Annotated in this window: 59 protein-coding genes and 3 pseudogenes (2 of these 62 running past the window's edge); 38 read left to right on the forward strand and 24 right to left on the reverse strand. The window is 69.0% G+C overall.

Annotation, left to right across the window (positions count from 1 at the left end; all coding sequences use genetic code 11):
- From ABZV44_RS22785 to ABZV44_RS22795, 3 genes are all read right to left on the reverse strand, one after another.
- Nucleotides 1-1370 carry the 5' portion of an NAD(P)/FAD-dependent oxidoreductase gene (locus ABZV44_RS22785; protein ID WP_354839535.1) on the reverse strand. The gene continues 115 nt to the left of window position 1, outside the view, so 1370 of the gene's 1485 nt are visible here — the first part of the coding sequence; its start codon is at nt 1368-1370; its stop codon lies off the left edge, out of view.
- Between the two features lie 67 nt (nt 1371-1437).
- Nucleotides 1438-2433, reverse strand: coding sequence for a Gfo/Idh/MocA family oxidoreductase (locus ABZV44_RS22790; protein WP_354839538.1), 996 nt, complete (start codon nt 2431-2433; stop codon nt 1438-1440).
- A gap of 254 nt (nt 2434-2687) precedes the next feature.
- Nucleotides 2688-3497: a helix-turn-helix transcriptional regulator gene (locus tag ABZV44_RS22795; protein WP_354839541.1), complete on the reverse strand. Its 810-nt coding sequence runs from the start codon at nt 3495-3497 to the stop codon at nt 2688-2690.
- 86 nt (nt 3498-3583) lie between these two features.
- Here ABZV44_RS22795 and ABZV44_RS22800 point away from each other — a divergent pair, with 86 nt between their 5' ends.
- Complete coding sequence (locus ABZV44_RS22800; protein WP_354839543.1) at nt 3584-3973, forward strand: nuclear transport factor 2 family protein; 390 nt, start codon at nt 3584-3586, stop codon at nt 3971-3973.
- Nucleotides 3974-3982: 9 nt separating this feature from the next.
- Here ABZV44_RS22800 and ABZV44_RS22805 read toward each other — a convergent pair whose 3' ends face one another.
- Together ABZV44_RS22805 and ABZV44_RS22810 are read right to left on the reverse strand one after the other, a co-directional pair.
- Nucleotides 3983-4414, reverse strand: a complete 432-nt coding sequence (locus ABZV44_RS22805) for a TIGR03668 family PPOX class F420-dependent oxidoreductase (protein ID WP_354839546.1) — start codon at nt 4412-4414, stop codon at nt 3983-3985.
- A gap of 50 nt (nt 4415-4464) precedes the next feature.
- The gene (locus ABZV44_RS22810; RefSeq protein ID WP_354839549.1) at nt 4465-5058 is read right to left on the reverse strand and encodes a TetR/AcrR family transcriptional regulator; all 594 of its coding nucleotides are present in this window, start codon (nt 5056-5058) and stop codon (nt 4465-4467) included.
- 90 nt (nt 5059-5148) lie between these two features.
- On the opposite strand from ABZV44_RS22810, the gene ABZV44_RS22815 reads away from it, so the two are divergent.
- Nucleotides 5149-6264 carry a Gfo/Idh/MocA family oxidoreductase gene (locus ABZV44_RS22815; RefSeq protein ID WP_354839551.1) on the forward strand — a complete coding sequence of 372 codons (1116 nt, stop codon included), beginning with the start codon at nt 5149-5151 and terminating at the stop codon, nt 6262-6264.
- On the opposite strand, the gene ABZV44_RS22820 is transcribed toward ABZV44_RS22815, so the two are convergent.
- Together ABZV44_RS22820 and ABZV44_RS22825 are read right to left on the reverse strand one after the other, a co-directional pair.
- A complete protein-coding gene (locus ABZV44_RS22820; RefSeq protein ID WP_354839554.1) occupies nt 6265-6549 on the reverse strand; it encodes a YciI family protein in 285 nt (94 codons plus the stop codon). It lies immediately after the preceding gene.
- A 41-nt stretch (nt 6550-6590) separates the two neighbouring features.
- Nucleotides 6591-7133, reverse strand: a complete 543-nt coding sequence (locus tag ABZV44_RS22825) for an amino-acid N-acetyltransferase (protein ID WP_354839557.1) — start codon at nt 7131-7133, stop codon at nt 6591-6593.
- Nucleotides 7134-7328: 195 nt separating this feature from the next.
- On the opposite strand from ABZV44_RS22825, the gene pgsA reads away from it, so the two are divergent.
- The 15 genes from pgsA (at nt 7329) to ABZV44_RS22900 (ending at nt 20334) form a co-directional block, all read left to right on the forward strand.
- A complete protein-coding gene (pgsA, locus tag ABZV44_RS22830) occupies nt 7329-7928 on the forward strand; it encodes a CDP-diacylglycerol--glycerol-3-phosphate 3-phosphatidyltransferase (RefSeq protein ID WP_354839735.1) in 600 nt (199 codons plus the stop codon).
- Nucleotides 7929-7980: 52 nt separating this feature from the next.
- Entirely contained in the window at nt 7981-8475 is a 495-nt protein-coding gene (locus ABZV44_RS22835; RefSeq protein ID WP_354839737.1) for a CinA family protein, read from the forward strand.
- A gap of 81 nt (nt 8476-8556) precedes the next feature.
- The gene (locus ABZV44_RS22840; RefSeq protein WP_354839560.1) at nt 8557-9000 is read left to right on the forward strand and encodes a helix-turn-helix transcriptional regulator; all 444 of its coding nucleotides are present in this window, start codon (nt 8557-8559) and stop codon (nt 8998-9000) included.
- A gap of 186 nt (nt 9001-9186) precedes the next feature.
- Entirely contained in the window at nt 9187-10014 is an 828-nt protein-coding gene (gene pspA, locus ABZV44_RS22845; protein ID WP_354839563.1) for a phage shock protein PspA, read from the forward strand.
- 243 nt (nt 10015-10257) lie between these two features.
- Nucleotides 10258-11202, forward strand: coding sequence for a hypothetical protein (locus tag ABZV44_RS22850; RefSeq protein ID WP_354839565.1), 945 nt, complete (start codon nt 10258-10260; stop codon nt 11200-11202).
- Between the two features lie 226 nt (nt 11203-11428).
- The gene (locus tag ABZV44_RS22855) at nt 11429-11605 is read left to right on the forward strand and encodes a hypothetical protein (RefSeq protein WP_354839568.1); all 177 of its coding nucleotides are present in this window, start codon (nt 11429-11431) and stop codon (nt 11603-11605) included.
- 72 nt (nt 11606-11677) lie between these two features.
- On the forward strand, nt 11678-12622 hold the full coding sequence (locus ABZV44_RS22860; RefSeq protein WP_354839571.1) for an NADP-dependent oxidoreductase: 945 nt from the start codon (nt 11678-11680) through the stop codon (nt 12620-12622).
- Nucleotides 12623-12745: 123 nt separating this feature from the next.
- Nucleotides 12746-13900 (forward strand): substrate-binding domain-containing protein, encoded by a 1155-nt coding sequence (locus tag ABZV44_RS22865; protein WP_354839574.1) that lies wholly within the window; start codon nt 12746-12748, stop codon nt 13898-13900.
- Nucleotides 13901-13912: 12 nt separating this feature from the next.
- A complete protein-coding gene (locus tag ABZV44_RS22870) occupies nt 13913-14686 on the forward strand; it encodes an ATP-binding cassette domain-containing protein (protein ID WP_040859440.1) in 774 nt (257 codons plus the stop codon).
- 13 nt (nt 14687-14699) lie between these two features.
- A complete protein-coding gene (locus ABZV44_RS22875; protein ID WP_354839578.1) occupies nt 14700-16127 on the forward strand; it encodes an ABC transporter permease in 1428 nt (475 codons plus the stop codon).
- A 25-nt stretch (nt 16128-16152) separates the two neighbouring features.
- Nucleotides 16153-17304 carry an ROK family protein gene (locus tag ABZV44_RS22880; protein ID WP_354839581.1) on the forward strand — a complete coding sequence of 384 codons (1152 nt, stop codon included), beginning with the start codon at nt 16153-16155 and terminating at the stop codon, nt 17302-17304.
- Between the two features lie 77 nt (nt 17305-17381).
- On the forward strand, nt 17382-18095 hold the full coding sequence (locus ABZV44_RS22885; protein ID WP_354839584.1) for a PIG-L deacetylase family protein: 714 nt from the start codon (nt 17382-17384) through the stop codon (nt 18093-18095).
- Nucleotides 18096-18337: 242 nt separating this feature from the next.
- Nucleotides 18338-19498, forward strand: coding sequence for a nucleotide disphospho-sugar-binding domain-containing protein (locus tag ABZV44_RS22890; protein WP_354839587.1), 1161 nt, complete (start codon nt 18338-18340; stop codon nt 19496-19498).
- Between the two features lie 312 nt (nt 19499-19810).
- Nucleotides 19811-20002: a DUF3046 domain-containing protein gene (locus ABZV44_RS22895; RefSeq protein WP_040859434.1), complete on the forward strand. Its 192-nt coding sequence runs from the start codon at nt 19811-19813 to the stop codon at nt 20000-20002.
- A 104-nt stretch (nt 20003-20106) separates the two neighbouring features.
- Nucleotides 20107-20334 (forward strand): hypothetical protein, encoded by a 228-nt coding sequence (locus ABZV44_RS22900; protein WP_354839590.1) that lies wholly within the window; start codon nt 20107-20109, stop codon nt 20332-20334.
- Here ABZV44_RS22900 and ABZV44_RS22905 read toward each other — a convergent pair.
- Nucleotides 20307-20828, reverse strand: a complete 522-nt coding sequence (locus tag ABZV44_RS22905; RefSeq protein ID WP_354839592.1) for a CGNR zinc finger domain-containing protein — start codon at nt 20826-20828, stop codon at nt 20307-20309. The genes ABZV44_RS22900 and ABZV44_RS22905 overlap by 28 nt on opposite strands.
- A gap of 152 nt (nt 20829-20980) precedes the next feature.
- On the opposite strand from ABZV44_RS22905, the gene ABZV44_RS22910 reads away from it, so the two are divergent.
- From ABZV44_RS22910 to ABZV44_RS22920, 3 genes are all read left to right on the forward strand, one after another.
- A complete protein-coding gene (locus tag ABZV44_RS22910; protein WP_354839595.1) occupies nt 20981-21433 on the forward strand; it encodes a VOC family protein in 453 nt (150 codons plus the stop codon).
- Between the two features lie 229 nt (nt 21434-21662).
- Complete coding sequence (locus ABZV44_RS22915) at nt 21663-22544, forward strand: pyridoxamine 5'-phosphate oxidase family protein (protein ID WP_354839738.1); 882 nt, start codon at nt 21663-21665, stop codon at nt 22542-22544.
- Nucleotides 22545-22701: 157 nt separating this feature from the next.
- Complete coding sequence (locus ABZV44_RS22920; RefSeq protein ID WP_354839598.1) at nt 22702-23154, forward strand: nuclear transport factor 2 family protein; 453 nt, start codon at nt 22702-22704, stop codon at nt 23152-23154.
- Between the two features lie 78 nt (nt 23155-23232).
- Here ABZV44_RS22920 and ABZV44_RS22925 read toward each other — a convergent pair whose 3' ends face one another.
- Nucleotides 23233-24645: an MFS transporter gene (locus tag ABZV44_RS22925; RefSeq protein ID WP_354839601.1), complete on the reverse strand. Its 1413-nt coding sequence runs from the start codon at nt 24643-24645 to the stop codon at nt 23233-23235.
- 94 nt (nt 24646-24739) lie between these two features.
- On the opposite strand from ABZV44_RS22925, the gene ABZV44_RS22930 reads away from it, so the two are divergent.
- The 5 genes and pseudogenes from ABZV44_RS22930 to ABZV44_RS22950 form a co-directional block, all read left to right on the forward strand.
- Nucleotides 24740-25762: an Lrp/AsnC family transcriptional regulator gene (locus tag ABZV44_RS22930; protein WP_354839604.1), complete on the forward strand. Its 1023-nt coding sequence runs from the start codon at nt 24740-24742 to the stop codon at nt 25760-25762.
- 161 nt (nt 25763-25923) lie between these two features.
- On the forward strand, nt 25924-26958 hold the full coding sequence (gene recA / locus ABZV44_RS22935; RefSeq protein WP_354839607.1) for a recombinase RecA: 1035 nt from the start codon (nt 25924-25926) through the stop codon (nt 26956-26958).
- 1095 nt (nt 26959-28053) lie between these two features.
- Nucleotides 28054-28515 (forward strand): annotated as a pseudogene (gene recX, locus ABZV44_RS22940) (recombination regulator RecX); the annotation flags it as partial.
- 117 nt (nt 28516-28632) lie between these two features.
- A pseudogene (locus tag ABZV44_RS22945) lies at nt 28633-28797 on the forward strand (recombination regulator RecX); the annotation flags it as partial.
- A 198-nt stretch (nt 28798-28995) separates the two neighbouring features.
- Nucleotides 28996-29175: pseudogene (locus ABZV44_RS22950) on the forward strand (RecX family transcriptional regulator); the annotation flags it as partial.
- Nucleotides 29176-29218: 43 nt separating this feature from the next.
- Here the strand turns inward: ABZV44_RS22950 and ABZV44_RS22955 are convergent.
- The 6 genes from ABZV44_RS22955 to ABZV44_RS22980 form a co-directional block, all read right to left on the reverse strand.
- A complete protein-coding gene (locus ABZV44_RS22955) occupies nt 29219-29752 on the reverse strand; it encodes a DoxX family protein (RefSeq protein WP_354839610.1) in 534 nt (177 codons plus the stop codon).
- A 271-nt stretch (nt 29753-30023) separates the two neighbouring features.
- Nucleotides 30024-30299, reverse strand: a complete 276-nt coding sequence (locus ABZV44_RS22960; RefSeq protein ID WP_354839613.1) for a hypothetical protein — start codon at nt 30297-30299, stop codon at nt 30024-30026.
- Nucleotides 30300-30408: 109 nt separating this feature from the next.
- Complete coding sequence (locus ABZV44_RS22965; protein WP_354839615.1) at nt 30409-31335, reverse strand: amino acid ABC transporter permease; 927 nt, start codon at nt 31333-31335, stop codon at nt 30409-30411.
- Nucleotides 31332-32012 (reverse strand): amino acid ABC transporter permease, encoded by a 681-nt coding sequence (locus ABZV44_RS22970; protein WP_354839617.1) that lies wholly within the window; start codon nt 32010-32012, stop codon nt 31332-31334. The genes ABZV44_RS22965 and ABZV44_RS22970 overlap by 4 nt, the downstream gene beginning before the upstream one ends.
- Nucleotides 32013-32093: 81 nt before the next feature.
- Nucleotides 32094-32927, reverse strand: coding sequence for a glutamate ABC transporter substrate-binding protein (locus ABZV44_RS22975; RefSeq protein ID WP_354839620.1), 834 nt, complete (start codon nt 32925-32927; stop codon nt 32094-32096).
- Nucleotides 32928-32978: 51 nt separating this feature from the next.
- On the reverse strand, nt 32979-33707 hold the full coding sequence (locus tag ABZV44_RS22980) for an amino acid ABC transporter ATP-binding protein (protein ID WP_354839740.1): 729 nt from the start codon (nt 33705-33707) through the stop codon (nt 32979-32981).
- Between the two features lie 289 nt (nt 33708-33996).
- Here ABZV44_RS22980 and miaB point away from each other — a divergent pair, with 289 nt between their 5' ends.
- Both miaB and ABZV44_RS22990 read left to right on the forward strand, forming a co-directional pair.
- Nucleotides 33997-35523, forward strand: a complete 1527-nt coding sequence (gene miaB, locus ABZV44_RS22985; protein ID WP_354839623.1) for a tRNA (N6-isopentenyl adenosine(37)-C2)-methylthiotransferase MiaB — start codon at nt 33997-33999, stop codon at nt 35521-35523.
- 314 nt (nt 35524-35837) lie between these two features.
- Entirely contained in the window at nt 35838-36419 is a 582-nt protein-coding gene (locus tag ABZV44_RS22990) for a hypothetical protein (protein WP_354839743.1), read from the forward strand.
- 69 nt (nt 36420-36488) lie between these two features.
- On the opposite strand, the gene ABZV44_RS22995 is transcribed toward ABZV44_RS22990, so the two are convergent.
- A complete protein-coding gene (locus tag ABZV44_RS22995; protein ID WP_354839626.1) occupies nt 36489-37895 on the reverse strand; it encodes an MFS transporter in 1407 nt (468 codons plus the stop codon).
- 95 nt (nt 37896-37990) lie between these two features.
- On the opposite strand from ABZV44_RS22995, the gene ABZV44_RS23000 reads away from it, so the two are divergent.
- The gene (locus tag ABZV44_RS23000; protein ID WP_354839629.1) at nt 37991-39004 is read left to right on the forward strand and encodes a helix-turn-helix domain-containing protein; all 1014 of its coding nucleotides are present in this window, start codon (nt 37991-37993) and stop codon (nt 39002-39004) included.
- On the opposite strand, the gene ABZV44_RS23005 is transcribed toward ABZV44_RS23000, so the two are convergent.
- Nucleotides 38997-39146, reverse strand: a complete 150-nt coding sequence (locus ABZV44_RS23005) for a hypothetical protein (RefSeq protein WP_354839630.1) — start codon at nt 39144-39146, stop codon at nt 38997-38999. The two genes, ABZV44_RS23000 and ABZV44_RS23005, sit on opposite strands and share 8 nt — an antisense overlap.
- 73 nt (nt 39147-39219) lie before the next feature.
- Nucleotides 39220-40593 carry a DUF349 domain-containing protein gene (locus tag ABZV44_RS23010; protein ID WP_354839746.1) on the reverse strand — a complete coding sequence of 458 codons (1374 nt, stop codon included), beginning with the start codon at nt 40591-40593 and terminating at the stop codon, nt 39220-39222.
- Between the two features lie 246 nt (nt 40594-40839).
- Here ABZV44_RS23010 and ABZV44_RS23015 point away from each other — a divergent pair, with 246 nt between their 5' ends.
- The 4 genes from ABZV44_RS23015 to dapF are packed head-to-tail and all read left to right on the forward strand — an operon-like array spanning nt 40840 to nt 44292.
- Nucleotides 40840-41628, forward strand: coding sequence for a hypothetical protein (locus tag ABZV44_RS23015; RefSeq protein WP_354839632.1), 789 nt, complete (start codon nt 40840-40842; stop codon nt 41626-41628).
- On the forward strand, nt 41625-42557 hold the full coding sequence (miaA, locus tag ABZV44_RS23020; protein WP_354839634.1) for a tRNA (adenosine(37)-N6)-dimethylallyltransferase MiaA: 933 nt from the start codon (nt 41625-41627) through the stop codon (nt 42555-42557). Before ABZV44_RS23015 ends, miaA begins: the two co-directional genes overlap by 4 nt.
- Complete coding sequence (locus tag ABZV44_RS23025; protein ID WP_354839636.1) at nt 42554-43366, forward strand: TrmH family RNA methyltransferase; 813 nt, start codon at nt 42554-42556, stop codon at nt 43364-43366. The genes miaA and ABZV44_RS23025 overlap by 4 nt, the downstream gene beginning before the upstream one ends.
- A 5-nt stretch (nt 43367-43371) precedes the next feature.
- The gene (dapF, locus tag ABZV44_RS23030; protein WP_354839639.1) at nt 43372-44292 is read left to right on the forward strand and encodes a diaminopimelate epimerase; all 921 of its coding nucleotides are present in this window, start codon (nt 43372-43374) and stop codon (nt 44290-44292) included.
- An 8-nt stretch (nt 44293-44300) separates the two neighbouring features.
- On the opposite strand, the gene ABZV44_RS23035 is transcribed toward dapF, so the two are convergent.
- A complete protein-coding gene (locus ABZV44_RS23035; RefSeq protein ID WP_354839642.1) occupies nt 44301-45422 on the reverse strand; it encodes an alkene reductase in 1122 nt (373 codons plus the stop codon).
- Nucleotides 45423-45482: 60 nt separating this feature from the next.
- Here ABZV44_RS23035 and ABZV44_RS23040 point away from each other — a divergent pair, with 60 nt between their 5' ends.
- From ABZV44_RS23040 to ABZV44_RS23055, 4 genes are all read left to right on the forward strand, one after another.
- Nucleotides 45483-45854 carry a MerR family transcriptional regulator gene (locus ABZV44_RS23040; protein ID WP_354839645.1) on the forward strand — a complete coding sequence of 124 codons (372 nt, stop codon included), beginning with the start codon at nt 45483-45485 and terminating at the stop codon, nt 45852-45854.
- 42 nt (nt 45855-45896) lie between these two features.
- Nucleotides 45897-47405 (forward strand): GTPase HflX, encoded by a 1509-nt coding sequence (gene hflX, locus ABZV44_RS23045; protein WP_354839647.1) that lies wholly within the window; start codon nt 45897-45899, stop codon nt 47403-47405.
- 401 nt (nt 47406-47806) lie between these two features.
- Nucleotides 47807-48706 carry a DUF5753 domain-containing protein gene (locus ABZV44_RS23050; RefSeq protein ID WP_354839650.1) on the forward strand — a complete coding sequence of 300 codons (900 nt, stop codon included), beginning with the start codon at nt 47807-47809 and terminating at the stop codon, nt 48704-48706.
- Nucleotides 48703-48891, forward strand: coding sequence for a DUF397 domain-containing protein (locus tag ABZV44_RS23055; protein WP_354839653.1), 189 nt, complete (start codon nt 48703-48705; stop codon nt 48889-48891). The genes ABZV44_RS23050 and ABZV44_RS23055 overlap by 4 nt, the downstream gene beginning before the upstream one ends.
- A gap of 20 nt (nt 48892-48911) precedes the next feature.
- Here the strand turns inward: ABZV44_RS23055 and ABZV44_RS23060 are convergent, their stop codons facing one another.
- The gene (locus ABZV44_RS23060; RefSeq protein ID WP_354839656.1) at nt 48912-49481 is read right to left on the reverse strand and encodes a phosphatase PAP2 family protein; all 570 of its coding nucleotides are present in this window, start codon (nt 49479-49481) and stop codon (nt 48912-48914) included.
- Nucleotides 49482-49652: 171 nt separating this feature from the next.
- Nucleotides 49653-50318 carry an NAD-dependent epimerase/dehydratase family protein gene (locus tag ABZV44_RS23065; protein WP_354839659.1) on the reverse strand — a complete coding sequence of 222 codons (666 nt, stop codon included), beginning with the start codon at nt 50316-50318 and terminating at the stop codon, nt 49653-49655.
- Between the two features lie 89 nt (nt 50319-50407).
- Here ABZV44_RS23065 and ABZV44_RS23070 point away from each other — a divergent pair, with 89 nt between their 5' ends.
- Nucleotides 50408-50794 (forward strand): VOC family protein, encoded by a 387-nt coding sequence (locus ABZV44_RS23070; RefSeq protein ID WP_354839662.1) that lies wholly within the window; start codon nt 50408-50410, stop codon nt 50792-50794.
- Nucleotides 50795-50812: 18 nt separating this feature from the next.
- On the opposite strand, the gene ABZV44_RS23075 is transcribed toward ABZV44_RS23070, so the two are convergent.
- Nucleotides 50813-51820, reverse strand: a complete 1008-nt coding sequence (locus tag ABZV44_RS23075) for a zinc-binding dehydrogenase (protein ID WP_354839665.1) — start codon at nt 51818-51820, stop codon at nt 50813-50815.
- Nucleotides 51821-51874: 54 nt separating this feature from the next.
- Between ABZV44_RS23075 and ABZV44_RS23080 the strand changes: the two genes are divergently transcribed.
- A complete protein-coding gene (locus tag ABZV44_RS23080) occupies nt 51875-52651 on the forward strand; it encodes a helix-turn-helix transcriptional regulator (protein WP_354839668.1) in 777 nt (258 codons plus the stop codon).
- A gap of 9 nt (nt 52652-52660) precedes the next feature.
- Here ABZV44_RS23080 and ABZV44_RS23085 read toward each other — a convergent pair whose 3' ends face one another.
- The gene (locus ABZV44_RS23085; protein ID WP_354839671.1) at nt 52661-53518 is read right to left on the reverse strand and encodes an aldo/keto reductase; all 858 of its coding nucleotides are present in this window, start codon (nt 53516-53518) and stop codon (nt 52661-52663) included.
- A 26-nt stretch (nt 53519-53544) separates the two neighbouring features.
- On the reverse strand, nt 53545-54310 hold the 3' portion of the coding sequence (locus ABZV44_RS23090) for a thioesterase family protein (RefSeq protein WP_354839674.1). Its footprint extends 29 nt past the window's final position; only the last 766 of its 795 coding nucleotides appear in the window; its start codon lies off the right edge, out of view; it ends in the stop codon at nt 53545-53547.

The raw sequence follows: 54310 nt of genomic DNA on the forward strand, positions 1-54310 counted from the left end.
AGCCGATCGATGGGGACCTCGCCGGTAATGGCGATGGTCGCCGAATGCAGGAGCTCGGCCACCCCGCCCCCGGCGAACGTCGCCCCGACGAGCACACCGCGCTCGGGATCGACGAGAACCCGCGCCCGGCCGCGATAGTCCGGATCGTATTGCACCGCACCGGCAACGCGGCCGAGGTCGTAGTCGACGATATCGACGGCTCGGCCCTGGCGCGCGGCCTCCGCGGCGGTGAGCCCGACCGCCGCTACCTCCGGCTCGGTGAACACCACCTGCGGCACGGCCACCAGATCGGCGGTGCCCGAATGCCGTCCGAACGGACCCGTCTCGAGCGTGCGGCCACGGGCCCGGTCGGCGATCACCGCGCCCGCGATGCGCGCCTGATACTTGCCCTGATGGGTGAGCAGCGCCCGATGATTGACATCGCCTGCGGCGTACAGCCATTCGCCGTCGACGGCGGTCACCGTGTAGGTGTCGTCGGTGGCCAGCCACGTGCCCGCGTCCAGTCCGACGGTGTCGAGGCCGATGTCCGCGGTGCGCGGCGCGCGACCGGTCGCGAACAGCAGTTCATCCGCGACGATCCGCGCGCCGTCGTCGAGAGTGAGATGGATGCTGTCCTCGGGCCCACCCGCCCGCTCGGCCGTCGCGATGGTCCGCCCGAACCGCAGGTCCACGCCCGCCGCCCGGAGCCGGTCGGCGACCAGGTCGGCGGCGAAGGGTTCCATCCGGTCCAGCAGGCGGGCACCCCGCGCGATCAGCGTGACCTGCGAGCCGAGTGCCCGCCAGGCCGTGGCCATTTCGGTCGCCACCACCCCGGCGCCCACGATGGCCAGCCGCCCCGGAACCTCGGACGCGCTGGTGGCCTCCCGGCTCGTCCACGGCCGCAGCGCATCCAGTCCCGGCAGCGGCGGCAGTGCCGCGCGGCTGCCGGTGCAGATCGCGACGGCGTGCCGGGCCCGCAATCGCACCGTGTCGCCGTCGGGGGTCTGCACCGTCACCTGCCGCACCCCGTCGAGCCGGCCGTGGCCGCGCAGGAGTGAGATACCGGCCTTGTCGACCCATTCGACCTGGCCGTGGTCGTTCCAGTCGGAGGCCATGCGGTCGCGGTGTTCCAGCACCGCGCGGGTGTCGAGCGGCCCGGTGACCGCGGCGCCGACCCCCGGGAAGCGCACTGCCTCGCCGTACAGCAGCGCCGGGCGCAGCAGCGCCTTACTGGGCTGGCAAGCCCAGTAGGAGCATTCGCCGCCGACCAGCTCCGACTCGACGATGATCGTGTCGAGCCCGGCCGCGGCGGTGCGGTCGGCGACATTCTCGCCGGTCGGTCCGGCCCCGATGACAATGACGTCGCAAGTCTGGGTGTTCACACCGGACATGGTGGGCCCTCGCGCTCCGCGCTCGGCAGCCGGGGTCCCGCCCGGTCCCGGAGGGGCGGTCGTGATGTCAGCTCGGCCGGCGCAGCGGCAGACCGGCCGCCTGGTAGACGGCATCGATGACGCTCATGTTCGCGACGGCCTCGGCGGGTGTGGTGAGGATCGGCTCGCCCCGCAGCACTGCCCCGGCGAAGGCGTCGAGCTGATAGTCGTACGACGCGCGCCGCCCGAATTGCCGCAGGCTGCGGCCATTCTCGGTACTCAGCCACAGCACGTGCCCCAGCTGCGGCGCTACCGGATTGAGCAGCCGCATCCGGCCGCGATCGCCGATCACCGTGGCGCTGATCCGGACCAGATCCGACGACCACATGGAGCAGCGGATCCGGCCGGTGTGCCCGGAGGGGAAGCGCAGCTCCGCGGTCATGGCGCGGTCGATCCGCGGATCGCGCAACTTCGCCTGCGCCGTAACCACTTCGGGCTGCTCGCCGCCGAAGGTCCGGGCCATGTGCACGGCATAGCAGCCCGCGTCCATCAGCGCACCGCCCGCGAGGTCGTAGTTGTAGCGGATATCGGAGAACTTGGGCAGCGGGAAACACAGCGCGGTCTCCACCCGCCGCAGCGTCCCCAATTCGCCTGAGGCGATGATCTTCTCGGCCGCCTGCGTCAGCGGATGATAGCGGTAGTGGAACGCCTCCATCACCACCCGATCCGATGCTTCCGCCAGCGCGGCGATCTCGTGCGCCTCTCCGGCATCGGCGGTGAACGGCTTCTCGCACAGCACATGCTTGCCGGCCTCGACCGTGGCGCGGATCCACCGCCCGTGCAGGCCGTTCGGCAGCGGGATGTACACCGCGTCCAGGTCGTCCGCCCCGACCAGCGCCTCGTAGCTGTCGTAGGCCTGCCCGATCCCGTGCTTGCGGGCGAACTCCTCCGCCCGTGCCCGGTCCCGTGCCGCGACCGCGGCCACGACAACTTCCGGATTTCGCCCGGCCGGACCGATCAGCGCCGTCGGCGCGATATTCGCCGCACCGAGAATCCCGATCCGAAGCTGCGTACCATCGCTCATCCGCCGACCCTAACAGTCTGCCCGCCTTCCGAATACCCATGCTTCCCAGCGGTTTTACCGCAGAAGAGCGAAGTAGATGGGTCACCGCCGTGGTCCTTCACCATCGAGAAGCACGGAATTCCGTTGCTGCTCAACCGTCATGGCGCGGCGGTGCAGAAGGACGGCGGCTGGAAGGTCGACCCGATCGGAATCGGCCTGTTCATGATGCCGCGCGCCGACATTTTGGTCTGGTTCGCGAGCGTGACCGTACTCACCTACGCGGATAGGCGTCCTGCGGCCAGGTTTCGGAGGGCGTCGCGGGTGATCGCGTCGGCCGGGTAATAGGACTCGACCACCACGTCGGCCAGGGTGAGGTCGGTCGCCGTGCCGAAGGTGGTGACGGTATTGATGAACGTCAGGTCATGGTCGCGGTGACGCAGGCGGATCGGGAGGGCGATGTCGTCGATGCCCTCGGCGGAGAAAGCCGGGTCGTCGTCCCCGCCGTAGCCCCGGACCTCGTCGTGCAATGCCGCGAGCACCGGGTCGCCGGTCTGGGCGACCTGTCGCGCCAGTCGCGCGAGCAGCCGGCCGCGCACCTGCGCCACATTGCCCACCCGCGAGGCGAATCCCCGCGGATGCAGACCGAGCCGCATCATATTGGCCGGAGGGCTCAGCAGGTCCGGATCGACGCCGTCGAAGAACACGGCGGCGCCGGCATTGGCGGACAACAGATTCCACCGGCTGTCCAGTACCAGCGCCGGGAACGGTTCGTGCCCGGCCAGAATCTGCTCCACCGCCGCGCGTGCGACGGCCAGCTCCGGCGCGGTGTGCCAATCGCGGTGCTGGAAGATCGGGGCGTACCCGGCCGCGACGAGCAGGCGATTACGCTGGGCCAGCGGGACTTCGAGGTGGTCGGCCAACCTCAGCAGCATGGCTTGGCTGGGAATCGTGCGACCTGTTTCGACGAAGCTGACATGTCTGGCGGAAACATCTGCCAGACAGGCGAATTCCAGCTGGCTCAGCCCGCGCCGGTGCCGCCACTGGCGGAGCAGGTGCCCGACGGTGTCCGGTTCGCCCGCGTTCATGCCGTCACGATAACCGCGGCCCCGGAGCGGGTGCCATCACCTGCGATGTAATCGACTTCGCTGCTTCGGCACGGTGTGGTCGAAGCATGACCGATACGCACATCACCGATACCGCCGCCGCCAACCGGCGGCTCGTCACCGAGGCCATGGCCAGATTCGCGGCCGGCGATCACACCGTCCTGGCCGACGTGCTGGCCGAGGACTTCATCGAGCACAGTCCCGATAATCCCTCCGGCCGCGAGGCGTTCATCGCCCACATCACGAATGCACCGGTCGCACGGGCGCACCTGGAGATCGCCCGGGTGATCGCCGATCACCGATACGTGGTCGTGCACTACCGCATGGACACGGGCGACCGAACCGGCGGCGACGCGGTCGCCGACATCTGGCGTCTCGACGACGGCCGCATCACCGAGCACTGGGACGTGGTGCAACCCGTCCCCGATCCGGAACGCACGCCGAATGGGATGTTCTGAGCACGGCGCTCACACCGAGTAGGACCAGCCTCGCACCGACTCGACGTCGATCCGGATCACCGGCCCGGTGGGCGGAACGGACCGGTACTGGGGATATTTGGCGGCCAGCCAGGTCAGGGGAGTGGTGAGATCGGCAGGGGCGGTGAGTATTTCAGCGTTGCCGTCCAGCCGGGTCCACCACAGCCGAGTCCAGTCCTCCTCGTAGTGATCGGCGAGCAGACAGACCCGGGGATTCGACGCGATATTGCGGAGCCGTCGCAGATTCGTCGTCGACTTGGGTTTGTGGTCGATGGCTGTGACCACGAGAAGCGGCGAATCGACGGGGGAGACGGCGAAGGTGATGGGGACCAGGTGCGGTTGCCCGGTGGCATCGGCGGTGGCCAGCCGAGCCACCCGGGCGGCGCGGAACCTGGACAGAGCCGTGGCATCATCCGATCGCACGAGATCGACGGTAGTCCGCCGGTCGTGTTGTGCCACCACCGGACCGGTGGTCACCGGCGTGCGGACAGCCCGTCCAGCACGATGCGCAGCGTGCGCTGCCATTGATCCGGGGCCGCCCGCAGGCCGACGGTGTGATCGGTGGTGCCGACCCCGGCCAGCGCGAAAGCCACGTCCTCCCAGGCGATATCGGCCCGCATCGAGCCGTTCTGCTGTGCCCTGCCGACCAATTCGCGCAGCCGGTCGCGCAGGTCGCCGATGCAGCGGTCCACCTCGCCGCTGGCCGCGCCGCCCAGTGCATCGTTGACCCCGCAGCTCTCCGCCCGCAAACCCACGTACGCGGCGGCGAATTCGGTGAATCCCTGCCACGGGTCCGGCTGGACGAGGGCGCGGTCGGCGGCCGCGATGCCTTCGTCGAGGACCTCCTGCAGCACCGCCGTCAGCAGTGCGTCGAGCGAGGGCACCCGCCGATAGAAGGTCCCCTTACCCACCCCGGCCCGCTGCGCGATCTCCTGCGCGGTGACCGCCACCCCGACCTCCGCCACCGCCGCCCGCGCCGCGGTGACCAGCCGTTCGAGATTGCGGCGGGCATCGGCGCGGGGAGTCGGCGCGGCATCCCGGGCCAGCAGGCGATCGACGGCGGTCATGGCCGCACTCTAGCAAAAGTGGACTTTCCGAGTCCGTTTGGCTAGCGTCCAAAACGGACGCATCGAGTCCGTTTGATGAAGGAGCGAGTGATGTCGGACCGCATCCGAGTGGGAATCATCGGCGCGAACCCGGACCGGGGCTGGGCCACCCGCGCCCACGTCCCGGCCCTGCGCGCCCTGCCGGACTACGAGCTGACCGCGGTCGGTACCAGCCGCCGCGAGAGCGCCGAACGCGCCGCCCACCTGTTCGGCGCGGACCACGCCTTCACCGATGCGCGCGAGCTCGCCGAGCATCCCGATGTCGACCTGGTCGTCATTACCGTGAAGGTCCCCGCGCACGCCGAACTGATCCGCGCCGCGCTGGCCGCGGGCAAGCACGTCTACTCCGAATGGCCGCTCACCCGGACCACCGCCGAAGCCGAGGGCATCGTGGCCGCGGCCGCGGACGTTCCGGGACTACACGTCGTCGGACTGCAGGCCGGGCTCGCCCCCGTCGTCCAGCGTGCGCGAACCTTGATGGTCAACAGCCGCCATGTGGGCAAGGTGGTGTCGGTCACGGTCTACGCGGCCCGCGGCAAGGGCGCCGGCGGCCGCATCCCGCAGTGGGCGGCCTACACCCTGGACCGCGACAACGGCGCGGGAATGCTGGAGGTCGCGGGCGGCCACACCCTCGCGACGGTCGAATCCCTGGTCGGCCCGCTCACCGAGGTCTCGGCCGAGCTCGCGATCCGCCACCCGCTCGCCGTCATCGACGAGACCGGCGAGCGGGTATCGGTCACCAGCCCGGACCACCTGCTGCTGACCGGCCGCACCGACACCGGCATACCGGTATCGGCCCACATCCACGACGGCAAGGTCACCGACGGCCGCACCCGGATCGAAATCTCCGGCACCGACGGTGATCTGGTGATTGTCAGCGACGGCCCCTCGGGGGCGGGCGGCATCCAGATGAGCGACCTGCGCCTGCTGGGATCCAACGGCCCGGGTGGCGCGTGGCAGGACCTGACCCCCGAGGAGGCCGGACCCTGCGCGACGCTGCCGATCGAATCCCGCAATGTGGCAAGGCTTTACGACCGTCTGGCGGGCGACCTCCGCCGCAACCTCCAGCTGGTCCCGTCCTTCGGGACCGGCCTGCACGTGCATCGTGTCCTGGACGCGATCCGCCGCAGCGCCGACTCCGGCAGGCGCGAGACGGTCGAAGCCTGATCAGGACACGAACGCGCCCATGGTCGGCTGCCATTCGACGATGCGCTTGTCGGTCAGCAGACCCTCGCGGTTGAACGGGTCGTTCTCGAACAGCGTGGTCACCGCCTCCAGGTCGTCTGCCTGGACCAGGATCAGCGCGCCCGACCCGTCCGGGTACGGACCGCTGGTGAGCACGGTGCCCGCATCGACCAGGCTGTTCAGCCAGGCCCGGTGGTCGGGCCGGTGGATGTCGCGGCCGGGGACGGTGGCCTCGGAGTAGACGTAGTGGACGGCGAAGACGGCCATGGGCTCGCTCCTGATCGAAGTCGGTACGGATACGGAGAAGGTCAGAGCGTCAACAGCATTCGGGTATTCCCGAGCGTGTTCGGCTTGACGTAGGACAGATCCAGGAATTCGGCGACACCGGTGTCGTAGGACCGGCACATCTCGGCGTACACCTCGGCGGTCACCGGCGTGCCCTCGATCTCCGCGAACCCGTGCCGGGCGAAGAAATCCACCTCGAAGGTCAGCACGAACACCCGCTTCAGCTCCAGTTCGCGTGCGACCGCGATGAGCTGCTCCACGATCAGCCGCCCCGCGCCCGTGCCCTTGATGTCCGGATGCACCGCGACCGTGCGCACCTCGCCGAGGTCGGCCCACAGCACGTGCAGCGCGCCGCAGCCGAGGATCTGGCCGTCGCGCTCGGCCACCCAGAATTCCTGGACCGCCTCGTACAGCGTCACCAGGTTCTTCTCGAGCAGGATCCGGCCGGCGTAGATGTCGATGAGGCTCTTGATCTCGGGCACGTCAGAGGTTCGCGCTCGGCGGACGACCGGCGCCATCGCCGCATGCCCGCCGATCGAACCACTGTCAGGTGCCCGTGTTGTCATGGGGTGCACAGTAGTCGGCCCGCGTACCGATAGGCTTATCGGTGTGTCGCACATCCAGCCCTCCCACATACCGGCATGGTCCGGAAACCATGGCCGGTGTCTCGGCCGGTGGGGGCGCTGGTGACTGTGCAACGTGACGAGTTGGAGGGTCGCTGGACCGATGCCGGTCCCGCGGCGCGTCCGGGCTTCGCCCCCGTGCCCCGTCCGGAGGCGGCGGAACCGCCGGCCGTGCCACTGCTGAACATCGCCAATGTGCTGACGGTGCTGCGCATCCTGATCGTGCCGCTGTTCCTGCTGGCGCTGTTCGCCCACGGCGGGCACGACACCGAGTGGCGCTGGATCGCGGCCGGGTTGTTCGGCGTCGCCGCTATCACCGACCGCATCGACGGGCAACTCGCTCGCAAATACGGCCTGGTCACCGACTTCGGCAAGCTGGCCGACCCGATCGCCGATAAGGCGCTAATCGGGGCCGCGCTCGTCGGATTGTCGATGCTGCACGATCTGCCCTGGTGGATCACGATCGTCATCGTGGCCCGCGAGCTGGGCGTGACCCTGCTGCGGCTGGCCGTGGTCCGGCGCGGGGTGATTCCCGCGGGCCGGGGCGGCAAGCTCAAGACGCTGGTGCAGTCCGTCGCGATTGCCGTGCTGTTGCTGCCGCTCTCCGGCGGATTCGCTTCGGCCGGAATGGACTTGATGTATGCGGCCGTCGTGCTGACGGTCGTCACCGGTCTCGACTACGTCGTGCAAGCGGCCCGCCTCTGGTTCGGGTCGCCGGGCGGCAGCCGTGCGGCGTGACGTGCGGCCCGACGTCGAGACCGCGCTGTCCCGCGTAGCCACCGCTCCGCCCATTCCGCCCGACCCGCTCGTCACCTCGGCGCCCGCCGCCGAGTTGGTGGCCGCGCTCGCCGCCGCCGGCCAGACGGTGGCCACCGCGGAATCGCTGACCGCGGGACTGCTCAGCGCCACCATCGCGGGAATTCCGGGCGCCAGCACGGTGTTGCGGGGTGGACTGATCGTCTACGCCACCGACCTCAAGCAGTCGCTGGCCGGTGTGAGTGCCGACACCCTGGCCGCCGACGGACCGGTAGCCGCGACCACCGCCGAACAGCTCGCCGTCGGAGCCCGTCACCGCTGCGAAGCGGACTGGGGAATCGGGCTCACCGGAGTCGCCGGACCCGAACCACAGGACGGGCGACCGGTCGGCACGGTATTCCTTGGTATAGCGGGTCCGGAGTCCACCGAGGTACTTCGGTTGAAGTTGTCGGGGGACCGGTGGACGATCAGGGTGGGCGCGGTTCGCGCCGCGGTCACCGAGCTCGTCCGCATCGTCAGGGACGAGTGACGAGGCCGGGAACGCGCGGCCGACGCCGGACGTTGTCCAGTCAAACGCTGGGTCCGGCGAGACGAGTGTGAGGAGAACGAGATGACGCTGCTGCGAGAAGCCATCGGGGAAAGCCTGCGGCGCGCTCGGGTTGCCCAGAGCCGGACGCTGCGTGAGGTCTCCACCTCCGCGCGCGTGAGTCTGGGGTACCTGTCGGAGGTCGAGCGCGGCCGCAAGGAGGCGTCCAGTGAACTGCTGGCCGCCATCTGCCAGGCGCTGGACGTGCCACTGGCGCAGGTGCTCTTCGACGTGAGTTCCACCATGGCAGACGCCGACAAGGCCACCGCGCTGGCCGCCGACAAGGCCACCGCGGGTGTGGGAGCCGGCAAAGTGCCCGCCAAAGCCGGGCTCGCCAAGGTGGCCGCGAAGGTTACCCCGCGGGGTGGCGACGGCGACGTTGCCCTGGCCGCGGATGGAACTTTCGGCCCCCGCATTGTGATTCCGGCCCCGAAGTCGGATCGTCTGGTGCTGGTGGCTGCCAAGTGATCACTGTGCTGTGGAGCCGAAAGGGATAAATTCTCTGTAGGCTTCGTGCCGGAGGCGTCGCGCTGTTGCCGAAATCTCCGGAACGGCCGTTGCACAGTGGAGATAGGGACAACAGGGGTGCGCGACGGTCGCGCACTACTGTCGCGCTACGGGGCGCGGCACGTCATATGGAGGCGGGATCAATCGATGGCTAATCCGTTCGTGAAGGCCTGGAAGTACATGATGGCCCTCTTCGATTCGAAGATCGAGGAGCATGCGGATCCGAAGGTTCAGATCCAGCAGGCCATCGAGGAGGCCCAGCGCCAGCATCAGGCCCTGTCGCAGCAGGCCGCGTCGGTGATCGGCAACCAGCGCCAGCTGGAGATGAAGCTCAACCGCCAGCTGGACGAGGTCGAGAAGCTCAATGCCAATGCGCGCCAGGCGGTTATGCTGGCCGACCAGGCCAGCGGTGCCGGTGACACCGAGAAGGCCATCCAATACACCAATGCCGCTGAGGCTTTCGCCGCCCAGCTGGTGACCGCCGAACAGTCCGTCGAGGACCTGAAGGTGCTGCACGACCAGTCGCTGCAGGCCGCCGCGCAGGCCAAGAAGGCGGTCGAGCAGAACGCCATGCTGCTGCAGCAGAAGGTCGCCGAGCGCACCAAGCTGCTCTCGCAGCTGGAGCAGGCCAAGATGCAGGAGCAGGTCTCGGCCTCGCTGCAGCAGATGGACTCCACCCTGTCGGCCCCCGGCGCCGTCCCGAGCCTGGATGCGGTGCGCGAGAAGATCGAACGCCGCTACGCCAACGCGCTCGGTGCCGCCGAGCTGGCGGGCAACTCGGTCCAGGGCCGCATGCTCGAGGTCCAGCAGGCCAGCGTCCAGATGGCGGGCCACAACCGCCTCGAGCAGATCCGCGCCTCCATGCGCGGCGACTCGCTGCCCGCCGGTGGCACCCAGCAGCAGATCCCGCAGGGCCAGCCCGCGCAGCCGGCCGCCCAGCCCAACTTCAACAAGGGCCAGGCCGCCCAGCAGTAACTGCTGCGCGAAAGGTAGTGCACGATGGGGAGATCGCGGGCCGACAACAGTCCCGCGACCTCCCCTGCCCGTTTTCTGCGCCGAGCCCGCACGAAAACCGCTGATCCCATCCCGGGTTTCCCCTCCCCGTTCCCGCCGCCCGCAAACCCTCAGCCTCCCGCGCACTCCGAAACCGCCGGGCCCGGAACGGCTTCCGTGCCGCCCGCGGGCACTGTCCCAGCGCCGGAGCACAATCCACCCCACTTGACCGGTTTCCATGGCCGCCCCGCCCGCGCGCAGCCTGCCTTCGCGGCGGGCATGATGGGGGCCGGGCCTGGTCCGGCCGGAAGCGGCCGGCGGAAGCCGGCGCGGCGCGAGCGGGCCACCGAGGCGGTGCGAGAAGTGTTGGCGCCCAGCGGGTTCGAGCCCGAGGAGTTGGCGCAGCGGCTGCCGGACACGTTGCGGGGTGTGGGGGAGCAGGCGCTGGTGGCCGTGCGGAAGTGGGCGGATCCGCGGGAGCGTGAGCTGCGGAAGCGGCGCCGGGCACGGCGCCGGAGTTTCCGGCTGGGAACGGCTTCGGGGTTGACGACGGCCGGAACCGTTGGACTGGTGCTGATTTCGGCGCCGGCCTGGGCGGTGGTCGTGGTCGGTGGTGGTGCGGTCGCGCTGGTCACCGGGACCGCGGTGACGGCCCGGCGGTATCTGGAGATGCGCCGGGAGCCGCTGCCGCAGGCCGCTTTCGTGCCTCGGAAGCTGCCGCCGATCCGGTCCGCGGCGCGAGCGTCGATCGCCCGATTGGTCCGGGCCGAGCGGGCGCTGCACGGGCTGCACTCGCAGATCGCACGGACGGGCCGGCTTCCCGAGGACGATCTCAACGACACCCTGGAAACAGCCGCGTCCGGGGCCGCCGCACTGCACGCGCTGGCACAGGATGTGGTCGCCATGGAGCGGGCCGCCGGTGCGCTCGGCGCGAATTCACCACTGGGCGAGCACGTTCGGGCCGTTTCCATCCGCCTCGACGGCGGAGTCGTCGAATACGAGGGCATGGTCGCGGCCGCGGCCCGGGTGCTGGCGGTCCCCGAGAGCGCGGCCATCGCCGACGATCTCGGCTGGGCCATGGTCGGCCTGCGCGACGCCGCCGACCGCCTCGACGGCTGGGCCCAGGCCCTCACCGATCTCGCCGACCAGCGCTTCCGCGCCAATCCCTGACCTGTCCGCTGTGAACCGGGCTTTCCCGGGGCGTGGCCAGGGCTGTTGCAGGTCGGCGGGCTGCGGCCCCGGCGAACGCGGCCTGCTGCCTCGGCCGGGGGACTCGGGGAGAACCCTGATCTGTCCCGGATTTCGCTGCTGACCTGGTGATTTTCTCAGGCGGGCGACGCAGTATGGATGGTGTCGGATCGCGCGGACGGCGGTTCGGAGACTAGGGAGGTCAGTAATGTTCTGGAAGATTCTCGGCGTCGTCGTCCTCGTGTGGATCGCCTTCGCGGTGCTCGGGTGGCTGATCAAGGCACTGTTCCCGATTCTGCTGGTGAGCGCCATCGTCTTCGGTCTGTACATGCTGTACAAGGCGGTGTCGGGCTCGAAGGACAAGTCGCCGCTGAGCAAGTTCTGATCGGTCGAAACTTTCGGACCGTCCAGCCCCGGGTAGCGGGGACGGGCGGTCCTTTTTTCGTATGATCGCGGGATGGCTACTGCTGTCGTTGCCACCGCTTACGGTGGACCGGAAGTCTTGTCGCTGGTCGAGGTCGAGGTGCCCGAGCCGGGGCCGGGTGAGGTCAGCATCGCGGTGCGGGCCGCCGGCGTGAATCCCTTCGACTACAAGCTCTACAGCGGTGCGTTCGGCACCGATCCCAGCAAATTGCCCATCCGGCTGGGCCTGGAGGTGGCCGGAGTGGTCACCGCGGTGGGTCCCGACGCCGAGGGGCCGACCGGTCCGATCTCGGTCGGCGACGAGGTGATCGCGACGGTGGGTGGCGGCTACGCCACCGCCGTCACCGTGCCGGCCGCCCGGGTCGTGCCCAAACCCGCAGATGTGGACTGGAAGCATGCGGCCGGTGTGCTCAGTGTCGGCGGCACCGCGGTGCATCTGCTCGCCGCGACCGGCGTCGGGCCGGGGGACACCGTGCTGATCCACGGTGCCGCGGGCAGTGTCGGCGCGCTGGCCGCGCAATTGGCGGTGGCGCGGGGCGCGCGGGTGATCGGCACGGCCTCGCCGAGCCGGCATGAACGCTTGCGCGCCTACGGTGTCGAGCCGGTCGCGTACGGCCCGGGACTGGCTGATCGCGTCAAGGCGTTGGCTCCCAACGGAATCGATGTTGCCCTCGACACGGTGGGCACCGAGGAGGCGATCGACGTCTCTGCGGAACTGGTGGCCGACCGGAGCCGGATCGCGACCATCGTGGCGTTCGATCGGGCGGCCGCGGAGGGGTTCAAAGCCCTCGGTATGGGGCCCGGGGCCGATCCGGGCACCGAGATCCGCGGCAATGCCTGGCGTGAGTTGTTGCCGCTATTGTCCACGGGCAAGCTGGATCTGGCGATCGCCAAGACGTTCCCGCTGTCGGAGGCGGCCGCGGCGCACGAGCTCGTCATCGAGGGGCACGCGGGTGGAAAGGTCATCCTGCTGCCCTGAACCGGCCGCATCGATTTGGCCAAACGTCCCATATGAGTGACTCACACGGCATATGTTGTTGCCCACAACATATGCCGTGTGCGCGGTCGCAAACCAGTGACCGCCGCGTGAAAGGTCACCCTGATGAGGACGAAAAGCGCGCTCCCGCCGACGAAGTCCGGACGCCGACGGGGTTACGCCGCCGCCGCGCTCGCACTGTCCGGCCTGCTCACCCTCACCGCCTGCGGATCCAACTCCAGCAGCACGACCTCCTCGTCGAGTGCGCCATCGGGCGGCGGCGCCAATGGGACGGTCGGGGTCATCCTCCCCGAGACCGCCACCTCGGCCCGCTGGGAATCCTTCGACAAGCCGCTACTGCAGAAAGCCTTGAACGAGGCCGGATTCGACGCCGACGTGCAGAACGCGCAGGGCGATGTCCAGAAGTTCTCCACCCTGGCCGACGGCATGATCGCCAAGGGTGTGAAGGTGCTGCTGATCGCCTCCATCAACAGCGAGGTGGGCAGCGCGGTCGCGGCCAAGGCCAAGCAGGCCGGCATTCCGACCATCGACTACGACCGCCTCAACCTCGGCGGATCCTCCGACTACTACGTGTCTTTCGACAATGTGAAGGTCGGCGCTCTGCAGGGCCAGGGGCTGGCCACCGCGCTGAAGGACAAGCCGGGTGCGCAGGTCGTCGAGATCGAGGGCGCGCCGACCGACAACAACGCCACCCTGTTCCACCAGGGTCAGGAGCAGGTGCTCCAGCCCCTCTACGACTCGGGCGCGCTGAAGCTGGTGCGCAGCCAGGCCATCGACGACTGGAACAACCAGAAGGGCGGCACCACCTTCGAGCAGATCCTCACCGGCGCCAACGGCAAGGTCGACGGCGTGGTCGCCGCCAATGACGGCCTGGCCGGTGCGGTGATCACCGTGCTGAAGAAGAACGGTCTCAACGGCAAGGTGCCGGTGACCGGTCAGGACGCCACCGTGGACGGCCTCAAGGCGGTGCTGCGCGGGGACCAGTACATGACCGTGTTCAAGCCCATCAAGGAGGAGGCCGAGAACGCCGCGAAACTCGCCGTGGCCCTGGCCAAGGGCGACAAGGCCGCCGCGGATGCCCTGGCGCAGGCCGTGAGTCAGGATCCCAAGGGCAAGCGGGACGTGAAATCGGTGCTGCTGCAACCGCAGTTGATCACCAGGGCAGAGGTCAAGCAGGTGGTGGACTCGGGCTTCGTGAAGGCCTCCGACGTCTGCTCGGGCGATGTGAAGTCCGCCTGCACCGAACTCGGCATCGCCTGAGGATCGAGAGACATGAGTGAGCCGCTGCTCCAGATCACCGGCCTGAACAAGAGTTTCGGACCGGTGCACGTGCTGCACGACGTGGACCTCACCGTGCCGGCGGGAGAGGTCACCGCACTCGTCGGCGACAATGGCGCGGGCAAATCCACGCTGGTGAAATGTGTTGCCGGAATCCACGCCGCCGACTCCGGCGAAGTGCGATTTCGCGGCGAACCCGTACACCTGCGTGGCGCCAAGGATGCGGCGGCGCTCGGCATCGAGGTCGTCTACCAGGACCTGGCCCTGGCCGACAACCTCGACATCGTGGCCAATATGTTCCTCGGCCGGGAGCGCGGCAAGCCGTGGCTGCTGGACGAGGCGAGCATGGAGGAGGCGGCGCGGCGCACCCTGGCCTCGTTGGGGGTGCGCACCGTGAAATCGGTGCGCACCCCGGTCGCAGCCCTGTCCGGCGGGCAGCGCCAGACCGTGGCCATCGCGAAAGCCGTGCTGTGGAACAGCAATCTGGTGCTGCTGGACGAACCCACCGCGGCGCTCGGGGTGGCGCAGACCCGGCAGGTGCTGGATCTGGTGCGGCGGCTGGCCGAACAGGGGCTTGGGGTGGTGCTGATCAGCCACAACCTGGCCGACGTGTTCGAGGTCGCCGATCGGATCGCGGTGCTGTACCTGGGCCGGATGGCCGCGCAGGTGCGGACCGCCGATGTCACCACCGGCCAGGTGGTGGAGTTGATCACCGCCGGGCGTTCCGGCGATCTGGGCTTGGCGCGGCCCGAAGCCGCGGTGCTGTGAGGAAGCCACTGCTATGACCAATGTTTCGGAATCGGCAGCGGCCGAACCGGGTACTGCCATCACCGACTTCGGGATCGACACCACGACACGGTCGACGCGAGAAGCCGTGCGCGACTACGCCGCCCGGCTGCGCGCCGGGGATATCGGGTCCCTGCCCGCGATCCTGGGCCTGATCGCGCTGGTGGTGCTGTTCTCGCTGATGTCGGATGTGTTCTTCTCGCTCAACAATATTGCGAACCTGCTGGCGCAGGGGGCGGGGCAGACCATCATCGCCATCGGGATCGTGTTCGTGCTGCTGATCGGGGAGATCGATCTGTCGGCGGGCACGGCGTCCGGGGTGGCGGGGGCGGTGCTGGCCATGCACTACGTCGACAACGGGAACCTGTTGACCGGCATGGGATCCACGGTGTTCTTCGTGTTCAACGCCATGCTGGTGCTGGCCGCGATCCTGGCGGGGCTGCTGCGGATCTGGCCGGGGGTGGCGTTCTCGGTGCTGGGGATCGTGCTGACGGTCATCGGGTTTCAGGCGAATCCGTGGATCGAGATGCTGCTCGCGGTGTGTGTGGGCGCGGCCATCGGGTGCATCACCGGCTTCCTGATCGCGAAGATCGGGATGCCGTCGTTCGTGGTGACGCTGGCGCTGTTCCTGGCGTGGCAGGGGGTGATCCTGCAGCTCATCGGCGAGGGCGGGGTGCTCGGGATCAGTTCCTCGCACGTGCTCAATGCGGTCGCGAACGGGAATCTGTCCACGGCCGGGAGCTGGATGCTGTGCGTGGTGGCGGCCGGTGGCTATGCGGCGGTCACGCTGGGCGGGCATCTGCGGCGCCGGCGTCGCGGGCTGGTCACGTCGCCGACGCCGCTGGTGGTCGCGAAAGTGGTGGTGCTCAGCGGATTCGCGATTGTGGTGACGGCGCTGCTCACCGTGAATCGTTCACCCAGCAAGCTGATCGTGATCTCCGGTGTGCCGTATGTGGTTCCGATCGTGCTGGTGCTGCTGGTCGCGGGGACCTACGTGCTGACCCGCACCACCTACGGCCGTCACATCTATGCCGTCGGCGGGAACCTGGAGGCGGCCCGGCGCGCGGGCATCAACGTAACCCAGTTGCGGGCAAGCGTTTTCGTCATCTGCTCGGCCTGCGCGGCGGTCGGCGCCATCGTCTACTCCTCGAAGGTCGGCTCGGTCGATCCGCAGGCGGGCGGGCTCAACACCCTGCTGTTCGCGGTCGGCGCGGCCGTGATCGGCGGCACCTCCCTGTTCGGCGGCCGGGGCCGGGTGGCCGACGCGGTGGTCGGCGGCGCGGTGCTGGCCGTGGTGTCGAACGGGCTGGGCCTGCTGCGGCAGCCCGCGGCCGTGGTGTCCATCGTGACCGGGCTGGTGCTGCTGCTCGCCGCCACCGTCGACGCGCTCTCGAGACGCCGCGTGGCGATAACGGGCCGTTGAGCCGCGCAATGGTATTACCGGGTCCATGACCGTCGCCCGACCGGACGAGGTGCGCCGGTTCAACCGGTCGAGCCTCCTGCGGCTGCTACACATCGGAGGCCCCGCCACCCGGGCGGCGCTGGCGGTCGAGCTCGGGCTCAATCGGTCCACCATCAAGATGCTCGTCGACGGGCTCGCCGAGGACGGGGTGGTGGAGGAGAAGGTGCCGCGGCTGGCGCGCGGCGCCGGGCGGCCCTCGCTGCTGGTGCTGCCGCAACCGCAGGCGGCGGTGGTGCTGGCGGTGGATGTGCAGGTCGAGCACGTGGGGATCGCGCTGGTCGGCTTCGGCGGGCAGGTCATGGGACGCAACAGCTGGAATCTGCGTGGGCGGCAACGGGAACCGGACGAGGTGATCACCCACGTCGCGGAATCGGCGGCCATGCTCGCCGAGGATCTGGGCCTGCGGCCGGTGGCGGCGGGCGTGTGCGTTCCCGGTGTGGTGCGGCGCGCGGACGGCCTGGTGCACAATGCCGCCAACCTGCGCTGGGGTGAGGTGGCGCTGGGACAGCGGCTGCACGCGGTGCTGGACCTGCCCGTCACCGTCGGCAACGACGCCGAATTCGGTGCGCTCGCAGAGCATGTCAGGGGTGTCGGACGCGCGGCCGCCGATGCTGTCTTCGTCTCCGCCGATGTCGGGGTCGGCGGCGGGCTCATCGCCCAGCGCGAGCTGCTGCGCGGATCAGCGGGGTACCTCGGCGAGATCGGCCACATGACGGTGCGGCCGGGCGGGCGAAAGTGCTACTGCGGCAACGAAGGCTGCTGGGAGACCGAGGTAGGCGAGGCCGCGCTGTGCCGCGCCCTCGGCATGCCCGAGCACGGCCCGCGCGGGGCGATCGTCGCCGAACTCCGTGAGCTGCACAGTGATTGGGAAACCAGGCTCGCCGATTACCTCGACTGGATGACCCTGGGCCTGGTCAATGTCGTCAATATCCTCGGGCCCGAACTGGTGGTGCTCGGCGACCTCTTCACCGCGCTCCCCGAACCGGCCATCAACCGGGTCCGCGATCAGGTCCACCGCCGCAGCATGGTGAGCCGTGCCTTCGGCGGGGTTCGCATCGAAAAGTCGCGTCTGGGCCCGGATCTGAAGCTGCTCGGGGCGGCGGAAGCGGCCTTCGAGGGCGTACTCGCCATGCTGTGACGCCCCGGCGTGGCGGGTGGGTGCGAAGTTCGCGTCGGCCAGGTATGGGCGGTGGCGGCTGGTGTTGAATGCAGGATATGGAGCAGCTTCCCGAGGACTGGCAGCGCGGGATCGTCATTGCCGCGCATCCCGATGACATCGAATACGGTGCGGCCGCCGCGGTCGCGCGCTGGACCAGGCAGGGCAAGGACATTCGCTACGTGCTGGTGAGTAGCGGCGAGGCGGGGATCGCGGGGCTGCCGCCGGCCGAGTGCGGGCCGCTGCGGGAGGACGAGGAGCGGGCCTCGGCCAAGATCGTCGGCGTCAGCGAGGTGGAATTCCTCGGGCACCCGGACGGGCGGATCGAGGAATCCCTGGCCCTGCGCCGGGATCTGGCCGCTGCCATCCGCCGCCACCGCCCGGACATGGTGGTGCTGTTCAACTTCGGCGACACCTGGGTCCGCGGCTACGCCAACTCCGCCGACCACCGCGCCGTCGGCCGCGCCGCCCTGGACGCCGTGTCCGACGCGGGCAACGAATGGATCCACCCCGAGCTCGCCGAGCTGCCCGCCTGGTCGCCACGCTGGGCCGCCGTCTACGGCGTCCCGGACGGCAGCCACGGGCTCGACGTCACCGACACCTTCGAGACCGCCGTCGAATCACTCACCGCCCACCGCCGCTACCTCGAGGCCCTCAGCCCCGACCCGGCCGAAACCCAGGCCCGCGCCGTCCTGGAAATGACCGCCGGCCCCAAGGAAGGCGTCCCCGGTGCCCACGCCCTGACCTTCGAGCTCTACCACTTCGCAGGCTGAGCGACCGGGCGCCACGGCCGGTCCATCGCCGGGCGTGGCGATGTAGCGGAGCGCCCGGTGCCGCCTGGGCGTGGCGGGGTTGGTGGCGTGGCCCGGCGTCGCTGGGTGCGGCGGGTGGTGAGTCGCCTCGGTGTCGTCGAGTCATGCGGTGATACCGGGTGACCTGGTGCGGTCGAGTGACACGGACCACCACAGAGGGTGAAGGTGCCGGGGGCGTCGGTCGGGTGTGGCACCCTGGGGCCGTGCGAGTAGCGGTGGTGGCCGGGCCTGATCCGGGGCATGCGTTTCCGGCGATGGCGTTGTGTCAGCGGTTGCTGGCCGCGGGCGATGAGCCGGTGCTGTTCACCAGCCCGCGGTGGTTCGACGCGGCCCGGGAGGCCGGGATCGGGGTGCGGCGGCTGAAGGGCCTCGCACCCCGGGCCGAGGACGACGACAGTGACGCGGGCGCCAGGATTCATCAAAGGGCCGCGCACATTTCGACCGAGATCCTGCCCGATCTGAGCGCCATGCTGCCGGAACTGGTGGTGGCGGACGTGCTCACCGTCGGGGGCGGGATGGCGGCCGAGCGGCTGCGGCTGCCCTGGGTGGAGCTGTCGCCGCACCCGCTGTACCTGCCGTCGAAGGGCTTGCCGCCCATCGGGAGTGGGCTCGCCGCGGGGGAGGGTATGCGCGGGCGCGCCCGAGACTCGGTCCTGCGCGGGCTGACGTCGCGGGCCATCCGGCGCGGGGAACTGCAACGCGAGCAGGCCCGCGCCAGTATCGGCCTGCCACCGGAGGACCCGGGCCCGACCGCCCGCCTGGTCGCCACCCTGCCCGCCCTCGAGGTGCCGCGCCCCGACTGGCCGGACAATGCGCACCTCGTCGGCCCGCTGCTCTGGGAGCCCACAGACCACATCCTGGACCTGCCGCCCGGTGACGCCCCCCTGGTCATGGTCGCCCCCTCGACCGCCCAGACCGGCACCGCGGGCCTGGCCGAGATCGCCCTCGAGGCACTCGAGGGCGCAGGCGTCCGGGTCGCCGTCTCCATGCTCGACACCCCGCCCGCCGACCTCCCGCCCTGGGCCACAGCCGGTTTGGGCCGCCAGGACGAGATCCTGCGCCACACCTCGGTCGTGATCGGCGGCGGCGGCCACGGCCTGCTCGCCAAATCCCTGCTGGCCGGCGTCCCCCTCGTCACCGTCCCCGGCGGTGGCGACCAGTGGGAACTCGCCAATCGCGCCGCCCGCCAGGGCAGTTCGATCCTGGTCCGCCCGGTCACCCCCGAAGCCGTCCGGGACGCCGTCAAACGCATCCTCGACGACCCCGCCTACACCACCGCCGCCCACTCCGCCGCCACCGGCATCACCGTGGTCACCGACCCGGTCGAAATCTGCCACGCCGCCGTCGAATCCCCACCCGCCTGACCTTTGCTCGCGACGCCGGTTGGTAGTACCGGAGTCCCCTGTCGGCCTACTCCGTCAGACCTGCTTTGGACGCGCGGTAGTCGAACTCTCTACCCGTCGTCTGGCTTTCGGCGGTGACGACTGCCGTGGCTCACTCGATCGCCACGGTGCAGCGGTGGTGCCTGACAACGTCGAGATTTGGCTCGTCGCCGCAACAGTTGTTACCGGGGTTCGTCCTTGCCCCGCAGGCACCGCGCGGCAGTGGTCGGAGGCGGGTGACCGGGCACGGCTGGGTTTGGCCCGGGTGCGGGGCGGTGGCGTAGGCTCGCGGCCGTGCGGTTGACGGAGTTCCAGGAGCTGTTGCATACCGAGTTCGGGACGGCGCGGGGAGACGTGCTGCTGACCGATCATGTACTGCCGTCCATGGGGCGGACGGGGGCTCAGGCCATCGAGGCGGGGGTGGATCCCCGCGACGTGTGGCGGGCGCTGTGCGCGGAATTCGACGTGCCGAAGTCGCGATGGTGAGCAGATCCGCGTGAGGCTGCGGCCGCCGCCGCGCGTGGCGGAGCTGCTCGGGCCGAATCCAGCGTGGTCGGACGATCACGAGGGGCGCGGCCAGTGGCGGGGTCGTGCGGGCCAATGGAACGTATTGGGTCGAGCGTGGCGCGGTCGCGGTGGCGGAGTTTCCGCGGTATCGGTGGCTGGGGGAGCGGTCGATGGCGGTGCCGGAGATCGCGGTCTTCGAGGACGACATGCTGGTGCTCGTCGATGCCGCGGCTGGCCTACTACCGCTTGCTCGACGAATTGTTCTGAGCCGCAGCGGGTTCGCCTACTCCGCCTGCGTCTTCTTCGCATAGTGCCGGGTGGCCTTGGCGCGGTTGCCGCAGGCCGCCATGGAGTGCCACCGGCGGGTGCCGTTCTTCGAGGTGTCCAGGAAGTACAGGATGCACTGCGGGTGCGCGCACTGCTTGATGCGGTCCGGGGTGCTCGCCAGCAGGTGGAGCAGATTGTCGGCGGCGAGCCAGCCGGGTAGCCAGGTCGGCTGGGCGACCTCGGGGAGCGCGGCCGGGCCGTCCGGAGTGAGGGCGCGGCGGATGCGGCCGTGCGCCAGGACGGTATTGAGGTCGTCGGCGGTCTCACCTCGGACCGCGCGCAGGATCGCTTCCCGGGTCGTCACGAGCGCGTGCAGCGTCGCCTCGTCCGCGGGCAGGTCGAGGTCGTTGCCGGCCAGCCACTCGCGCAGCCCGGACACGTCGGTGAGCAGGTCCTGGGGTCCCGTCGCCGCGATCCAGCGGGTGTTGAGCAGGTCCAAGGCGAGCGGTTCACCGAGGTGGGGGCGTGGTTCTGGCACGCCTGAGGGTAACCGCCGTACTGCGCGCATCGGCCTGACGACTCCTTTCTAACCGGCAAAAACAACTATAGGGGTTGACGATAGGCGTCCGCCGCCGTAGTTTCTAACCTGTCAAACGAACTATGATGGTTAAAACTTCCTAAGGGGTTCCCATGACCGCACCCGTTCTCGCCACCGGGCACATCGGCCTCAATGTCACCGACCTCGACCGCTCGGTGGACTTCTACCGCCGCGCCCTCGGTTTCGAACAGCTCGGCGCCGGCGGCGAGGGCGCCCAGCGCTTCGCCTTCCTCGGCCGCGACGGCAAACTCCAGGTCACCCTCTGGCAGCAGAGTGACGGCGAGTTCTCCGCCAAAACCCCCGGCCTGCACCATCTCTCGTTCCAGGTCGACACCATCGACCAGGTCCGGGAGGTGGAATCCGCCCTGAAGGCCCTGAATGTCGTCTTCGCCCACGACGGCGTGGTCGCCCATGGTGAGGGCGCCTCCTCCGGCGGCATCTTCTTCATCGACCCCGACGGCATCCGCCTCGAGATCTACGCCCCCGCCGGCGCCGACCACGCCCCGGCCCCCTCCGGCGCCGCCCCCACCTGCGGCTTCTTCTGATCCGGAATACCGCCACCAGCACCAGATTTCACCCGAGAAGACGGTCACCTCCGCAGGCGGCCCGATGGGAGCTCACATGAACGCCGTCTCGACACGCGATGCGCACCACGGCGGCAAGGCATCGACCACGGTTGAGCCCGGTGCGCAGGCCTCCGAGCCCGGATCGACCACCGACACGGTGACCGCCGGTCGCGCCATGCCGAAGGGCGGTGCCGTGCCGGCGAGCGGGATCGGCTATCACCCTGGGGAATTGGCCGTGCAGCGGCGCATGGGGCAGGAGGATATTGCTCAGCGGGTCGGGCGGATGATTCGCGCTGATATTCCGGCCGCGGCTGCGGCATTCCTGGCGGAGCAGCCGATGATCGTGGTGGCCGCTGCCGACGACCGTGGTCGGATGTGGGCGGGGCAGTTGGCTGGGCCGCCCGGGTTCGTGTACGCCTCCGGGGAGCGGGCGATCGAGGTCGACGCGCGGCCGGTGGCCGGTGACCCCCTCGCCGAATCGCTCTGCGGCGCACGGCATGTCGGCATGATCGCGTTACAGCCGCAATTGCGGCGGCGGATGCGCGTCAATGGCGTGATCGCACCCACCGCGACCGGGCTGCACATCGATACCGAGCAGGTGTACTCGAACTGCCCGAAGTACATCTCCCGCCGCGGCATCGAGGAGTGGGCGACGGGCGGGGCTCCCACGGTGCGCCGGACCAGCGCGCTGGACGAGTCTCAGCGGCAGCTCATCGCCCGCGCCGACGCGTTCTTCATCGCGTCCGCCGATGTCGACGGCAATGCCGACGCGTCCCATCGCGGCGGCAATCCCGGCTTCCTGCAGGTGCTTTCCCCGACTCGCCTGCGCTGGCCCGACTACCGTGGCAACTCCATGTTCATGACCCTCGGCAATATCGCCGCCGACCCGCGCTGCGGCCTCCTGATTCCCGACTGGCGTACCGGCATCACCCTGCAACTCACCGGTACTGCCGAGATCACCTGGGAGGAAGCCGCTTTCACGGCCGGTGCCCAATGCGCCATCGACTTCACCCTCACCGAAGTCGTCGAAATCACGAACGCCACACCCTTGCGCTGGGGCGAACCCGAGCTGTCCCCGGCCAACCCCTAGCCGATACCGTGCGCGTCCGCCGTGCTGCCTCGCAACTCCGTCCCCGGTCATCGACTCTGCCCGCATCCACCGGTCCTGCACCCGTCCACCACCCACACGCCGTGTCGCGCACCGGCAAGGCGCCCACCCACCCGCATCCATTCGAAAGGTCTCCCTCATGCGTCCTCCGCTGCCTCCCTTCGACCTGGAATCCGCCGAGCTCAAAGTCCGCGCTGCCGAAAACGCCTGGAACACGCGCGATCCCGAGACGGTCGCCCAGGCGTACACCGAGGACTCCGTCTGGCGTAACCGCGACGAATTCCTCACCGGCCGCGCCGAAATCGTCGATTTCCTGAAGCGCAAATGGGCCAAGGAGAACGGCTACGCCCTGCGCAAGGACCTGTGGTCCTTCACCGAGAACCGCATCGCCGTTCGCTTTCAATACGAATGGCACGACGACGAGGGCCAGTGGCACCGCAGCTACGGCAACGAGCTCTGGGAATTCGCCCCCGACGGCCGCATGTCCCGCCGCGAGGCCAGCATCAACGATGTCCCCATCGCCGAGTCCGACCGCCGCATCTTCGGCCCCCGCACCCCCGACGAGGACGCCCTGGGCTTCCCCCTCCGGTGACGACAAGATCAGGGAGCTCTCACTGCGGGGAATTCGGGCGAATTCCACCGTGAGAGCTCCCTGATCTCGATTTCCCGGTCAGGCGACCGCCGCGGGCTCGGGCGGGCCGAGGACGGGGGTCTCGAAGGTGGGGCGGGAGGCGCGGGCGTAGAGGGCGAAAACCACTGCGGCTGAGACGATTCCGAAGATGCCCGCAGTGAGCGTCGCAGAGTTCAGGCCGTCCACGAAGCCGTGAGTCGTCGGATGCGCATCGCTCGTGTTGCGGAAGACGGTGCCCAGCACCGCGACTCCCAGCGCCAGGCCCAGCTGCCGCGCGGTGTTGATCGCACCGGCGGCGGTGCCGCTCTGGCGCGGCGGGACGGCGGCCATGCCTACCGCCATCAGCGGCGGAGCCATCACGCCCACGCCGACACCGATCACCAGGAAGCCGGGAATCGCGGCGGTCCAGGAGGATCCGGAGTCGATGAGGGTCAGCAGGGAGCTGCCCGCGCCGATCGTCAGCAGGCCGCCGCCGATCGTCCACTTCGGCGCCACCTCGTGCAGGAACCGGCCGAAGATGCCCGAGGTCAGGAAGGCGCACACCGACATCGGCAGCATCGACAGCCCGGCCCGCAGCGGGGTCAGGTGCAGGTACTGCTGCAGCCACAGCGACACCAGCGGGCTCGACGCGAAGGCGGCGAAGCTCATGCCGACCGCGGCGATCAGCGTCGCGGTGAAGCCCGCGCTGCGCAGCAGGGGCAGCGGCAACATCGGTGCCGCACTGCGGGATTCGAGCACGATGAACGCGATCAGCGAGAACGCGCCGGCGATCAGTGCCACCGCCGAACCGAGATCACCCCAGCCGTGCTCGCCGCCCCGGATGATGCCGTAGGTGACGGCTGTCGCCGCGACGGTGAAACTCAGCATCCCGCCGACGTCGATGCGCCGGTCCGCGTGCCGCGGCGACGGTCCGAACGCCAAGGCGGACAACACGATCGCGATCGCGGCGATCGGCAGGTTGACGAAGAAGATCCACCGCCACGACAGCAGATCGGTCAGCACGCCGCCCAGCACCACGCCGATACCGGCCGCCGCACCCGAGACCGCGCCCCACGCGCTGAAGGCGACGCCGCGATCACGACCGGTATACGTGGCGTGCAGCAGCGACAGCGTAGTGGCCAGCATGGCCGCGCCGCCGATGCCCTGCGCCGCGCGTGCCGCCACCAGCACGCCCGCCGACCCGGCGACACCGCAGGCCAGGCTGGCGGCCGCGAACAGGGCCAGGCCGATCAGATAGGTGGGTTTCGCGCCGAATCGGTCGGCGAGCGAGCCGAGCATGAGCAGCAGTGCGGCCAGCGCCAGGGCGTAACCGTCGATGACCCATTGCAGCCCGGACAGGCCGGTGCCCAGGTCGGCGGCGATGTCCGGCAGCGCCACATTCACGATGGTGACGTCGATGAGCAGCATCAGTGAGCCCAGGCACGCGGCGAAGAGGGGCAACCACTTCCGCATGAGAACCTCCAGAGAACGAACGATTTCGTCTCCAAGCATGGGATAGTCGCTTGGATCCACCTAGCTATCCGGTTCGATGCGGTAGATTCCTCCTATGTTCGAGGAAGAGCTGGATGATTCCTCCGTTCTGGACGTGCTCGACAAACAGATCGTGCACGGTCTGGTCACCGATGCGCGCATCCCGTTCGCGCGGCTGGGGGCGATCCTCGGCGTCTCCGAGCAGACGGTGGCGCGGAGGTATCGGTCACTGCGCACGCGCGGCATGATTCATGTGGCGGGCCAGGTGAATACGGTGCCGCTGGGGCAGCCGCGCTGGGTCATGCGCATCACCTCGACGCCCGCCAAGGCCGTCGCCCTGGCCGAATCTCTCGCGCGAGTACCGGAATTGAGCTGGGTGTCGCTGCTGACCAGTGGTTTCGAGATCATGTGCGCGGGCCGCACGCGATCGATCGAGCGGCGGGACGAGTTGCTGCTGCGCGTGATTCCGCGCGCCAGTTCGGTGGTCGGGCTGACGGTGCACGAGGTGATGCGGCAGTTTCCGTTCCCCGAGGAGTGGCCGCGCTATGACCGGTTCTTCACCGCGGAGCAGCTGCGCGAGCTCGGCCCGCGGCCGCCGATGTGGGAGCCCGTGGGTCCGGAAAACCAGGTCACGCTGTCGCGTGAGGACGAGGCGATGATGGCCATCCTGGCTCGGGACGGGCGCGCGCCCTACGCGCGGCTGGCGGCCGCCACCGGCTGGAGCGCGACCCGGGTGGCCCGGCGGATGAGCGAGCTCATCGAGTCCGGCGTGCTCTACTTCGACCTCGACTTCGCTTTGCAGCTCATGGGTTACACGTGTCGCGCGGTGCTGTGGATGCGGGTGGATCCGGCGCGGATGGAGGAGGTGGGCAAGGCCATCTCGGAGCATTCGGAGGTCGCCTATCTGGCGGCGATCACCGGGCCGGCCAATCTGACCGCGTCGCTGGTCTGCCGGGACAATGCCCATCTGTACCGCTACGTGACCGAGCGGCTCGGTGCGTTGCCCGGTATCCGGGATATCGAGGTGACGACGGCGTTGCGGGTGTTCAAGCAGTCGCAGACGCTGGTCGACGCGCAGAAGCTCGCGGTGCTGCCCTGATTGCCGAATGCTTGCCACCAGGTGTTTCGCGTGTCGTCCAGCGCGTCGCTTGCATCGAACACCTGTTCGTCTAAGCTCGTCGTCGGAACTTGTCGGTGCCGCCCTCTAACGTGGGCGCCAACCACAGCATGAGACACACCCGTTGAGAAGGGGATCAGACGATGGCACCACAGGCTTTCGATCGTGACAAGGCGCTCGAGCTCGCGCTCGCGCAGGTGGAGAAGAGCTTCGGCAAGGGCGCGGTCATGCGTCTGGGCGAAGAGGCGCGTCAGCCCATCTCGGTGATTCCGACCGGCTCCATCGCGCTGGATGTGGCGCTGGGCCTGGGTGGCCTGCCGCGCGGCCGCATCGTCGAGATCTACGGTCCGGAATCCTCGGGTAAGACCACCGTCGCCCTGCACGCGGTCGCCAACGCGCAGGCCGCCGGCGGTGTCGCCGCCTTCATCGACGCCGAGCACGCGCTGGATCCCGACTACGCGCGCAAGCTGGGTGTCGACACCGACGCGCTGCTGGTCTCCCAGCCGGACACCGGTGAGCAGGCCCTCGAAATCGCCGACATGCTGGTGCGTTCCGGCGCCATCGACATCATCGTCATCGACTCCGTCGCCGCCCTGGTGCCGCGCGCCGAGATCGAGGGCGAGATGGGTGACAGCCACGTCGGTCTGCAGGCCCGCCTGATGAGCCAGGCGCTGCGCAAGATGACCAGCGCGCTCAACAACTCCGGCACCACCGCCATCTTCATCAACCAGCTGCGCGAGAAGATCGGCGTCATGTTCGGCTCCCCCGAGACCACCACCGGTGGTAAGGCGCTGAAGTTCTACGCCTCGGTCCGCCTGGACGTCCGCCGCATCGAGACCCTCAAGGACGGTTCGGACGCGGTCGGTAACCGCACCCGCGTGAAGGTCGTCAAGAACAAGGTGAGCCCGCCGTTCAAGCAGGCCGAGTTCGACATCCTCTACGGCATCGGCATCTCCAAGGAGGGCTCGATCATCGATATGGGTGTCGATCAGGGCTTCATCCGCAAGTCCGGCTCCTGGTACACCTACGAGGGCGACCAGCTCGGCCAGGGCAAGGAGAACGCCCGCAAGTTCCTCCTCGAGAACACCGATGTCCGGGACGAGATCGAGAAGAAGATCAAGGAGAAGCTCGGCATCGGCGCGGACGTCACCGCCGAAGAGGCCCCCGCCGACTTCTGACCCATGACCCCTCGGGAACCCGAAGGGCCCCGGCCTGATTCGCCGGGGCCCGCTCGCCTGGACGCGGTGGAACGCCTCCGCCGCCAACTGGAGTCCTCCGCCGCCCGCAAGGCCGGCCGCCGCCCCACCGCTCCCAGGCCCCGAACCCCCGAGCCCGGCCACGACCTCTTCGGCTCCACCGACCCCTACACCACCGGCGTCGGCACCTGGCACTACGGCCCATCCACCCCCGCTGCGTTCTATCACCCTGTCCCCGAAGACAATTCGCCGGACACCGATCACTCCACCTGGCGCACCACAGACGAAGCGACCACCACACCCGAGCCGCACCCGTCGCACCGACCGGAGCTCTCCGAGCCATCGCGGCCACAACCGCCTGCTGCCTCGGCCATCGGCCCCGAGTCTGCCGCCTCGAATTCTTCCCGCCCTCACTACCTTTCGCCCACCGGGCGCCGCCGCGTGCCGGGGCAGTGGCCAGAGGAAGCGCCCACTGCCCCCGGTGATGGCGGAATCCGCTCTGCCGCATATATCCACGAAGACTCGGTCCCACCCGCTTCGACCCACCCAGCCGCGGAACCGATCTCGGCCACCGACAGCCGGGAGGACACGCTGCGGGGCGAATCGGCCTGGCCGATCCGTGGCCGCAGGGCCGAGGCGAATGCCGCTGATGCCGCACGTCTCGGTCGGGCGGCGCATGGTGAGGCTCGACCGAACGAGCTCGACGCCGGGCCGGACTCCGGCCAGCGCCGGCTCGGTGACTGCGCGCCGGCGACTGTGGATGGGGTTGCCGGTGGTACGGCCCAGAACTCGGTCGGCGGTGTTCCGGGGGACAGGCTGGCGGCGGCGCGGGCAGCGTTGGCCGAGGCGAATGCGGTCGTGGCCGCGAAAGCGAAGCCGAGACGTGGAGATGAGCCGAGGCGTGGAAGCGAGTCGAGGGGTGACGACGACGGCGGTCGTGGTAATTCGGCCGATGCCGGTTCGGAAGTCTCGGCTGATCGGGGGGATGAGTTCGGTCGGGGTGGGCGGCGGCGTGGACGTGGTCGTGGGCGTTCGGAATCCGGAGGGGAGCCGGGGGGATCGGTCGGTGCCGGGGGCGGCGGGACCGAGGCGCAGGCGAAGGACGTGTGCCTGCGGTTGCTGACCGATCGGGCTCGGAGCCGGGCCGAGTTGGCGGATCGGTTGGCGGATCGGGGTTTCACTGCTGCCGTGGCGAAGCGGGTGCTGGATCGGCTGACCGAGGTCGGGCTGATCGACGATGCGGCCTTCGCGCAGCAGTGGGTGCGGTCGCGGCACACCTACTCGGGTAAGGGCAAGAAGGTTCTCGCCGACGAATTGCGGCGCAAGGGCATTGCGCCGGAGGACGCCGAGCCGGCGCTCGAGTCGGTGACCGCCGAGGACGAGAATGCCCGCGCCGGGGAGCTGGTGCGCCGGAAGCTGACCACGCTGTCCCCCGACCTGGACCGCGACAAGGCGATCAGTCGTCTGGTCGCCATGCTGGCACGCCGCGGCTACACCCCGGGCACCGCCTATGCGGTGGTGACGGGCGAAATGGCCGCGCTCGTGACGCGACGTGCCCAGGAACAGCCACCCGATACCCGGTCCTCGTCCGTCCCCGCTCCGTCCGCCCCTGCAGCGCGTGCGAAGCCGACCTCATCCCGCCGCGAATTCGCCGCCGACGACACCGATTCCGCGGCCGAACTGGTCCGCGCCAAGCTCCGAACCCTATCGCCCGGACTCGACCGCGACACGGCCACCCGCCGGTTGGTCGGTATGCTGGCGCGGCGCGGCTACAGTCCCGGCACCGCATATCAGGTGGTGACGGCGGAGCTCGCAGCGATGGGTGCACTCCACGTGAACGGGCGGACCGACGCTCATCGCGAGGAGAATTCCGACGGCCAGGACGAGAACTCCGAAGGCGTGGCCTCATCGCCGCCGCGTCGCGCCAAGGCCGGGCCGCGTGGCAGCGCCGTGCTGGGCGGTCGCACCCTCAGCGAAAGCGACTCCGGAGAGAAGACCTCGGAGGCCGACTCGCCAGCAGACGAGCAGAATCGTGCTGCCGAACTGGTGCGCGCCAAACTCCGCACCCTGCCCCGGGACCTGGACCGCGACAAGGCCATCCGCCGTCTGGTCGGTCTCCTGGCCCGCCGCGGTTTCAGCCAATCCACCGCCTCCTCGGTGGTGAAATCCGAACTGGCCGCCAATGGATTCGATGCCTGACTGTGCTCTCGGCCGATCTCGACTCCATCTGAGAACTCGGCGCCTATCCCGACCACTTGATGACCAAGGTGATCACCGCGGCCACCACGGCGAGGGCGAGGGCGGCGGCGCCCCATAGGACGCCGTGGCGCGCCCATGGCCGGTTGTGGTCGAGGGAGAATCGGCCCGGTCCGGCGATCGCCAGCGTCAGCGCGGCCACGGCGAACAGCAGGGCGCTCTCGTAGCCCATCAGCCCGTGAGGCCAGGTCACATTCATCGCGTTGATCATGGTGCCGATGGCGATCGCCGCGGCGAGCGGCGTGAACAGCCCGAGGAACAGCAGCGCGCCGCCGGTGAATTCACACAGTCCCGCCAGCGTGCCGAACACCTTGCCAGGGTGATACCCCATCTTCTCGAACCCAGCGGTGGTCTGGTGCCAGCCCGCGCCATTGAACCACCCGAACAGTTTCTGGCTGCCGTGCACGAACAACAACCCCCCGAAGAACACCCGTAACACCAGCAGCCCCACATCGACCCCAATGGAATCGATATTCTTGCCCGGATCCTTGACGTTGCTATCGGTGACGTTGGTGGTCATGACGTCCCACTTCGTGTGATGAAGCCGGTTGATGAAACAACTGTCTTCCCGTCCCACCGAGGAATACGCGCCGGCCCCAGAACCGGTTCAATCGGCCCCCCACGACCGAGTTCCGAGCCGAATCGACAGCCCCGTACTCACGTCCTCACACATGTGGTCACTGTGACCTGAAACCACCACGAAGCACGGCTAGGGACATGAGAGTCATACGAGGGCGAGAACAACTGGATTCGGGATCGCGTCGCGCTCGAGGATGCCGTACGGACGGCCTTCAGTGCAGGACGCCGCCTGGGCGGCGGGTGGAGAGGGCTCGGCGGGTGTGGCGGTGGTTGGTGTGGCGGAGGGTGCGGGGGGTGGCCATGTGGGGTGCGGAGGGGTGGGGTGGTTTGTCGCGGCGGGAGGCCAGGAGGCGGCCTGCGGCCTCGTGGACGGCGAGCGCGCCGATGACGGCGGCGAAGGCGGTGAGGCCGGCGAGGAGGGGGGTGACGATGGTGGTCAGGAACAGCCCGAAGACGAATTCTCTTCGGGCGCTGTCGTCTTCGTTCATGAAGACCAGTATGCGAGCTGGACGGAGCAATTGTCCCCGGGTCGGCTGAGCATTCCCGGAATGCCCGGTCCCGGTTCGGGAGGCACGGCTCCCGAACCGGGGTCCGAGGTCAGTTCCCCGACCGCGCGTCGCCGATCACGCCGGGCGCGGACTGGTCCGCGATGAGGACATCCATGCCCGGGGGAGGGGTGACGGTGCCGGCCGCGAGCACGGCCCGGGAGCCGCGCTTGCGGGTGCGCAGCCACTTCTCGACCCGGGTGGCGACCACGGTCAGCGCGTAGTTGATGACGATCATGATGATGGCCACCACGATCAGCGACGGGATCGGATTCTTTTCCGCCGCACCGAGCTGCGTGCCTCTGCGCACGATTTCCAGGTAGGTGATCTGGTAGGCCAGCGCGGAGTCCTTCAGCGCCACCACCATCTGCGAGATGAGGGCCGGCAGCATGGCGGTGACGGCCTGCGGCAGCAGAATCGTCACCATCACCTGGGTTTTGCGCATGCCCAGGGCGACGGCGGCCTCGGTCTGTCCCCGGGGCAGCGCCCGGATGCCCGAGCGCACGATCTCGGCGATGACCGATCCGTTGTAGATGGTCAGCGCCGCTACCGCGGCCGCGAGCGCCAGCTGGTCGGAGGGGAAGACGTTCTGCTGGGCGAACAGGGTGAACAGGAACAGCATCAGGATCAGCACGGGTATGGCCCGCGAGATCTCCACCACCACACCGGCGAACCAGCGCACCGCGCGATGGTCCGACAGTCGCAGAATGCCGAACACCATTCCGAGGACCAGCGCCAGCACGATCGACAGCGCCGCCGCCTCGAGGGTGCCGCGCAGACCCGGCAGGAGGTAGGTGCGCCAGGTATCGCCCTCGGTGAAGGGCTTCCACTTGTCGGCGGTGAACTGACCCTTGTCGGCCAGCCCGTGATAGACGAACCAGACCGCCGCCACCGCGGCCGCGATGACGACGACCGAGTAGACGCGGTAGCGCAGGCGCGCGCGGGGTCCCGGCGCGTCGTAGAGCACGGACGCGGTCATCGCGCTACCTCGAATCGCTTGGCCAGCCAACCGAAGAACAGACCGGTCGGCAATGTCAGGATCACGAACCCGAGCGCGAAGATGGCGCCGACACTCAGCGGCGCCGCCTCGTTCTCGTTCATCTCCGACATGAGCAGCGCGGCCTCACCGACGCCGATGGCCGACGCGATGGTCGAGTTCTTGGTCAGGGCGATGAACACACTGCCCAGCGGTGCGATGACCGCCCGGAACGCCTGCGGCAGCACCACGAGCCGCAAATTCTGCACGAAGGTGAGCCCCAGCGAACGCCCCGCCTCCGACTGCCCGAACGGCACCGTATTGATGCCCGCCCGCAGCGACTCGCACACGAAAGCCGCTGTGTAGACGCTCAATCCGACAATGGCGAAGCGAAAACTGTTCTCCGCGATGCTGTTCGGACCCTCGGCCGCCAGTCGCCACCCGAGGGTCTGGTACAGGCCCAGCGAGCAGAACACGATGATCAGCGTGAGCGGCGTGTTGCGAATGATGTTGACGTACAACGCGCCGATCCAGCGTGCGATCGGAATCGGCGACACCCGCATGGCCGCCACCATGGTGCCGAGAATCAGCGCGAAGAACGCCGAATACAGCGTCAGTTTGATCGTCACCCAGAACGCGTCGAGCAGTTTGGTGTGATAGTTGGAGATCAAGTCGAACACGACTGCCCCATTCCTCCGATCGGAAGACGAAGCACGCCGGGTGATTTCGCGAGACGTGAAATCACCTGGCGTGCCCGCGAATCAGTACCGGTCGACCTTGGGCGGTTCCGGGATCTGGAAGCCGGTGCTGCCGAATTCCTTCTCCAGCGCCGCCTTCCACGCGCCGGAGGTGATCATGGCGTCGATGGCGTCGTTGATCTTGCCGCGCGATTCGGTATCGCCCTTCTTCACGCCGATGCCGTAGTTCTCGACGGAGAAGGTCTTGCCGACCACCTTCAGCGCGCCCGGCGACTGCGCCGCGTAACCGCGCAGGATGATGTCGTCGGTGGTGACCGCGTCCACCGCGCCCGACTTCAGCGCCTCCACGCACAGCGAGTAGGTGTCGTACTCCTGCAGCTGAACTTCCTTGGCGTACTTGTCCTTCACGTTCTGTGCCGGGGTGGAGCCCTTGACCGAGCACAGCTTCTTGTTGCCGGTCAGCGATTCCGGCCCGGTGACGTCGGTGTTGTCCGACCGCACCAGCAGCGACTGCCCGGTCACGAAGTACGGGCCCGCGAAGTCGACCTTCTGCTTGCGGGCGTCGGTGATGGAGTAGGTGGCGACGATGAAGTCGACCTGCCCGTTCTGGATCAGCGTCTCGCGCTGCGCCGACGGCGATTCCTTGAAGGTGATGTTCTCCGGCTTCACGCCCATCTTGTCGGCCACGTACTTGGCGACGTCGACGTCGAAACCGCTGTAGCTGCCGTCCTTGTTGAGCAGTCCCAGGCCCGGCTGGTCGAACTTGATGCCGATGGTGAGTTTGCCGTCGGCCGCGTGCTGGCTGGCGGTCTTGTTGCTGCCGCCGCCGCAGGCGGTGACGGCGAGCGCCAGGGCAGCCACTCCGGCGGCGATCCGGATTGCGTGGTTGATCCTCATCGAACGTCCTGTTCTCTCGTGGAGTGCGGGAGTGTTCCCTAGGGGGTGGAGTCAGTGGGAGAGGATCTTGCCCAGGAAATCCCTGGCGCGATCCGATTTCGGTGCGGTGAAGAAGGATTCGGGCTCGGTGTCCTCGACGATCTGGCCGTCGGCCATGAACAGCACTCGATTGCCCGCGCGCCGCGCGAAGCCCATCTCGTGGGTGACGACGAGCATGGTCATGCCCTCCTTGGCCAGCCCGACCATGACCTCGAGCACCTCGGACACCATCTCCGGGTCGAGCGCGGAGGTCGGCTCGTCGAACAGCATCACCTTGGGGTTCATGGCCAGCGCCCGCGCGATGGCCACACGCTGCTGCTGACCACCCGACAGCTGCGCCGGATACTTGTCGGCCTGATTGGCGATGCCCACCCGGTCGAGTAGTTCCAGTGCCCGGGCGCGCGCCTGAGTCTTGTCGACGCGCCGCACCTTCACCGGCGCCAGCATCACGTTCTCGAGAATTGTCTTGTGCGCGAACAGGTTGAACTGCTGGAACACCATCCCCACATCGGCGCGCAGCTTCGCGAGGGCCTTGCCCTCGTCGGGCAGTTTCACGCCGTCGACGGCGATCTCACCGGAGTCGATGGTCTCGAGCCGGTTGATGGTTCGGCACAGGGTCGACTTGCCGGAGCCGGAGGGCCCCACCACGATCACGACCTGCCCTTTGGGCACTTCGAGATTGATGTCACGCAACACGTGCAGCGAGCCGAAGTGCTTGTCCACATTCCGCATCGAGATCATCGGCGCGGGAGTGCTGATGGAATCGGCCACGTCGGTCATGACCAGTGACCCTAATCATGTCCTGCCCGAAATGCTCGTCTTTGCCAGGGCGGCTCGAACTGTGGCAGGACTCGACACCCCCGCGTAACCAGCGATTGATGCTGCTGAGACCACCATCGCCCGGTCGGACGATGATTCGCCGACAATTCCACGACCATCCGCCGGTCCCTCACCCGTCCGCCGCGAGACCCGGGTCACCCGGCGCGGACGGGGTTTATGGCCTGCGCCGGGCACCTATTACCCTGGTTGGGTGAATTCCCCGGCCCGGACCTACGAGGTACGCACTTACGGCTGCCAGATGAACGTGCACGACTCCGAGCGGCTCTCGGGTCTGCTCGAGGACGCCGGTTACGTCAAGGCCCTGGCCGGTGATACCGCTGACCTGGTCGTCTTCAATACCTGCGCGGTGCGCGAGAACGCCGACAACAAGCTGTACGGCACCCTCGGACACCTCGCGCCCATCAAGGCCGACCGCCCGGGCATGCAGATCGCCGTCGGCGGCTGCCTGGCGCAGAAGGACCGCGACACCGTGGTCAAGAAGGCGCCCTGGGTGGATGTGGTGTTCGGCACCCACAACATCGGCTCGCTGCCGGTGCTGCTGGAGCGGGCCCGCCACAACGAGCAGGCCCAGGTCGAGATCATCGAATCGCTGGAGGCGTTCCCGTCGACGCTGCCCGCCAAGCGCGAGTCCGCGTACGCGGGCTGGGTGTCGATCTCGGTGGGCTGCAACAACACCTGCACGTTCTGCATCGTGCCGGCGTTGCGCGGCAAGGAGGTCGACCGGCGTCCGGGCGACGTGCTCGCCGAGGTGCAGGCACTGGTCGAGCAGGGCGTGCTCGAGGTGACGTTGCTTGGTCAGAACGTCAACTCCTACGGCGTCTCCTTCGCCGATCCGGAGGAGCCCCGCGACCGTGGCGCCTTCGCGAAACTGCTGCGCGCCGCCGGAAATATCGAGGGCCTCGAGCGGGTGCGCTTCACCTCCCCGCACCCGGCCGAGTTCACCGACGACGTCATCGAGGCGATGGCCGAGACGCCGAATGTCTGCCCGCAGCTGCACATGCCGCTGCAGTCCGGTTCGGACCGCGTGCTCAAGGCCATGCGCCGCTCGTACCGCAGCGCCAAGTTCCTCGGCATCATCGAGAAGGTGCGCGCGGCCATGCCGCACGCCGCCATCACCACCGACATCATCGTCGGCTTCCCGGGCGAGACCGAGGAGGACTTCCAGGCCACCCTGGATGTGGTGCGGCAGGCGCGTTTCACCAGCGCCTTCACCTTCCAGTACTCCATCCGGCCCGGCACGCCCGCGGCGACCATGCCCGATCAGCTGCCGAAGGAGGTCGTGCAGGAACGCTACGACCGGCTCATCGCGCTGCAGGAGCAGATTTCGCTGGAGGGCAATCAGGCGCTGATCGGCTCGACCGTCGAGCTGCTGGTCGCCGAGGGCGCGGGCAAGAAGAACGACAAGACCGCGCGCATGTCCGGTCGCGCCCGCGACGGCCGGCTCGTGCACTTCCGCCCGCCGGTGGATCCGGCTCCCGGCAACGAGATTCGGCCCGGCGATGTGATCACCGTCGATGTCACCGGTGCGGCGCCGCACTACCTGATCGCCGACGGCGAGGTGCTCACCCACCGCCGCACCCGTGCCGGGGACGCGCACGAGCGTGGCGTCACTCCCAAGACCGCGCCGATCGGCGTCGGCCTGGGCTTGCCGCGCATCGGCGCGCCGGTCGTGGTGGAGACCGCGGCCGCGGGCTGCGGCCCGGCCTGCGGCGAGTAGTCCGGCCCGCGGCACGGGCCGGTCGGCGCCACCTCGGGCGGCGAATGGTGGGGTCGCTGTCAACTACACAGCGTCATAGGGCAGGATCGCTGGGGTACGTGCGAGGGATCGACCCGTCACGGGTACTCCTCGCACACCGCCTGACCACATCCCCGGCGCGGGAGCGCTAGCCGTCAGCAAGGATCTCGAGTGGTATGACCGAGCAGCAGCCCACCGGCCCGGACGAGCCTCGTGACCGGCCGGAGCATCCGGAAGACGAAGCAGCACAATCGGAACCGGCGTCGGAACCGACGCCCGAGGCGAACGAGGAGAGTATGCAGGCCGCCGAGAACAGTCAGGACTTCGAGCAGTTCCGCGCGGACCTCGAGGCCGTCGAACGCAAGATCGCCGGCGAGATCGACCCGGGCGTGCGCGCCATGGTCGTGGCCGGTTCGGTGTTCGTGCTGCTCGCCTCGCTGGTGCTGCCGCACGCGGGCAAGACCCGCGGCTTCGACGTGCTGCTGTACGACACGGTCGCCCAGGCCGACCACATCGGCCTGCCCTCGCGGGTCTTCGTCTGGTTCGTCGTCGTGTTCGGCATCGGGTTCTCGGTGCTGGCGCTCATCACCCGCCGCTGGCTGCTGGCCTGGATCGCGGTCGCGGGGTCGGCCATCGGCAGCGTGTTCGGCGTGCTGTCCATCTGGCACCGCCAGACCCCGGGCCTCGGCAACTACCACGGTGCGGGCCCGGGCATCGGCCTGATCGTGGCCACCATCGCCATCGTCGTGCTGACCTTCCACTGGGTCCGGGTGGTGTGGGCGCGCACCTCCGTGCAGCTGGCCGCCGAGGAACAGCGCCGCCTGGCCGAGGCCAAGGCCGAGGAACAGCAGCGCCGCCGGCTCTTCGGCGAGGACTGAGCAACCGATCCAGGCCCGGTGGCAACCGAATGCGGTTGCCACCGGGCCTTTTTTGTACCGCGGGCGAGGTCAGACGGCGGCGCGGTCGGAGCGGTAGGCGAGGCCGGCGACCATGGCGGCCAGGCCCGCCGCCACCATGTAGAGCCAGCCCGCGCGGAACTCGGTCATGGTGCGGTGGGCGGCGTCGCCGAGGATGGCGGTCAGGATGGCGACGCCGAGGGCGGAACTGGTCTGGCGGGCCATCATCAGGGTGCCGGAGCCGAGCGAGATCTGGTCGGCGGGCAGCAGGGTCGAGGCGCCGAACAACGGCGGTTGCAGCAGCGCGGTGCTGGCCCCGGCCAGGATCGCGCCCGGAACCATCACCACCGCATAGGAATTCGAGAAGCCGCTGGCCAGCACCCACCAGGCGCAGCCCAGTGCGATGGCCGCCCCGCCCAGCGCCGCCGAGGCGCGCGCCCCGACCAGCGCGACGAAGCGGCCGGACAGCGGCGACAGCAGCAGGCAGCTGATCGGCATGGCCGCCACGCCCAGGCTGGCGCGCAGGGTCGAATACCGCCACTCCTCGGTCATGAACAGCGTGGCCTCCAGGATCATGGCGGCGAAGGCCAGGTAGTAGCAGAAGACGCCGAGGGTGGCGGTGCGGAACAGGCGGTGCCGCAACACGATCGGGCTCACCACCGGGTCCGGGTGGCGGCGGACGTGGCGGACGAACAGGGCTGTCAGGGCGAGGGCGGCGACCAGGCAGCCCAGGGTGCCCGGGGCGGTGTAGCCCCAGTCGGTGGCCTGCACGAACACCGTGGTGAAGGCGGCGGTGGCCCCGAGGATCAGCGCCGCGCCCAGCAGGTCCAGCCGCCGGTTGGCGCGCTGCTGGATATCGGGCAGCACGCGCAGCCCGAAGGCGAAGGCCACCACCGTGAACGGCACGTTCAGCAGGAAGATCCAGCGCCAGCCGGCCTGCAGCAGCAGTCCGCCGATGACCGGGCCGCTCGCGCCGCCCGCCGCGGCGATCGCGGTCCAGATGCCCATGACCGTGGCGTGCTCGCGCTTCGGAAACACCGGCAGCACCAGGCCGAGCCCGGTCGGGATGAGCAAGGCGGCGGCAGCGGCCTGCAGCACGCGGGCCACGATCAGGACGGCCAGGTTCGGGGCGAGTCCGCAGGCGATGGACGCCAGCCCGAAAAGCGCTATGCCGAGCAGGAATCCGCGTTTGCGGCCGGTGTCGTCGGCGAACCGGCCGGCCGGAACCAGCAGGGCGGCCATGACGATGGTGTACGCGTTCAATGTCCAGGACACCGCGCCGGTCGAGGCGTGGCCGAAGGACTGCTGCAGCGCCGGGAAGGCGACGATGACCGCGAACAGATCCAGGATGGCCAGGTACTGGGCGATCGCGGCAATCGCCAGCACCCGCCATCGGCGCGGGTCGGGAGCCGTATCCGGTTGGGGGAGTGCGGTTGTGGCGTCGGTCGTCGTGGTCATGCCTTCGACTATGCGAAGCGGCGGCACCATCCACGAGTGGCAGGAATGCCACACTGCGCTAGATTTCTGACACGCTGCGGCGTTAGATTGGAGCCATGGAATCGACCGGTCCCGGAACCCTGGCCGTCGCCGTCGCACCCGGCATGCCGATCTTCGAGGTGGCCATTCCTTACCAGGTCTTCTACGAGCCGCCCCTCGGCGTCGACCCCGCCGCCTGGTACGACTTCCAGCTCTGCGGCCCGCGCGACACCCAGCACGCCACGCTGCGAGATCCCTTCGTGGCCTTGACCGATCACGACTACGACGATCTGATCCGCGCCGACACCGTGATCGTCCCGTCCACCCCGAACGTCCGCGAGGACCCGCCCGCCGACCTGGTCGAGGCGGTCCGGGCCGCCTACCAGCGCGGCGCCCGCATCGCCTCCCTGTGCACCGGCGCCTTCGTGCTGGCCGCCGCGGGCCTGCTCGACGGCCGCCGCATGACCACCCACTGGCGGCACATCGCCGCCCTGCGCGAGCGCCACCCCCACCTCGACATCGACCCCGGCGTGCTCTACATCGACGACGGCCGCATCCTCACCAGCGCCGGCACCATGGCCGGCATGGACCTGTGCATCCACCTGATCCGCAAGGACCTCGGCTCCCGGGCCGCCAACGCCGCCGCCCGCTACCTGGTCGTGTCCCCGCACCGCGCCGGCGGCCAGGCCCAATACCTGCAGTCCCCGGTCCCCGCCCAGCCCGCCGACACCGGTCTCGCCAGCACCCTCGAATGGGCCCTCACCAACCTCGAACACCCCTTGACCGTCGCGGACCTCGCCGGCCATGCCAACCTCAGCGAGCGCACCCTGGCCCGCCGTTTCCACGCCGAACTCGGCGGCACCCCGCTCCAGTGGCTGCTCACCCAACGCCTGATCCGAGCCCGCGAACTCCTCGAACTCACCGACCTCCCCGTCGACGTGGTAGCCGCCCGCTGCGGCCTCGGCACCGCCGCCAACCTCCGCACCCACTTCAACCGCGAAGTAGGCCTCCCTCCGAGCGAATACCGCCGCTCCCACCGCCCCACCCGCCACGAGATCATCACCGAACCCGCGCCGGCCCAGCTCAACTGAAGCCCCGGTCGAGGACGGCCGTGCCGGCGCACCAATCATGGTCGGCCACAACCAGATCCGGCATCGGCTCGTCGGAGGGTGTTGAGGGCCGGTCGACCAGGCCGCTGATCACCGGGTGCAGCTCTTCGCGACTCGGTGCCATGCGCCGAGCCTGATCACGACCGCGGACCCGGGGTGCTGATCGCCTGGGCCACAAGGGAACCCGGGCGATCAGCTCAGCGCTGGCTGACCGCGCCCTCGGCGGCCTCGGCCCATTCACGCCACTGCTTGGCCTGCTCCAGGGCCTTCTCGGCGTCGCGGGTCTTGCCCGCGGCCTGGGCCTTGGCGGCCTGTTCCTCGAACTGGGCGACGCGCTCGCGGAATTGGGCGGCGCGGGCCATGGCCTCGGGGTCGGTGCGACGCCACTGGGCGTCGACGGCCTCGCGGACCTTCTTCTCGATGGCGCGCAGGCGCGATTCCAGATCGTGCATGCGCTCGCGCGGGACCTTGCCGATGGCGTCCCACTTCTCCTGCAGCTCGCGCAGGGCGCTGCGGGCGGCGTCCAGGTCGGCATCGGGGTTGATGTGCTCGTAGGCGTGCAGCAGTGCTTCCTTGGCGGACGCGTTCTCCTCGAACTCGTGGTCGCGTTCGCTGGCGGCGGCATTGCGGGCGGCGAAGAAGACGTCCTGCGCGGCCTTGAACCGGCGCCACAGCTGCTCGTCGGCCTCGCGCGGGGCGCGGCCGGCGGCCTTCCACTCGGTCAGCAGGTCGCGGAAGACAGCCGCGGTGCCGGACCAGTCGGTCGAACCCGACAGCTCCTCGGCGCGGACACAGAGCTCTTCCTTGCGGCCCTTGGCGGCGGCACGCTCCCGGTCGAGTTCGGCGAAGTGAGCGCCGCGGCGGCGGTTGAAGGCCTCGCGGGCCTTGGAGAAGCGCCGCCACAGCGCGTCGTCGACCTTGCGGTCCACGCCGCGAATGGTCTTCCACTCGTCCAGGATCTCCCGCAGGCGGTCGCCGGCGACCTTCCACTGGGTGGAGTCGTTGGCGATCTGCTCGGCCTCGGCGGCCAGGGCTTCTTTGCGCTCGGTTTGCTCGTGCCGGGTGCGTTCCTTCTCCTCCTTGGCGTGCGCGGCCGCCTCGTCGGAGTGTTCCATGATGGCCTGCAGCCGGGCCGTCAACCCATCGATATCGCCGATGACCGCGGCCGTCGGCAACGTTTCGGCAATCGCGGTGGCGGCGGCCTTGGTCTTGCGGGCATCGGTACCGGCGGCGAGCCGGGCCTCGAGCAAGGCGACCTCGGTGGCCAGATCGTCGTAGCGACGGCCGAAGTGGGCCAGACCCTCGGCGGCGTCACCGGCCTGCCAGGAGCCGATGACACGTTCGCCGTCGGCGGTCTTGACCCAGGCGGTGCCGTCGTCGTCGACCCGTCCCCACTGGCTGGGGTCGCTCACGCTCGGTACGACGACCGGATGCGGATGGTGTGCCGCCGCGCCGGGCGTGGGCTTGACGGCATGGGGTTTGGGGGATTCGGGTTTGCGGCGCGGGCCCCCAGGGCGGGGTGCGGTGGCGGCCGCCGGTGATGGCTTGGCGCCCTCGCTCGGGGTGGGCATCGGCGCGCCGGGCTTGGGCGTCGGGGTCGACTCCGGGTGGGTAGCCTTCTCGTTTCCGTTGTTGTCGGTCATTGCTCCTCGTCCCTGCCGCGCGTCACGGCTGCCTGGTTACGCCCTAGCTCATCGGTCTAGCTCATCCCATTCAACCAGGCTGAGATGGGAAATGCTGTCTTTGAGCCCGCTTCGGCGGCGCGGCGATCGGTGGGGGTGGGGCTGGTGAGGTGCGTTAGCGCTACGGTTGTCGGCGTGTTCTGTGTTGCGTCACTGGTCCCTTCGCCGCCCGTGCTGGTGCCCGAACTCGGGGGCGCGGCCGGTGCGTCGGCCGAAGGAACGGTCGCGGAGCTGCGAGCTGCGGTGTTGCGGGCCGCGGGGGAGTTGGCGGCCCGCGCGTCGCGGTGGATCGTGGTCGGCGTGGCGGAGCCGGAGGAGGGTTCCGGCGGCGGCGATTCCGGCCGCGTGATCGGTTCCGATGCGGTGGGCACATTCCGGGGATACGGGGTGGACCTGCGTGTCGGTTTGTCTGGGGTGGTTGCCGAGCGTGTCGCGGACCCGATGCTGCCGCTGCCGGCTCTGATCGCGGGCTGGCTGCGCGAGCAGGTCGCGCCGGAGGTCACCGCCGAATGTCGTCTGATCTCGGCCGATGCCTCCGTGGACGAGAGCCTGACCTTCGGCCGGCAGCTGCGGGCCGACCTCGACGCCGAGCCGGAATCGATCGCCGTGCTGGTCGTCGGCGACGGCGCGGCAACCCTGTCGCTCAAGGCCCCCCGGTATCTGGACGAGCGCGCCGCGGGCGTGCAGGAGGCCATCGACCGGGCGCTGAGCGCGGGGGACCGGCAGGCCCTGGCCGCCCTGGACACGCGCCTGTGCGCCGAGATCGAGGTGGCGGGCCGTCCCGCCTACCAGGTGCTGGCCGGGCTGTTCGCCACCGATCCCGCCGACCCCGACGTCGAAACCCTCTACGCCGCACACCCATTCGGCGTCGCCTACCACGTCAGCGTGTGGCGTCCGCGTGCGCGCGGCGGAGCCGTCACATGACCCGGCCCATCGCCGTGGTCGGCCCCACCGCCACCGGGAAATCCGATCTGGCCCTGGATCTGGCGCAGCGGCTCGACGGCGAGATCGTCAATATCGACGCCATGCAGCTCTACCGCGGCATGGACATCGGCACCGCCAAACTGCCGGTGTCCGAACGCCGCGGCATCCCGCACCACCAGCTCGACGTCCTCGACATCACCGAAACCGCCACCGTCGCCGCGTATCAGACGGCGGCCCGCGCCGATGTGGAGGCCATCATGGCGCGCGGGCGCACCCCGGTCATCGTCGGCGGCTCCATGATGTATGTCCAAGCGCTGCTGGATGATTGGGATTTCCCGGCCACCGACCCAGAGATCCGCGCCAAATGGGAGGCGGTGCTGGCCGATCGCGGCACCGTCGCCGTGCACGAGGCATTGAAGCGGACCGATCCCGTGGCCGCGCAGACCATCCTGCCCACCGACGGCCGCCGCATGGTGCGCGCGCTGGAGGTGGTGGAGCTGACCGGTGAGCCGTTCGCCGCCTCGGCGCCCCAGATCGGTGAACCACGGTGGGGGACGGTCATTATCGGCGTCGATCGCGACACGGCCGAATTGGATGCCCGCATCGAGGTGCGCACCGCGACCATGTTCGAGTCCGGTCTCGTCGAGGAGGTCGAGCGCCTCGTCGCGCTGGGCCTGCGCCACGGCCAAACCGCCCGGCGCGCCATCGGTTACGCGCAAGTCCTCGATTTCCTGGACAACGAATACGAGCTGACTGAAGCTCAGGAGCGCACCTTCATCGGCACCCGGCGCTATGTCCGGCGACAACGTTCGTGGTTCCGTCGGGACCAGCGGGTGCGATGGGTGGACGGCGCGGATCCCGCATTGGCGGACACCGCGCTGGCCCTCGTCAACTCCTCACCGATGAGGGATGAACAGGAACCCCAGTGACGCGTCGCGCGAACACTCGCACCGCGGCGGTTCAGGTGTGGCAGGCCTACCTGACCACCCGTGCCGCCCGGATCCGGGACAATCGATTCCTGGTGCAGGGCATGCGGCCCATCAGCCGCGCCCTCGAATGCCGTTGGCCGCTGGAGACTCTCGTGTACCGGCTACCCGAGCCGTCGCCGTGGGCGCGGCAGGTGCTCGATTCCAGTGGCGTGCCCAGTGTCGGGCTGGTGCCGGAGGTGATGGCCGGGCTGGCCGAACCCGGTGAGCCGGTGCCGGAACTGGTGGCGGTGGCGGTGACCCAGCGGCCCGAGCTGGAGGATTTCGCGCCGGGCACGCCGGAGGATCCGGCCACCGTGGTGGTCATCGACCGGCCCGCGTCGGCGATCCGGCTGGGGGCGCTCATCCGTTCGGCGGCGGCGTTCGGGGTGGGCGGGGTGATCGTGACCGGTTCCGGCGTCGACCACTACGACCCGCAGAGCGTGCGCGCCTCCGACGGTGCGCTGTTCGCCGTCCCGGTGCTGCGCGCCTCGGGTCCGGCGCAGGTGGGCGCGTTCCGGGACCGGCAGCGGGCCCGCGGCGTCGCCACCCGTATCGTCGGCAGCGACGGCGGCGGCCTGGCCCTCGACGACGCCGAGTTCGACGGCGGCACCGTCCTGGTCCTCGGTGACGAGAGCGAATCGCTCGTCCCCGCCTGGCAGCAGGTGTGCGACGAGCTGATCTGCATCCCGACCGACGGCACCCTCGGTGCGCCCTCGGCGGCCGCGGTGGCCCTCTACGAAATATCCCGGCAGCGCCGGGCGCTACGGTGAGGACTATGACGAGCGAGAACAGCGCCGCTGACATCGAATTCAGCAAGGGCCACGGCACCCAGAACGATTTCGTGGTGCTGCCCGACCCGGACGCGTGGCTGGAGCTCACGCCGTCCCGGGTCGCCGCGCTGTGCGACCGGCAGCGCGGGCTCGGCGCGGACGGGGTGCTGCGGGTCGCGCGGGCGGGCGCGCTGATCGAAACCGGTGTGCTGGCCGCGCTGCCGGAGGGCGTCAGCGCCGGGGACTGGTTCATGGACTACCGCAATGCGGACGGATCCATCGCCGAGATGTGCGGCAACGGGGTGCGCGTGTTCGCGCATTACCTGGTCGCGACCGGGATGGAGAAGAGCGAGGAGTTCGTGGTCGGTTCGCGCGCGGGCGCACGGCCGGTGGTGGTGCACCACGCCGATCCCGTGCACGGCGAGGTGACCGTGGCCATGGGCCGGGTGAAGACGCTCGGCGTCTCGACCGCGACCGTGAGCGGACGCGAATTCACCGGCCTCGGCATCGATGTCGGCAATCCGCACCTGGCCTGCGTGGACCCGGAGCTGACCACGGCTTCGCTCGCCGAACTGAACCTCGACCAGCTGCCGGGCTTCGACCACACCCTGTTCCCGAACGGCGTGAACGTCGAGATCCTCACCGCGCTGGCCGTCGGCTCGGACGGTGAGCGGGGCGTCGACATGCGCGTCTACGAGCGCGGCGTCGGCGAAACCCGATCCTGCGGAACGGGAACCGTGGCCGCGGCGGCCGCCGCCCTGGCCCGCGACGGCTTCGACCTGGCCTCGGATGTCGGGCATGTGAAGGTCCGCATTCCCGGCGGCGTGGTGACCGTCGGTATCGAGAACGGGGCGGCCTGGCTGCGCGGCCCGTCGGAGCTGGTGGCGACGGGCCGCCTTGCGGCCAAGTGGTGGCAGGACGCCTGACCCGCTGATCACGCCGCGGTGGTGCTGAGCGCCGCGTCGGCGGCGGATTCGAGTGCCGGATAGTCGGTATACCCCTCCGCGCCGCCGACATACATCAGGTATGCGTCGCGCACCGGGTTCAGCGGCGCACCGATCCGCAGGCGGTCCACCAGATCAGGGTTGGCCAGGAACGACCGGCCCAGTGACACCAGGTCCGCGCCCGCGGCGAGCAGCGCGCGGGCCGCGGCGGCGCCGCCGTCGGCGGGCAGCGGGACGCCCCAGCCGAGGTCCGGATTGGCGATCAGCGTGGTCGGCCACAGGCTCCGGATCTGCTGGAAGAGCGCGCTTTCCGGATCCGCGAACACCACGTGCAGGTAGGCCGGATGGCGCTGCGCCAGTGCCGCGACCAGTGCCGGGTACAGCTCGCCGGTATCGGTTTCGGCGATACCGTTGACGGTGACGCCGGGTGCGATCCGCACCCCGACCCGCTCCGCGCCGATGGCCGCGATCACCGCGTCCACCACCTCGAGGGTGAACCGGATCCGGTTCTCGATCGTGCCGCCGTACGCGTCGGTGCGGTGATTGGTATTGCCCGACAGGAACTGGTGCAGCAGATAGCCGTTGGCGCTGTGGATCTCGACGCCCTCGAATCCGGCGGCCACCGCCGTGCGGGCGGCCTTCGCGAAATCGGCGATGGTGTCCTGGATTTCGTCATCGGTCAGCTCGTGCGGAGTCACCGCCTCCTGCTGGCCGGACGGTGTGTGGATGGTCTCCGGCAGTGGGATCGGCGAGGGTGCGACCGGGATCAGTCCGCTGTTGTCCGGGTGCCCGACCCGCCCGCCGTGCTGGAGTTGCAGGAACATCCGCCCGCCCGCGGCCCGCACCGAGTCGGTGACGCGCCGCCAGCCGGCGAGGTGCGAATCGGTGTAGAGGGCCGGGATGTTCGGGTAGGTCAGCCCGGCCGGGTTGGGGGTGGCCGCCTCGGCGATGATCATTCCCGCTCCCGCGCGCTGTGTGTAGTAGGTCGCCATCAGCTCGGTGGGGGTCCCGTCGGCGGCGGCGCGATTGCGGGTCATCGGGGCCATGACCAGCCGGTTCGGGAGTTCCAGGTGGCCGATCCGGCCGGTGCTGAAGAGGTCCGTGTTCGTCATTCCCGTAAGGTAGAACCTGACATTGATGTGAGGTGCAAGCCTCGGAATCCGGAGTGCCGCATGCGAATCGGTGAGCTGGCCAGACGCACCGGCGTGAGCGAACGGTCGCTCCGCTACTACGAGGAGCAGGGCCTGCTCGTCGCCGCCCGCACCCCCGGCGGCCAGCGCGACTATCCGGAGCTGGCCGTCGACCGTGTGATCCACATTCAGGAGCTCTTCGCCGCCGGCCTCAACAGCAAGAAGATCTTCGAGATCCTGCCCTGCATGCGCGACACCGACGGCGGCGCCAACGAGCGTGCCACGCCCGAGCTCGTCGACGAGTTGCGTGCCGAACGTGACCGCATCGACCGCACGATCGCCGACCTTCTGCGCTCCCGCGAAGTCCTCGACGATGTCATCTCGCGAGCCGGGGAACGCTTCGCCGCGAAATAACCGAATGCGGTCGTTCGTTGGGACGTGGGAACATGGAGGTGTATGAGTAAGCCAGAAACGTATGAGTTCACTCCCGCCGAAGACCTCGACGAGGAGATCAACGACGCCCCCGAGACCGGCCGCAACGGCTGGTCGGCCGCGCCGACGGTAGGTGAACTGCAGCTCGAGGACCGCAGCGCCCTGCGGCGTGTCGCGGGTCTGTCCACCGAACTCACCGACGTCACCGAGGTCGAGTACCGGCAGCTGCGCCTGGAGCGCGTGGTGCTGGTCGGCGTCTGGACCGAGGGTACGGCCACGCAGGCCGAGGCGAGCATGGCCGAGCTGGCCGCGCTGGCCGAGACCGCGGGTTCGGAGGTGCTCGACGCGATGATCCAGCGTCGTGACCGCCCCGACAAGTCCACCTACATCGGCTCCGGCAAGGCCGAGGAGCTGCGCGCCATCGTTCTCGAGTCCGGCGCCGACACCGTCATCTGCGACGGTGAACTGACCCCCGCGCAGCTGACCGCGCTGGAGAAGGTCGTGAAGGTGAAGGTCATCGACCGCACCGCGCTGATCCTGGACATCTTCGCCCAGCACGCCACCTCGCGCGAAGGCAAGGCGCAGGTCTCGCTCGCGCAGATGGAGTACATGCTGCCGCGGCTGCGCGGCTGGGGTGAGTCCATGTCCCGGCAGGCCGGTGGTCGCGCCGGCAGCAATGGCGGTGTGGGTCTGCGTGGTCCCGGTGAGACCAAGATCGAGACCGACCGTCGCCGCATTCGTGAGCGAATGGCCAAGCTGCGCCGCGAGATTCGCGAGATGAAGACCGCCCGCGACACCAAGCGCGCCAAGCGTTCGGAGAGCGGTATCCCGCAGGTGGCCATTGTCGGCTACACCAACGCGGGCAAGTCGTCGCTGATGAACGCGCTGACCGATGCCGGAATCCTGGTGCAGGACGCGCTGTTCGCCACCCTGGATCCGACCACCCGCCGCGCCGCCTTGGAGGACGGCCGTGAAGTGGTGTTCACCGACACCGTCGGTTTCGTCCGCCACCTGCCCACCCAGCTGGTCGAGGCGTTCCGGTCCACCCTGGAGGAGGTGACGGGCGCCGACCTGCTGCTGCACGTGGTCGACGGCTCCGACCCGCTGCCCGATCAGCAGATCAAGGCGGTCCGCGAGGTCATCACCGACGTGCTGCGCGAGTCCAAGCTGCCCGCGCCGCCGGAGTTCCTGGTGGTCAACAAGATCGACGCGCTCGATCCGCTGGAGCTGACCCAGCTGCGCGGCTGGCTGCCGGACGCGGCCTTCGTCTCGGCCCGCACCGGCGAGGGTCTCGACCAGCTCCGTGACCTCCTGGGCCAGATCCTCGGCGGCCTGGATGTCGAGGTCAGCGTCCTGCTGCCGTACACCCGCGGCGACCTGCTCGCCCGTATCCACGCCGATGGCAAGATCCTCAGCTCCGAACATGAGGAGTCCGGCACCCGGGTCCACGCCCGCGTCCCGGATGCTCTCGCCGGCCAGTTGACCGAGTTCGCCCACGCGGGCGGCTCACCCAACGGCTCGCAACCCTCCTGACGCGCCCGGCCGGAGGTATCTGACCACCTCCGGCTGCGGCGTGTCCGGCGTCATCGCCGGGCTCAGTTCCTCGCCTGTCGCCGCTCCGCACGGTGCCGCCCCGCCCGTGCGCGGCGAGCGGCGGAACTCCTGATGTCTTCGACGAGGCAAGCGGCGAGCAATATTCCGCCCAAAACGGTCATCAGCGACAAAACCCAAGCATCCCAAGGCATTACGACTCCCACTGTTTCTTCGGATTGCGAATGAACCTGCGGTCGAATCTGATTTGCTGACGCTCTGTGATAAGTAGACATCCAAACGCGTTGCCGGAGTGAGTCCCTCGCGGACATTTCACGAAATACGATGAAAGTCCGTCTCGGCGGTGTCCGCGGCGGACATTTCCCTGATAGCGAGGCTGAGAAATGACTGAATTGACGGTCTCTCGCATGGATTTCGGGAACTTCATGCGCGGAGTACGTGAAGACGCACATCAGACGCTGCTCGCCGCCGCGGCGGGCCTCGAGGTGTCCCGCCAGGTCATCATGCGAATGGAGGAGGGGAGTCCCACCAAGCTCACCGGGCCGCTGATCAAACTCCTGCTCGCCAACTACGGGGCATCGGCAGAGATTCGTGACGAGGCGCTCCGGCTGTGGTCCGAGCTCGCCGAACAGGACAAAATGGCCAAAGCGCAAGGGAATTCGAAGGGCTTCTGGAAGGCCTACACCGATCAGGTCGCCCCGGCTTTTCCACGATTTCTCCGCCTGGAGGGCGCGGCGAATCGAGTCCTCGTCCATCAGCCGGTGATCGTGCCCGGACTGCTGCAAACTCCCGACTACCGGCGCGCGATCATCCGGATCGACGAACCGGATCTGTCGGCAGTGAATGTCGAACGCCTGCTGGAACTCACCGCGCGCCGGCAAGTTCGCCTGAGCGAGCCCGGCTTTCGTCTCGACGCACTGATCTCCGAGGCCGTTCTGCGTCACTGCCCGGCCACTCCGGCGGCAATGGCGGCACAGCTGCGCTGGCTCGCCGAGATCGGCGAACGGGAGAACATCAGTGTTCGCGTCATCCCCTGGTCGGCCGGTCCTCACCGCGGCCTCACGATCCAGCCCTTCACCCTGCTCGAATTCCCGCACGGTTCGAGCGGAACAGCCTTGCCCACAGTCGTTTTCGTCGAGGGCGCGATCGGCAGTCTCTACCACGAACGTGCCACGGAGATCGACCGATATCGGCGCGCGGTGGCGTCCATGCGGGCGGTAGCGTTGACGGAGACGGACACCAGAGAGCTGGTGCTCGGACTCGCGAAGGAGTACGCGCTGTGACGAAGCTCCCGCCGACCGGCACGTGGTACAAGTCGAGTAGGTCGGATGCCGCCAAGCAGTGCGTCGAGGTCTTTCTCGGCGATGGAAAGGTGGGCGTCCGCGACTCGAAGGCGGTAGGCCCGGAACTCTGGTTCCCGGAGGAGGCTTGGCGGTCCTTCATCGACAGCCGGGTGTGGGATCGCTGATATCCGCAGGCCGGACGGGCTCAGGTCCTGGTAGAAGCGTCCTGCCCGCCGTCTACGCGGACATTCGAGGCGGCGACTCGTACCAGGCTCACGACGACTCCGGCGACTCCGGCCCCCACACCCCATCCGGCCACCACATCGGTCGCCCAGTGCGCCCCCAGATAAACCATTGCGACGCCGATCGATACCAGCGGCGCGGCAAGCAGTCCCGCGACCCAGCGCCGCCGTTCCGCCGGCCAGGGCAGCACCAGATACGAGGCGACCGCGACAGCCGCCGTCATCGCAGCCACGGTCGACGGCATCGAAAACGCACCAACCTGAACAACAGTCAGATCCCCCGACGGACGCCCCCGCTGGATCATCTGCTTCAGCGCCCTGGCCGCCGCCTGCGCCGCCACCACCGATACACCAACCGTAATCCCTTGCCACCACCAGCGCTTCATGAGCACAACCGCCAGCCCTGCCGCGCCCACCGCAACCACGACCGCGCCGCTCATCCCGGCATCCATGACCCACTGTGCCACCGTCGTCAACACCGGTGTCCGGTGCTGAGAAAGCCACTGCTGGATTTCCAGATCCAGACCCACCACGCACGTCCTCCTCTGCCCTGCAACCACTGACGTCCGAGATCAGCACGACGAACACCCGCCGACAGCCACGGACTGGAGATCATCACGGTGCCCTACGGCGGCTTCCGCTGACGACCGGTCGACCGTCTGAGTTTGGGTTCCGCGCGATAACCGGCCGGGTGGACGCTCTCGCTACTGCGCGGCTCGCACGGAGATCTGCCGGGGCGTGAGGATGTGGCTGTCCGCTCCGGAGGCTGCGGTGGTGATCATGGCGCGACCGATTTCGCGAGTGTCGTTGAATGCGTTCGGGGCCAGCCGCTTCAGCAGCGGGATCAGCGGTCCTGTGAGTGCGTACGCAGCGCGGTACAGCGGGGTCTTGGAGACCACGCCGTCCATGGGCTGGACGAATCCGGGGCGGAACATGTACGCCTGGAAGGGAAGTGCGAGGAGGTCGTTCTCGGTTTTTCCCTTCACTCGCGCCCACATCGAGCGGCCCTTCTCGCTGCTGTCGGTGCCCTGGCCGGAGACGTAGACGAACGTCAGCTTCGGATTCGCGGCCGCCAGCATGTGACCGACCTTCAGGGTCAGGTCGTAGGCGATCCGGCGATAGTCCTCCTCTTTCATGCCGACGGAGGAAACACCGAGGCAGAAGAAGCAGGCGTCGAACTCCGGCAGCTCGCCGGCGATCGCGGAGAGATCGGTCGGGTCGGGCTGGACCAGCTCGCGCAGCTTGGGGTTCTCGATACCGACCGAGCTGCGCCCGACGGCGAGGACCTGCTCGACTCGATCGTCCCGCAGGCACTCGTTGAGAACCCCGTGCCCGATCATGCCGGTCGCGCCGAAGAGGATCACCTTCATGCCAGGCATCTTGCCCCAGCGGCGACTCAATCGTGTGGACCGCCACCACCGGTTGATGAGGCGGGGACGTGTAGGGCGCGTTGCAGGGGGTGACCGGTGGTCTGGCCTGGCAGGATGGCGGCATGGAACGGGTGGTTGGGATTGGCGGATACTTTTTGCGGGCTGCCGACCCGGCGGGTCTGGGTGCTTGGTATCGGGATTGCCTCGGGCTGGACGCCGATGAGAATGGGGTGTGGAGGCAGGAGGCCGGGGTGACCGTGTTCGCGACCTTCGAGTCGGGGACAGAGTATTTCGGGGATCGCGGGCAGCGGACGATGCTGAATTTCCGGGTTCGTGATCTGGATGCGATGCTCGCGCAATTGCGGGAGAAGGGGGCGGAGGTGGCCGAGGAAACGCAGGATATGGCGGGGGTCGGGCGATTCGGCTGGGTGACCGATCCGGAGGGGAACCGGATCGAGCTCTGGCAGCCTGCCTGAACATCGGTGCGCGGTGGCTCAGGGCAGCATCACGACTTTGCCGGTGGCCTGGTTGTCTTCCATGTATCGATGGGCGGCGGCGATCTCGTCGAGCCGGAAGATACGGTCGATGGTGGGGCGGTAAGCGCCTGATTCGATATCGTGGATGATTCGTTGCAGCACAGGCGTTCCCGCGCCGCCCTCGCGGTTCTTGCTGTGGAAGGCCGTGAGTCTGGTGCCGGAGGGGATCATCGCGATCGGTTCGAAATCGGAGATGAGCCAGCCGCTGAGCGAGCCCGACACACAAACCGTGCCGCCGCGCCGGACCAGGTGGAGCGAGTCCACCGCGGTGCGGGCGCCGACCAGGTCCAGGACGTAGTCCGGGCCGTCGGGCCAGATCGCGTGCATGCTCGCGGCCAGTGATTCACCGTCGTCGACGAGGACATGGTCGACGCCGGTCGCACGCAGGGCGTCGATCCTGCCGGGCTGCCGCGTGGTTGTCGCGGTCTCGATGCCGTGGCCGACGGCGATCGACGCGGCGGCCATGCCCACCGAGGAGGTGCCACCGCGAATCAGCAACCGGCCCTTGGTATCCGGCCCGATTCCCAGCGTGTCGAGCGAACCCTGGGCGGTCAGGTAGGACTCGGGGAGGGCGGCCAGGATCTCCCACGGCAGGGTGGTGGTGATCGGCATCAGGAGGGAGTTCGGCAGGAGGGCGTACTCGGCGTAGCCGCCGTCGAAATCGCGGCCCATCTCGCCCATGACCGCGGCGACGGTCGTGCCCTCCGGGAGCGCGGGATCGGTGGAGGCGGCGATGATTCCGACGCATTCGATGCCGAGTACCCGCGGGAAGCGCACGCTGGGGGAGTGTCCCTGGCGGGTCCGCAGTTCCGACCGGTTCAGGCCCGCGCCCTTCACCTGCACCAGGCTCCAGCCCTCCCGGACCTCGGGGATCGGCAGCTCGCGGATTTCCAGAACCTCGGGGTCACCGGCCCGGCCGCAGATCGCCGCTCGCATAGTCGTATTCACTCGGGTCATCGTTTTCATGCATCCACTGTCGACGACCGGCAGGCTGGCGGGCTACCGATAGAATGCCAAGCTATGCCCGATAGCCGCCAACCTCTCGAGTCGCGGCTGTGGCCGTCCGGCGGAGCCCACCTCTGGTCGCCGGGCGCGGCGAGTTCGGCCGATTCCCATTCGCGTGGGCACCTGGTGTACGCGGCGCGCGGCGTGCTGTCGGTGCACACCGAACGCGGCACTTCGATCGTCCCGGCCAATCGAATCGCCTGGACGCCAGCGGGATTCACGCACTACCACCGCGCGCACGGTCACACCGACATGCGGATCGTCTTCCTGCCGCCCGGGCTCGCCGGGCTGATACCGGATCATCCCGCCGTGTTCCTGGCCTCCGACCTGGCCCGCGAAGTCGTGCTCGCGCTCACCGGCGCCCGCGAGTACGACCGCGCCGCGCGTGACCGCCTGCACCGTGTCCTCGTCGACGAACTGCGCGAAGCGCGCGAGCAGCCACTGCAACTGCCGGAACCCCGCGATGATCGGTTGCAGGCCCTTGCGCGGATGCTGTACGAAAAGCCCGGGGACAACAGCTCATTGGCGGATCTCGGCCGGGCGGTCGGAGCCGGCTCCCGCACCCTGAGCCGGCTGTTCCGCGACGAACTCGGCATGACCTTCTACGAGTGGCGCACCCAGGTGCGGGTCTATCACGCCCTCGTCCTGCTCGCCGGCGGCCATGACACGACGCGGGTCGCGCTCGCGTGCGGGTGGTCGAATCCCAGCGGCTTCATCACCGCTTTCACGGCCCTCGTCGGCACCACCCCCGGCCGCTATCGAATCGCCCACCAGCAGAAGGCCGCTCGATAGCCGGCGGGCTCAGACGTCCAGGCCGGCGGTGAGGGTGGCCGGGTCGGGGCCGATCCGATTGCCCCGGTCGACCCCGTCGATGCGGGCCAGCTGGCCGGGCGTCAGCTCGAAGGAGAAGACATCGAAGTTCTCCCGGATGCGGGACGGGGTCACCGATTTCGGGATCACCACGGTGCCGAGCTGCAGATGCCAGCGGATGATCACCTGCGCCGGGGTCCGGCCGGTTTCCTGCGCGATCTCGACGATGGCCGGATCCTTCAGATCCGCGCCCCGACCGAGCGGACTCCAGGCCTCGGTCGCGATGCGGTGCTCGGCATGGAAGGCTCGCAGCTCGGTCTGCGCCAGGTGCGGGTGCAGTTCGATCTGGTTCACCGCCGGAGTTTCGCCGGTCTCGTCGATGACGCGCTCGAGGTGATCGCGGTTGAAGTTCGAGACGCCGATCGACCGGATCCGGCCCTCGGATTTCAGGGTCTGGAAGGCCCGGAACGTATCGACGAACCGACCGGCCTGCGCCACCGGCCAGTGAATGAGATACAGGTCCAGATAGTCCATTCCGAGCCGCGCCATGCTGGCATCGAAGGCGCGCAGGGCGGAGTCGTAGCCCTGTTCGGAGTTCCACAATTTGGTGGTGAGGTAGACCTGCTCGCGCGGCAGCCCGTACTCGCGAATGGCGCGGCCCACCTCGACCTCGTTGCCGTAGATCGCGGCGGTATCGATGCTGCGGTAACCGGTTCGGAGAGCCGCGGTGACGGCGTCGAACGCCTCCGCGTCGGCGACCTGGAACACTCCGAAACCGAGTGCCGGAATCGCGTTTCCGTCGTTCAGGACGATCGACGGCACTGTGCTGCCGTCGCTGTGGAAGGTCATGCCCATCGACTATAGGGCCCGATCGGTCAGGGTTGCGGGCGCACGGTCAGGATCTGCTGGGCGTAGCCGACCGCGCCGCGGACGTCGTGGAGAACGGTGCTGGTCAGCCCTTGCCCGGTGTGGCCGAAGGTGACCGTCGTATCGAGGCCGGTCCACTCGCCCTCCGGCTGCCGGTAGAGGTGGATGGTCAGGTCCACGTTCGGGAACATCCACTTGGTGGGCTCCTGCCGGACCGCGATGCCGTTGGCGGTGTCGACCAGTGCGATGTAGGAGGCGAGAGCCTCGGACTGCTCGCCCGCGACCAGGTCGAGGGAGGTGGTGATCCAGGCCGTGGTGCGGCCGGGTTGCGGGATACCGACCGGCCGGGTGTCGATGGAGGCGATGTAGCCGCCCGACCAGAGCGAACCGAGCTCCCAGGAGTCCAGCTCATCGGGTGCGGGCAGCCGCTCCGGTTCGCCGCCCGCGACGCTGTCGGTGTCCTGGACGCCCAGGAACCAGGCCCGGGCGCTCACCACGCTGCGACCGCCGATGGTGACCGTGGCCTGCACCAGCTCGATGGTGCGGCCGGGCCGGACGGTCTCGACGCGGATCTCGAACTCCTCGAACCCGATCCGGCCGAGGATGTCGAAGCTGATGCGGCTCAGCACCAGACCCGGGCGATCGGCGCGAGCGCGCAGGATCTCGTGCACGATCAGGCCGCCGACCGGGCTGAAGTGCTGTTCGTCGTCGGCCCATGCGCCGCCCGCATGGCGGGTGGGGACGAATCGGTGTTCGCCGACTCGCCGGAAGTAG

The sequence above is a fragment of the Nocardia sp. NPDC004860 genome (genome assembly GCF_040609015.1).
GTDB lineage: Bacteria > Actinomycetota > Actinomycetes > Mycobacteriales > Mycobacteriaceae > Nocardia.

Bases quoted from the DNA above. Each gene is read 5' to 3' on its own strand.
- ABZV44_RS22790 (WP_354839538.1), bottom strand. From the start codon at position 2,433: ATGAGCGATGGTACGCAGCTTCGGATCGGGATTCTCGGTGCGGCGAAT.
- ABZV44_RS22795 (WP_354839541.1), bottom strand. From the start codon at position 3,497: ATGAACGCGGGCGAACCGGACACCGTCGGGCACCTGCTCCGCCAGTGG.
- ABZV44_RS22800 (WP_354839543.1), top strand. From the start codon at position 3,584: ATGACCGATACGCACATCACCGATACCGCCGCCGCCAACCGGCGGCTC.
- ABZV44_RS22810 (WP_354839549.1), bottom strand. From the start codon at position 5,058: ATGACCGCCGTCGATCGCCTGCTGGCCCGGGATGCCGCGCCGACTCCC.
- ABZV44_RS22815 (WP_354839551.1), top strand. From the start codon at position 5,149: ATGTCGGACCGCATCCGAGTGGGAATCATCGGCGCGAACCCGGACCGG.
- ABZV44_RS22820 (WP_354839554.1), bottom strand. From the start codon at position 6,549: ATGGCCGTCTTCGCCGTCCACTACGTCTACTCCGAGGCCACCGTCCCC.
- ABZV44_RS22825 (WP_354839557.1), bottom strand. From the start codon at position 7,133: ATGACAACACGGGCACCTGACAGTGGTTCGATCGGCGGGCATGCGGCG.
- ABZV44_RS22840 (WP_354839560.1), top strand. From the start codon at position 8,557: ATGACGCTGCTGCGAGAAGCCATCGGGGAAAGCCTGCGGCGCGCTCGG.
- pspA (WP_354839563.1), top strand. From the start codon at position 9,187: ATGGCTAATCCGTTCGTGAAGGCCTGGAAGTACATGATGGCCCTCTTC.
- ABZV44_RS22855 (WP_354839568.1), top strand. From the start codon at position 11,429: ATGTTCTGGAAGATTCTCGGCGTCGTCGTCCTCGTGTGGATCGCCTTC.
- ABZV44_RS22860 (WP_354839571.1), top strand. From the start codon at position 11,678: ATGGCTACTGCTGTCGTTGCCACCGCTTACGGTGGACCGGAAGTCTTG.
- ABZV44_RS22865 (WP_354839574.1), top strand. From the start codon at position 12,746: ATGAGGACGAAAAGCGCGCTCCCGCCGACGAAGTCCGGACGCCGACGG.
- ABZV44_RS22870 (WP_040859440.1), top strand. From the start codon at position 13,913: ATGAGTGAGCCGCTGCTCCAGATCACCGGCCTGAACAAGAGTTTCGGA.
- ABZV44_RS22875 (WP_354839578.1), top strand. From the start codon at position 14,700: ATGACCAATGTTTCGGAATCGGCAGCGGCCGAACCGGGTACTGCCATC.
- ABZV44_RS22880 (WP_354839581.1), top strand. From the start codon at position 16,153: ATGACCGTCGCCCGACCGGACGAGGTGCGCCGGTTCAACCGGTCGAGC.
- ABZV44_RS22885 (WP_354839584.1), top strand. From the start codon at position 17,382: ATGGAGCAGCTTCCCGAGGACTGGCAGCGCGGGATCGTCATTGCCGCG.
- ABZV44_RS22910 (WP_354839595.1), top strand. From the start codon at position 20,981: ATGACCGCACCCGTTCTCGCCACCGGGCACATCGGCCTCAATGTCACC.
- ABZV44_RS22920 (WP_354839598.1), top strand. From the start codon at position 22,702: ATGCGTCCTCCGCTGCCTCCCTTCGACCTGGAATCCGCCGAGCTCAAA.
- ABZV44_RS22925 (WP_354839601.1), bottom strand. From the start codon at position 24,645: ATGCGGAAGTGGTTGCCCCTCTTCGCCGCGTGCCTGGGCTCACTGATG.
- ABZV44_RS22930 (WP_354839604.1), top strand. From the start codon at position 24,740: ATGTTCGAGGAAGAGCTGGATGATTCCTCCGTTCTGGACGTGCTCGAC.
- recA (WP_354839607.1), top strand. From the start codon at position 25,924: ATGGCACCACAGGCTTTCGATCGTGACAAGGCGCTCGAGCTCGCGCTC.
- ABZV44_RS22955 (WP_354839610.1), bottom strand. From the start codon at position 29,752: ATGACCACCAACGTCACCGATAGCAACGTCAAGGATCCGGGCAAGAAT.
- ABZV44_RS22960 (WP_354839613.1), bottom strand. From the start codon at position 30,299: ATGAACGAAGACGACAGCGCCCGAAGAGAATTCGTCTTCGGGCTGTTC.
- ABZV44_RS22965 (WP_354839615.1), bottom strand. From the start codon at position 31,335: ATGACCGCGTCCGTGCTCTACGACGCGCCGGGACCCCGCGCGCGCCTG.
- ABZV44_RS22975 (WP_354839620.1), bottom strand. From the start codon at position 32,927: ATGAGGATCAACCACGCAATCCGGATCGCCGCCGGAGTGGCTGCCCTG.
- ABZV44_RS22980 (WP_354839740.1), bottom strand. From the start codon at position 33,707: ATGATCTCGATGCGGAATGTGGACAAGCACTTCGGCTCGCTGCACGTG.
- ABZV44_RS22990 (WP_354839743.1), top strand. From the start codon at position 35,838: ATGCAGGCCGCCGAGAACAGTCAGGACTTCGAGCAGTTCCGCGCGGAC.
- ABZV44_RS22995 (WP_354839626.1), bottom strand. From the start codon at position 37,895: ATGACCACGACGACCGACGCCACAACCGCACTCCCCCAACCGGATACG.
- ABZV44_RS23000 (WP_354839629.1), top strand. From the start codon at position 37,991: ATGGAATCGACCGGTCCCGGAACCCTGGCCGTCGCCGTCGCACCCGGC.
- ABZV44_RS23005 (WP_354839630.1), bottom strand. From the start codon at position 39,146: ATGGCACCGAGTCGCGAAGAGCTGCACCCGGTGATCAGCGGCCTGGTC.
- ABZV44_RS23010 (WP_354839746.1), bottom strand. From the start codon at position 40,593: ATGCCCACCCCGAGCGAGGGCGCCAAGCCATCACCGGCGGCCGCCACC.
- miaA (WP_354839634.1), top strand. From the start codon at position 41,625: ATGACCCGGCCCATCGCCGTGGTCGGCCCCACCGCCACCGGGAAATCC.
- dapF (WP_354839639.1), top strand. From the start codon at position 43,372: ATGACGAGCGAGAACAGCGCCGCTGACATCGAATTCAGCAAGGGCCAC.
- ABZV44_RS23035 (WP_354839642.1), bottom strand. From the start codon at position 45,422: ATGACGAACACGGACCTCTTCAGCACCGGCCGGATCGGCCACCTGGAA.
- ABZV44_RS23040 (WP_354839645.1), top strand. From the start codon at position 45,483: ATGCGAATCGGTGAGCTGGCCAGACGCACCGGCGTGAGCGAACGGTCG.
- hflX (WP_354839647.1), top strand. From the start codon at position 45,897: ATGAGTAAGCCAGAAACGTATGAGTTCACTCCCGCCGAAGACCTCGAC.
- ABZV44_RS23050 (WP_354839650.1), top strand. From the start codon at position 47,807: ATGACTGAATTGACGGTCTCTCGCATGGATTTCGGGAACTTCATGCGC.
- ABZV44_RS23065 (WP_354839659.1), bottom strand. From the start codon at position 50,318: ATGAAGGTGATCCTCTTCGGCGCGACCGGCATGATCGGGCACGGGGTT.
- ABZV44_RS23075 (WP_354839665.1), bottom strand. From the start codon at position 51,820: ATGAAAACGATGACCCGAGTGAATACGACTATGCGAGCGGCGATCTGC.
- ABZV44_RS23080 (WP_354839668.1), top strand. From the start codon at position 51,875: ATGCCCGATAGCCGCCAACCTCTCGAGTCGCGGCTGTGGCCGTCCGGC.
- ABZV44_RS23085 (WP_354839671.1), bottom strand. From the start codon at position 53,518: ATGACCTTCCACAGCGACGGCAGCACAGTGCCGTCGATCGTCCTGAAC.